This window comes from Streptomyces sp. CNQ329, assembly GCF_000482585.1.
This window is the reverse complement of record NZ_AXVU01000020.1, coordinates 1-55,188: the sequence shown is the minus strand read 5'-3', so window position 1 is coordinate 55,188 and position 55,188 is coordinate 1. Positions and strand designations below refer to the sequence as shown.

At 73.6% G+C, this 55,188-nt stretch carries 58 protein-coding genes and 1 pseudogene (1 of these 59 only partly in view); 37 read left to right on the top strand and 22 right to left on the bottom strand.

The genetic code is table 11. From position 1 onward, the window contains the following. Positions 1–699, bottom strand: the 5' portion of a protein-coding gene (locus I003_RS0115585) for a phosphoglyceromutase (protein WP_027772374.1). Its footprint begins 60 nt before the window's first position; 699 of the gene's 759 nt are visible here — the first part of the coding sequence; the start codon lies at positions 697–699; the stop codon falls past the left edge of the window. Positions 700–839: 140 nt separating this feature from the next. On the opposite strand from I003_RS0115585, the gene I003_RS0115580 reads away from it, so the two are divergent. The 8 genes from I003_RS0115580 to I003_RS36900 all read left to right on the top strand — a co-directional run bounded on the left by I003_RS0115580 (position 840) and on the right by I003_RS36900 (position 7,420). Further along, the gene (locus I003_RS0115580) at positions 840–2,123 is read left to right on the top strand and encodes an MDR family MFS transporter (RefSeq protein ID WP_027772373.1); all 1,284 of its coding nucleotides are present in this window, start codon (positions 840–842) and stop codon (positions 2,121–2,123) included. Between the two features lie 73 nt (positions 2,124–2,196). Next, the gene (locus I003_RS0115575; protein WP_027772372.1) at positions 2,197–2,493 is read left to right on the top strand and encodes a hypothetical protein; all 297 of its coding nucleotides are present in this window, start codon (positions 2,197–2,199) and stop codon (positions 2,491–2,493) included. Next, positions 2,490–3,686, top strand: coding sequence for a putative T7SS-secreted protein (locus I003_RS0115570; RefSeq protein ID WP_027772371.1), 1,197 nt, complete (start codon positions 2,490–2,492; stop codon positions 3,684–3,686). Before I003_RS0115575 ends, I003_RS0115570 begins: the two co-directional genes overlap by 4 nt. Further along, a complete protein-coding gene (locus I003_RS0115565; RefSeq protein WP_027772370.1) occupies positions 3,674–4,330 on the top strand; it encodes a hypothetical protein in 657 nt (218 codons plus the stop codon). Before I003_RS0115570 ends, I003_RS0115565 begins: the two co-directional genes overlap by 13 nt. 78 nt (positions 4,331–4,408) lie before the next feature. Beyond that, positions 4,409–5,260, top strand: a complete 852-nt coding sequence (locus I003_RS0115560) for a class I SAM-dependent methyltransferase (protein WP_027772369.1) — start codon at positions 4,409–4,411, stop codon at positions 5,258–5,260. A gap of 145 nt (positions 5,261–5,405) precedes the next feature. Continuing rightward, entirely contained in the window at positions 5,406–6,740 is a 1,335-nt protein-coding gene (mshA, locus tag I003_RS0115555) for a D-inositol-3-phosphate glycosyltransferase (protein WP_027772368.1), read from the top strand. Beyond that, positions 6,733–7,257 carry a type III secretion system chaperone family protein gene (locus I003_RS0115550; protein ID WP_027772367.1) on the top strand — a complete coding sequence of 175 codons (525 nt, stop codon included), beginning with the start codon at positions 6,733–6,735 and terminating at the stop codon, positions 7,255–7,257. Before mshA ends, I003_RS0115550 begins: the two co-directional genes overlap by 8 nt. Before the next feature lie 7 nt (positions 7,258–7,264). Next, positions 7,265–7,420: a hypothetical protein gene (locus I003_RS36900; RefSeq protein WP_486584236.1), complete on the top strand. Its 156-nt coding sequence runs from the start codon at positions 7,265–7,267 to the stop codon at positions 7,418–7,420. Positions 7,421–7,423: 3 nt separating this feature from the next. On the opposite strand, the gene I003_RS0115540 is transcribed toward I003_RS36900, so the two are convergent. The 3 genes from I003_RS0115540 to mshD form a co-directional block, all read right to left on the bottom strand. Continuing rightward, entirely contained in the window at positions 7,424–7,858 is a 435-nt protein-coding gene (locus tag I003_RS0115540) for an NUDIX hydrolase (RefSeq protein ID WP_027772366.1), read from the bottom strand. 123 nt (positions 7,859–7,981) lie between these two features. After that, the gene (locus I003_RS0115535; protein ID WP_027772365.1) at positions 7,982–10,243 is read right to left on the bottom strand and encodes an RNA degradosome polyphosphate kinase; all 2,262 of its coding nucleotides are present in this window, start codon (positions 10,241–10,243) and stop codon (positions 7,982–7,984) included. A gap of 148 nt (positions 10,244–10,391) precedes the next feature. Beyond that, positions 10,392–11,336 carry a mycothiol synthase gene (gene mshD, locus I003_RS0115530; RefSeq protein ID WP_027772364.1) on the bottom strand — a complete coding sequence of 315 codons (945 nt, stop codon included), beginning with the start codon at positions 11,334–11,336 and terminating at the stop codon, positions 10,392–10,394. 131 nt (positions 11,337–11,467) lie between these two features. On the opposite strand from mshD, the gene I003_RS0115525 reads away from it, so the two are divergent. Both I003_RS0115525 and I003_RS0115520 read left to right on the top strand, forming a co-directional pair. Next, positions 11,468–13,309, top strand: coding sequence for a bifunctional metallophosphatase/5'-nucleotidase (locus I003_RS0115525; RefSeq protein WP_078564051.1), 1,842 nt, complete (start codon positions 11,468–11,470; stop codon positions 13,307–13,309). 149 nt (positions 13,310–13,458) lie between these two features. Continuing rightward, positions 13,459–14,262, top strand: a complete 804-nt coding sequence (locus I003_RS0115520) for an SAM-dependent methyltransferase (RefSeq protein WP_027772362.1) — start codon at positions 13,459–13,461, stop codon at positions 14,260–14,262. Positions 14,263–14,325: 63 nt separating this feature from the next. Here the strand turns inward: I003_RS0115520 and I003_RS0115515 are convergent, their stop codons facing one another. From I003_RS0115515 to I003_RS0115490, 6 genes are all read right to left on the bottom strand, one after another. Further along, entirely contained in the window at positions 14,326–14,748 is a 423-nt protein-coding gene (locus I003_RS0115515) for an SSI family serine proteinase inhibitor (protein WP_027772361.1), read from the bottom strand. A gap of 177 nt (positions 14,749–14,925) precedes the next feature. Next, complete coding sequence (locus I003_RS32310; RefSeq protein WP_051368262.1) at positions 14,926–16,416, bottom strand: sensor histidine kinase; 1,491 nt, start codon at positions 16,414–16,416, stop codon at positions 14,926–14,928. Then, positions 16,413–17,147, bottom strand: a complete 735-nt coding sequence (locus tag I003_RS0115505; protein WP_027772360.1) for a response regulator transcription factor — start codon at positions 17,145–17,147, stop codon at positions 16,413–16,415. Before I003_RS0115505 ends, I003_RS32310 begins: the two co-directional genes overlap by 4 nt. Before the next feature lie 4 nt (positions 17,148–17,151). Continuing rightward, on the bottom strand, positions 17,152–18,186 hold the full coding sequence (locus tag I003_RS0115500; RefSeq protein ID WP_027772359.1) for a trypsin-like peptidase domain-containing protein: 1,035 nt from the start codon (positions 18,184–18,186) through the stop codon (positions 17,152–17,154). Between the two features lie 183 nt (positions 18,187–18,369). Further along, positions 18,370–19,386: a LacI family DNA-binding transcriptional regulator gene (locus I003_RS0115495; protein WP_027772358.1), complete on the bottom strand. Its 1,017-nt coding sequence runs from the start codon at positions 19,384–19,386 to the stop codon at positions 18,370–18,372. Positions 19,387–19,460: 74 nt separating this feature from the next. Next, positions 19,461–20,198 carry a response regulator transcription factor gene (locus tag I003_RS0115490; protein WP_027772357.1) on the bottom strand — a complete coding sequence of 246 codons (738 nt, stop codon included), beginning with the start codon at positions 20,196–20,198 and terminating at the stop codon, positions 19,461–19,463. A 172-nt stretch (positions 20,199–20,370) separates the two neighbouring features. Here I003_RS0115490 and I003_RS0115485 point away from each other — a divergent pair, with 172 nt between their 5' ends. After that, a complete protein-coding gene (locus tag I003_RS0115485) occupies positions 20,371–21,309 on the top strand; it encodes an alpha/beta fold hydrolase (RefSeq protein WP_027772356.1) in 939 nt (312 codons plus the stop codon). Positions 21,310–21,369: 60 nt separating this feature from the next. Here I003_RS0115485 and I003_RS36895 read toward each other — a convergent pair whose 3' ends face one another. From I003_RS36895 to I003_RS0115470, 3 genes are all read right to left on the bottom strand, one after another. After that, the gene (locus tag I003_RS36895) at positions 21,370–21,495 is read right to left on the bottom strand and encodes a hypothetical protein (protein WP_486584235.1); all 126 of its coding nucleotides are present in this window, start codon (positions 21,493–21,495) and stop codon (positions 21,370–21,372) included. Positions 21,496–21,593: 98 nt separating this feature from the next. Continuing rightward, positions 21,594–23,435 (bottom strand): ABC transporter ATP-binding protein, encoded by a 1,842-nt coding sequence (locus I003_RS0115475; RefSeq protein WP_027772355.1) that lies wholly within the window; start codon positions 23,433–23,435, stop codon positions 21,594–21,596. A 92-nt stretch (positions 23,436–23,527) separates the two neighbouring features. Next, complete coding sequence (locus I003_RS0115470) at positions 23,528–25,273, bottom strand: ABC transporter ATP-binding protein (RefSeq protein ID WP_027772354.1); 1,746 nt, start codon at positions 25,271–25,273, stop codon at positions 23,528–23,530. A 121-nt stretch (positions 25,274–25,394) separates the two neighbouring features. On the opposite strand from I003_RS0115470, the gene I003_RS0115465 reads away from it, so the two are divergent. From I003_RS0115465 to I003_RS34860, 7 genes are all read left to right on the top strand, one after another. Beyond that, positions 25,395–25,652, top strand: coding sequence for a MoaD/ThiS family protein (locus tag I003_RS0115465; RefSeq protein ID WP_027772353.1), 258 nt, complete (start codon positions 25,395–25,397; stop codon positions 25,650–25,652). 7 nt (positions 25,653–25,659) lie between these two features. Beyond that, entirely contained in the window at positions 25,660–27,429 is a 1,770-nt protein-coding gene (locus I003_RS0115460) for a hypothetical protein (RefSeq protein ID WP_027772352.1), read from the top strand. Between the two features lie 97 nt (positions 27,430–27,526). Next, positions 27,527–28,255 carry an LmeA family phospholipid-binding protein gene (locus I003_RS0115455; protein ID WP_027772351.1) on the top strand — a complete coding sequence of 243 codons (729 nt, stop codon included), beginning with the start codon at positions 27,527–27,529 and terminating at the stop codon, positions 28,253–28,255. Between the two features lie 186 nt (positions 28,256–28,441). Beyond that, complete coding sequence (locus I003_RS36065) at positions 28,442–28,582, top strand: putative leader peptide (protein WP_158688978.1); 141 nt, start codon at positions 28,442–28,444, stop codon at positions 28,580–28,582. 164 nt (positions 28,583–28,746) lie between these two features. Beyond that, a complete protein-coding gene (locus tag I003_RS0115445) occupies positions 28,747–29,586 on the top strand; it encodes a sulfurtransferase (protein WP_027772350.1) in 840 nt (279 codons plus the stop codon). A 44-nt stretch (positions 29,587–29,630) separates the two neighbouring features. Continuing rightward, complete coding sequence (locus I003_RS0115440) at positions 29,631–29,918, top strand: DUF1416 domain-containing protein (protein ID WP_027772349.1); 288 nt, start codon at positions 29,631–29,633, stop codon at positions 29,916–29,918. A gap of 100 nt (positions 29,919–30,018) precedes the next feature. Next, positions 30,019–30,270 carry a DUF3099 domain-containing protein gene (locus tag I003_RS34860; RefSeq protein ID WP_078564049.1) on the top strand — a complete coding sequence of 84 codons (252 nt, stop codon included), beginning with the start codon at positions 30,019–30,021 and terminating at the stop codon, positions 30,268–30,270. 42 nt (positions 30,271–30,312) lie between these two features. Here the strand turns inward: I003_RS34860 and I003_RS0115430 are convergent, their stop codons facing one another. Beyond that, positions 30,313–30,675, bottom strand: coding sequence for a DsrE family protein (locus tag I003_RS0115430; RefSeq protein WP_018836031.1), 363 nt, complete (start codon positions 30,673–30,675; stop codon positions 30,313–30,315). A gap of 385 nt (positions 30,676–31,060) precedes the next feature. Between I003_RS0115430 and I003_RS0115420 the strand changes: the two genes are divergently transcribed. The 3 genes from I003_RS0115420 to ygfZ all read left to right on the top strand — a co-directional run bounded on the left by I003_RS0115420 (position 31,061) and on the right by ygfZ (position 33,195). Continuing rightward, the gene (locus I003_RS0115420; protein WP_027772348.1) at positions 31,061–31,627 is read left to right on the top strand and encodes a heme-binding beta-barrel domain-containing protein; all 567 of its coding nucleotides are present in this window, start codon (positions 31,061–31,063) and stop codon (positions 31,625–31,627) included. 72 nt (positions 31,628–31,699) lie between these two features. Further along, entirely contained in the window at positions 31,700–32,152 is a 453-nt protein-coding gene (locus I003_RS0115415) for a Fur family transcriptional regulator (protein ID WP_027772347.1), read from the top strand. Between the two features lie 74 nt (positions 32,153–32,226). Then, complete coding sequence (ygfZ, locus tag I003_RS0115410) at positions 32,227–33,195, top strand: CAF17-like 4Fe-4S cluster assembly/insertion protein YgfZ (protein WP_027772346.1); 969 nt, start codon at positions 32,227–32,229, stop codon at positions 33,193–33,195. A gap of 137 nt (positions 33,196–33,332) precedes the next feature. Here the strand turns inward: ygfZ and dtd are convergent, their stop codons facing one another. Beyond that, a complete protein-coding gene (gene dtd, locus I003_RS0115405; protein ID WP_027772345.1) occupies positions 33,333–33,758 on the bottom strand; it encodes a D-aminoacyl-tRNA deacylase in 426 nt (141 codons plus the stop codon). 204 nt (positions 33,759–33,962) lie between these two features. On the opposite strand from dtd, the gene I003_RS0115400 reads away from it, so the two are divergent. From I003_RS0115400 to I003_RS0115390, 3 genes are all read left to right on the top strand, one after another. Beyond that, the gene (locus tag I003_RS0115400; RefSeq protein WP_027772344.1) at positions 33,963–34,649 is read left to right on the top strand and encodes an RsiG family protein; all 687 of its coding nucleotides are present in this window, start codon (positions 33,963–33,965) and stop codon (positions 34,647–34,649) included. A 61-nt stretch (positions 34,650–34,710) separates the two neighbouring features. Then, a complete protein-coding gene (locus tag I003_RS0115395; RefSeq protein ID WP_027772343.1) occupies positions 34,711–35,739 on the top strand; it encodes an asparaginase in 1,029 nt (342 codons plus the stop codon). Positions 35,740–35,812: 73 nt separating this feature from the next. Continuing rightward, entirely contained in the window at positions 35,813–37,069 is a 1,257-nt protein-coding gene (locus tag I003_RS0115390) for a GNAT family N-acetyltransferase (RefSeq protein ID WP_027772342.1), read from the top strand. 37 nt (positions 37,070–37,106) lie between these two features. On the opposite strand, the gene I003_RS0115385 is transcribed toward I003_RS0115390, so the two are convergent. Beyond that, positions 37,107–37,322: a hypothetical protein gene (locus I003_RS0115385; RefSeq protein WP_027772341.1), complete on the bottom strand. Its 216-nt coding sequence runs from the start codon at positions 37,320–37,322 to the stop codon at positions 37,107–37,109. 233 nt (positions 37,323–37,555) lie between these two features. Between I003_RS0115385 and I003_RS0115380 the strand changes: the two genes are divergently transcribed. The 5 genes from I003_RS0115380 to I003_RS0115360 all read left to right on the top strand — a co-directional run bounded on the left by I003_RS0115380 (position 37,556) and on the right by I003_RS0115360 (position 41,963). Next, complete coding sequence (locus tag I003_RS0115380; RefSeq protein WP_027772340.1) at positions 37,556–38,458, top strand: winged helix-turn-helix domain-containing protein; 903 nt, start codon at positions 37,556–37,558, stop codon at positions 38,456–38,458. 113 nt (positions 38,459–38,571) lie between these two features. Then, positions 38,572–39,744 (top strand): phosphotransferase, encoded by a 1,173-nt coding sequence (locus tag I003_RS0115375; RefSeq protein ID WP_027772339.1) that lies wholly within the window; start codon positions 38,572–38,574, stop codon positions 39,742–39,744. A 33-nt stretch (positions 39,745–39,777) separates the two neighbouring features. Further along, entirely contained in the window at positions 39,778–40,644 is an 867-nt protein-coding gene (locus tag I003_RS32300) for an HAD family hydrolase (RefSeq protein ID WP_106966296.1), read from the top strand. Between the two features lie 43 nt (positions 40,645–40,687). After that, a complete protein-coding gene (locus I003_RS0115365; protein WP_027772338.1) occupies positions 40,688–41,527 on the top strand; it encodes an HAD-IA family hydrolase in 840 nt (279 codons plus the stop codon). A gap of 31 nt (positions 41,528–41,558) precedes the next feature. Then, positions 41,559–41,963, top strand: coding sequence for an ankyrin repeat domain-containing protein (locus I003_RS0115360; RefSeq protein WP_027772337.1), 405 nt, complete (start codon positions 41,559–41,561; stop codon positions 41,961–41,963). 278 nt (positions 41,964–42,241) lie between these two features. On the opposite strand, the gene I003_RS0115355 is transcribed toward I003_RS0115360, so the two are convergent. Together I003_RS0115355 and I003_RS0115350 are read right to left on the bottom strand one after the other, a co-directional pair. Continuing rightward, a complete protein-coding gene (locus I003_RS0115355) occupies positions 42,242–43,006 on the bottom strand; it encodes an ABC transporter permease (RefSeq protein ID WP_027772336.1) in 765 nt (254 codons plus the stop codon). Then, entirely contained in the window at positions 42,999–43,940 is a 942-nt protein-coding gene (locus I003_RS0115350; RefSeq protein WP_027772335.1) for a daunorubicin resistance protein DrrA family ABC transporter ATP-binding protein, read from the bottom strand. The genes I003_RS0115355 and I003_RS0115350 overlap by 8 nt, the downstream gene beginning before the upstream one ends. A 174-nt stretch (positions 43,941–44,114) precedes the next feature. Here I003_RS0115350 and I003_RS0115345 point away from each other — a divergent pair, with 174 nt between their 5' ends. Continuing rightward, a complete protein-coding gene (locus I003_RS0115345; RefSeq protein ID WP_027772334.1) occupies positions 44,115–44,927 on the top strand; it encodes a TetR/AcrR family transcriptional regulator C-terminal domain-containing protein in 813 nt (270 codons plus the stop codon). 43 nt (positions 44,928–44,970) lie between these two features. Continuing rightward, positions 44,971–45,828 (top strand): GNAT family N-acetyltransferase, encoded by an 858-nt coding sequence (locus I003_RS0115340; protein ID WP_027772333.1) that lies wholly within the window; start codon positions 44,971–44,973, stop codon positions 45,826–45,828. Positions 45,829–45,908: 80 nt separating this feature from the next. On the opposite strand, the gene I003_RS0115335 is transcribed toward I003_RS0115340, so the two are convergent. Continuing rightward, positions 45,909–46,970 (bottom strand): MerR family transcriptional regulator, encoded by a 1,062-nt coding sequence (locus I003_RS0115335; protein WP_027772332.1) that lies wholly within the window; start codon positions 46,968–46,970, stop codon positions 45,909–45,911. 159 nt (positions 46,971–47,129) lie between these two features. Here I003_RS0115335 and I003_RS0115330 point away from each other — a divergent pair, with 159 nt between their 5' ends. From I003_RS0115330 to I003_RS0115315, 4 genes are all read left to right on the top strand, one after another. Beyond that, positions 47,130–47,855: a class I SAM-dependent methyltransferase gene (locus I003_RS0115330; RefSeq protein ID WP_027772331.1), complete on the top strand. Its 726-nt coding sequence runs from the start codon at positions 47,130–47,132 to the stop codon at positions 47,853–47,855. Between the two features lie 126 nt (positions 47,856–47,981). After that, positions 47,982–48,452 (top strand): helix-turn-helix domain-containing protein, encoded by a 471-nt coding sequence (locus tag I003_RS0115325; RefSeq protein ID WP_027772330.1) that lies wholly within the window; start codon positions 47,982–47,984, stop codon positions 48,450–48,452. After that, positions 48,449–49,111, top strand: a complete 663-nt coding sequence (locus I003_RS0115320) for a hypothetical protein (RefSeq protein WP_027772329.1) — start codon at positions 48,449–48,451, stop codon at positions 49,109–49,111. Before I003_RS0115325 ends, I003_RS0115320 begins: the two co-directional genes overlap by 4 nt. Positions 49,112–49,214: 103 nt before the next feature. After that, positions 49,215–49,547 carry a DUF2516 family protein gene (locus I003_RS0115315; RefSeq protein WP_027772328.1) on the top strand — a complete coding sequence of 111 codons (333 nt, stop codon included), beginning with the start codon at positions 49,215–49,217 and terminating at the stop codon, positions 49,545–49,547. Positions 49,548–49,560: 13 nt separating this feature from the next. Here the strand turns inward: I003_RS0115315 and I003_RS0115310 are convergent, their stop codons facing one another. The 3 genes from I003_RS0115310 to dacB form a co-directional block, all read right to left on the bottom strand. After that, positions 49,561–51,048 (bottom strand): PP2C family protein-serine/threonine phosphatase, encoded by a 1,488-nt coding sequence (locus I003_RS0115310; protein ID WP_486584234.1) that lies wholly within the window; start codon positions 51,046–51,048, stop codon positions 49,561–49,563. A gap of 240 nt (positions 51,049–51,288) precedes the next feature. Further along, positions 51,289–52,344 (bottom strand): C40 family peptidase, encoded by a 1,056-nt coding sequence (locus tag I003_RS0115305; protein ID WP_027772326.1) that lies wholly within the window; start codon positions 52,342–52,344, stop codon positions 51,289–51,291. A gap of 330 nt (positions 52,345–52,674) precedes the next feature. Further along, positions 52,675–54,213, bottom strand: a complete 1,539-nt coding sequence (dacB, locus tag I003_RS0115300; RefSeq protein WP_027772325.1) for a D-alanyl-D-alanine carboxypeptidase/D-alanyl-D-alanine endopeptidase — start codon at positions 54,211–54,213, stop codon at positions 52,675–52,677. 86 nt (positions 54,214–54,299) lie between these two features. Here dacB and I003_RS0115295 point away from each other — a divergent pair, with 86 nt between their 5' ends. Continuing rightward, on the top strand, positions 54,300–54,794 hold the full coding sequence (locus tag I003_RS0115295) for an inorganic diphosphatase (RefSeq protein WP_018835994.1): 495 nt from the start codon (positions 54,300–54,302) through the stop codon (positions 54,792–54,794). A 130-nt stretch (positions 54,795–54,924) separates the two neighbouring features. Beyond that, positions 54,925–55,188, top strand: a pseudogene (locus tag I003_RS36460) (hypothetical protein); the annotation flags it as partial.

The following is a 55,188-nucleotide window of genomic DNA, read 5'->3' as shown; positions in this document are numbered from 1 at the left end:
GTACGTGCCGCCGCTGCCGACGGGGCGGAGGTCGGCGTCCAGTTCGTACGCCAGCGGGATGCCGGTGGGGATGTTCAGGCCCGGGATCTCGTCGTCGGAGATGCCGTCGAGGTGCTTGACCAGTGCGCGCAGGCTGTTGCCGTGCGCCGCGACGAGCACGGTCCGGCCGGCCTGGAGGTCCGGCACGATGGAGTCGTACCAGTACGGCAGGGCCCGCTCCAGCACGTCCTTCAGGCACTCGGTCCTCGGCCGCAGTTCGCTGGGGATGTGCGCGTAGCGCACGTCGCGCGCCTGCGAGTACTCGCTGTCGTCGGCGATCGGCGGCGGGGGCGTGTCGTACGAGCGGCGCCAGGTCATGAACTGCTCCTCGCCGAACTCGGCGAGCGTCTGCGCCTTGTCCTTGCCCTGCAGCGCGCCGTAGTGCCGCTCGTTGAGCCGCCAGGAGCGCGCGACCGGGATCCAGTGCCGGTCGCAGGCGGACAGCGAGATGTTGGCGGTCCGGATGGCGCGCTTGAGCAGGGACGTGTGGACGACGTCTGGCAGCCAGCCGGCCTCGCGCAGCAGCTCCCCGCCGCGCACCGCCTCCTTCTCGCCCTTGTCGGTGAGATTCACGTCCACCCAGCCGGTGAACAGGTTCTTGGCGTTCCAGTCGCTCTCTCCGTGGCGGAGGAGGATCAGCTTGTACGGTGCGTCGGCCATGGCTCCGAGCCTAATAGAGCGCATATCTCCCCGGCCTTCCGGCCCGGATTGACGGCAGCCGTCAATTCGGTGGCGCAACGGCGGCCCCGCTTCGTAACATCCACTCATCTTGTGCGCCACTTACATCCGGGGGTTCCGCCGTGCCCGTCACCCGCATCGGACGCGCCACCCGCGAGACCGTCTCCGGGCTGCCCCGCGCGTTCTGGTGGCTGTGGACGTCCACGCTCGTCAACCGGCTCGGCGGCTTCGTCGCCACCTTCATGGCCCTGTATCTGACGCAGGAGCGGGGCCACTCCGCCTCGTACGCCGGGCTGGTCGCCGCGTTCTACGGGCTCGGCGGCGTGGTCTCCTCCCTCGGCGGCGGCGTGCTCGCCGACCGCCTCGGGCGCCGCCCCACGCTGATGCTCGCGCAGTCCTCGACCGCCGTGACGGTCGCCGTCCTCGGCTTCACCACCCACCCGGTGGCCATCCCCGCCGTCGCGTGCGCCGTCGGCATGGCCTCCAACGCCTCCCGGCCCGCGGTGCAGGCGATGATGGCGGACATCGTCCCGCCCGGGGATCGTGTACGGGCCTTCTCGCTCAACTACTGGGCGATCAACCTGGGCTTCGCGGTCTCCTCCGCCGGCGCCGGCTTCATCGCCGAGTACAGCTACCGGGCCGGCTTCCTCATCGAGGGCGCCCTGACCCTCGTCTGCGCGATCCTCGTCTTCGTCAAGCTCCCGGAGTCCCGGCCGGAACGGCCCAAGGGCGCCGGGGGCGAGGCGGTGGACCCCGTGCGCCTGGGCACGGTGGTGCGCGACGGGCGGTTCATGGGGGTCGTCGGGCTCTCGTTCCTGATCGCGCTCATCTTCATGCAGGCGTACGTCTCACTGCCGGTGGCGATGGGCGACCAGGGCTTCTCCAGCTCGGACTTCGGGCTCGCCATCGCCGTGAACGGCGTGCTGATCGTCGTCATGCAGATACCCGTGACCCGGTTCATCGAGCACCGCGACCCGCGGATGCTGCTGATCGTCTCCTCGCTGATGGCGGGGTACGGCTTCGGGCTCAACATCTTCGCCGGGTCGGTCGCGGCGTACGCGCTCGTCGTCTGCGTCTGGACGCTCGGCGAAATCGTCAACGCGCCGACGCAGACCAGCATCGTCGTCCGCCTCTCCCCGGTCCACGGCCGCGGGCGCTACCAGGGCATGTACACCACGTCCTGGGCGGTCGCGTCGCTCGCCGCCCCGCTGCTGGGCGGGTGGGTCATCGACGCGGCCGGGGCGGGGTGGCTGTGGGCGGGGTGCGCCGCGGTGGGCACGGTGGCGGCGGCGGGCTACGCGCTGCTGATGCGCGGGCTGCCCCACGAGGATCCGGTTCCGGCCACGGAAACGGGCGCGGAGCCGGCCGGAAACCCGGTGGAGGAATCCACCGCCGGACCGCTGTAGCACCCCCCGCGTCACACGGGTAGCGTCTGCCCCTCTGAAGAGCGCCCACCATTCCGGTCCGAGGGGTACGCACGTGTCCGATCTGTACATCGACAACGCGATGCTCACACGCGTCCGCGACAACCTGGCCCACATCGGCGAAGTCCTGGACAAGCCCGCCCGCGCCATGGCGGACGTGGACGCCAAGGCCATGGGGGCGAGCGCGCTGGAGCGGCGCATGGACGAATTCGGCGACGAGTGGTCGTACGGGTTCGGCCAGTTGCGTAAATTCGCCAAGGGCGCGGTGGAGGCGCTCGACCAGATCGAGAAGGGCTTCGCCGACCTCGACAAGGACCTGGCGGCGGCGCTCTCCGAGGCGGCGCAGAAGTGAGCGCGCCCACCGCGGCGGACTACCCCACGCTGGGCTTCGTGCCCTGCCCCGGCGACTACGAGACGGCCAGGGACACCGCCGCCACCGTCCGCCGCACCTCCGACGCGCTGGGCGAGATATGCCGGGTCCTGGAGGGCGCCGACGAGGGCGACTGGCGCGGCAAGGCCGCCGACGCCTTCCGGGCGCTGCTGGCCGACGACTTCCGCCCGAAGGTGAAGGACGCCTACAGCGCCTTCTCCACGGCCCGTACGGTGCTCACCGACTGGGCCGAGAACATCGACCGCCGGCAGCGCGCGGCGGCGCGGCTGGAGGACGAGGCCGCGGAGCTGAAGCGGACGGCGGACGCGGAGGCGGAGCGGGAGAAGGAGAAGGAGAAGAAGGACGACGACGGCAACGGCGGGGAGCAGGGCGCTGATTCCGGGTCCGGGTCCGACGAGGACCCGCTCGCCGACGTACGCCGCCGGGCCCGCAGCCTGCACGACGACTACGAGCAGGAAGGCCGCGACGCCGCCAACCGGCTGCAAAGGGCCCTCGACATCGCCCCCAACGAGCCCGGCTTCTGGGACAAGCTCGGCGACGCGGTCGGCGGGGCGCTGGAGGCCATCGGCCAGGCCGTGACGGACCCGATGGGCACCCTCGCGGAGCTGGCCCCGCTCTTCAAGACCCTCGGCGACATCGCCGGCCTGCTCAGCACCATCACCGGCCTGCTCGCACTCGTCCCCGGTCTGCAGTTCCTCGGCGCCGCCTCGCTCGCGCTCGCGGGCGTCGCGCTCGTCGCGCACTACCTCTCCGCGGTCGGCACCACCGGCAGCTTCCTCAAGGCCCTCACCACCAAGGACGTCATCCTCGACGCCGTCGGCTTCGGCCTCGGCAAGCTCGGCGCCCGGTTCGGCGACGAGATCCTGGCCGCCGCGAAGGCCGGCAACCAGCCGACGCGGATGGTCACCCAGCTCGGCGGCCTGCTGCCGGCGATGGAGCTGCCGCAGGGCTACTTCCAGCTCGCGCGCGGGGCCTCGTACAGCATGAGCGTGCGGGAGTTCGGCATGCGCACCGGCCAGTACTTCACCACCTGGACCGGCAACGCCTTCACCGCCGAAGGCTCCCACGGCACCATCGAGACCGCCGAGAAGCTTTTCACCTGGGACTTCGGCCCGCTGACGAACAAGGACACGGTGGCCCCGTGGGCACGCTGACGCCCGGCAGCATCCAGTTGTACGCGCCCGTCGACTGGTTCGACCTGATGGCCGACGGCGGCGACCGCGAGGCGACGCGCGCACGCTGCGCCGAGCTGGTGCGGCTGACGTACCCGCGGACGGCGGCGGAGCGGCGGGAGCAGTTCACCGACGCGCTCGTCGCGTGGCATGACGTGCTGTACGCGGACGGGGTGCTGATGAACGGCATCGTCACGGCGCCGCTGCCGAGCACCGGGGAGCAGGCGGCGTGGCTGGTGTTCGCGGGCGTGGTGGCGGTGCCGGAGAACCCGTCGGACCTGGACCTGGGCGAGCTGATGACGTCGGTGTTCGCGGAGCACTACGGCGCGGCGCCGGCGTACACGGAGGCGTACGCGACGGACATGGGGATGGGGTTCGGCTTCGTGGCCCGGCCGGCGCTGCCGCGGACGCTGGTGGAGGGGGCCGGGGGCGCGGGCGAGGGGCCGGTGCAGGTGGGTCTCGCCGGGGCGCTGGCCGCGCCGGCGGAGGGCGGGCTGGGGCTGCTGGTCGTCGGTACGAGCCTGAACCCGCTGCAGGCCGGGGAGCTGGCGGGGCTGGTGGCGGTGATCGCGGGCCGGTCGGTGTTCGTGGACGAGGCGTCCGAGGCGCGGCGGGCGCCGGGGTAGCGGGGCCGGACCCGCGTACGGCCCTCATGCGCGGGCCGGGGGCGCGGGGGCTCCGCGGGCGGCTCGTACGCTGGGCGCATGGCGTCTCAGCAGCGGCCCGGGGCCGGCGCCCGCTCCGCGCCTCCCGCGCGGCCGGTCGGGTCCGCGACCCGGGGGACCACCAACCCCAACCGGCTGCGCCGCATGGACCGCTGGATCGCCGCCGCCCACGGCACCGCCCTGCGCCGTACCGCGCGGGCCGCGGGCCGGGCCGTCGCCGTCGACCTCGGCTACGGCGCCGCCCCCTGGACCGCCGTCGAGCTGCTGCACCGGCTCCGTACCGCCTGTCCCCGGGCCGAGGTCGCCGGCGTGGAGATCGACCCGGAGCGGGTGGCGGCGGCGCGTCCGTACGCGCGCGAAGGGCTGACCTTCCTGCGCGGCGGGTTCGAGGTGCCGCTCCCCGGCGGGGCCCGCCCGGCGCTGATCCGGGCGGCCAACGTGCTGCGCCAGTACGCCGAGGAGGAGGTCCCGGCGGCGTGGGCGCGGCTCGCGGAACGGCTCGGCCCCGACGGGCTGCTGGTGGAAGGCACCTGCGACGAGGCGGGGCGGCGGCACGTGTGGGTGGCGCTGGGCCCGGAGGGTCCCCGCACCGTCACCTTCGCCGCGCACCTGGCGAGCCTCCGCACGCCCTCGGAGCTGGCGGAGCGGCTGCCGAAGGCGCTGATCCACCGCAACGTCGAGGGTGAGCCGGTGTACGCGTTCCTCCGCGACTTCGACCGCGCGTGGGCGACGGCCGCCCCGTACGCGCCGCTGGGTGCGCGGCAGCGCTGGATCCGTACGGCGAGCGCGCTGGCGGCTGACTGGCCGCTGACGGACGGCCCGGGCCGCTGGCGGCAGGGCGAGCTGACGGTGGCGTGGCGGGCGGTGTCCCCGCGCGGCTGGGGGGCGTAGCACCCGCGGGCCCGGCCCTCCGCGGCCGTGTCCGCCGCTCGCGCCCGACCTGCGCCGCCCCCGTCCCCGGGAATGAAGCCGCCACCCCCGGTGTTCCTCCCCTCACGGCGGGGAGAACGGCGATTCCGAGGAGGAGACAGCAGCCGTGAGCCACCACCTGTCCCGGTTCCGTGCGCTCGCGCGGCACCGGCGGCCACGTCGCGTGGCCATGCTCTCCGTGCACACCTCGCCCCTCCATCAGCCGGGTACCGGCGACGCCGGGGGCATGAACGTCTACATCGTCGAGCTGGCCCGCCGGCTCGCCGAGATCGGCGTCGAGGTCGAGGTCTTCACCCGCGCCACCACCGCCGCCCTCCCGCCGGCCGTCGAACTCGCGCCCGGCGTGCTCGTACGGCATGTGGACGCCGGGCCGTACGGAGGGCTGGCCAAGGAGGACCTGCCCGCGCAGCTCTGCGCGTTCACCCACGGCGTGATGCAGGCCGAGGCCGGTCACCGGCCCGGCTACTACGACCTCGTGCACTCCCACTACTGGCTCTCCGGCCACGTCGGCTGGCTCGCCGCCGAGCGCTGGGGGGTGCCGCTCGTGCACGCGATGCACACCATGGCCAAGGTCAAGAACGCCGCCCTCGCCACCGGCGACAGCGCCGAGCCGCCCGCCCGCGTCATCGGCGAGAGCCAGGTCGTGCGGGCCGCGGACCGGCTCGTCGCCAACACCGACGACGAGGCCCACGATCTCGTCCACCACTACGACGCCGACCCCGCCCGCGTCGCCATCGTGCGCCCCGGCGTGAACCTCGACGTCTTCTGCCCCGGCCGCCCCGGCGAATCCCGCGCGGCGGCGCGCGCCGCGCTCGGGGTGCCGCAGGACGCCTTCGTGCCGCTGTTCGCCGGCCGCATACAGCCGCTCAAGGCCCCCGACGTGCTGCTGCGCGCGGTGGCGCTGCTCCTGGAGCGGGACCCGGCGCTGCGCGAGCGGCTGTTGGTGCCGGTGGTGGGCGGGCCGAGCGGGAGCGGGCTGGCCAAGCCGGAGGCGCTGCAGAAACTGGCGGCGCGGCTGGGGATCTGTGACGTCGTACGGTTCACGCCGCCGGTGGCGCAGGAGTCGCTGGCGCGCTGGTTCCGGGCGGCGTCGGTGCTGGTGATGCCGTCGTACAGCGAGTCGTTCGGGCTGGTCGCGCTGGAGGCGCAGGCGTGCGGGACGCCGGTGGTGGCGGCGGCGGTCGGCGGGCTGCCGGTGGCGGTGCGCGACGGGGTCACGGGGCTGCTGGTCGACGGCCACGACCCGGCGGACTTCGCCGACGCGCTGGGGCGGCTCGCCGCCGACCCGGGGCTGGCCCACCGGATGGGCGCGGCCGCCGCCGCGCACGCGGCGGGCTTCGGCTGGGACGCCGCCGCCCGCGCGACGGCCGACGTGTACGCCGCCGCGGTCGCCGGGTCCCCCGGGGCCGTGCGTCCTCGCCTACGATCGCCGCATGGCTGAGGCAGCGAGCACGGACGGGGCCGCGAGCGCGGCGGGCAAGGTCGTCGAGGACACCCTTCGCGAGGCCGGGATCGAGTACGAGTCGCCGGCGCCGGGCACGTACGTCGCCTCCCTGCCCGGCACCCGGAAGCTGTCGACCACCTGCCAGCTCATCGTCGGCCGGCACTCCCTGTCGGTCAACGCCTTCGTGATCCGCCGCCCCGACGAGAACGAGGCCGGCGTCCACCGCTGGCTGCTGGAGCGCAACACCCGGCTGTACGGGGTGGGCTTCGCCGTGGACCGGCTCGGCGACGTCTACCTCGTCGGGCGGCTGCCGCTGGCCGCGGTGACGCCGGAGGAGCTGGACCGGGTGCTGGGCACGGTACTGGAGACGGCGGACGGCAGCTTCAACCGGCTGCTGGAGCTGGGGTTCGCGACGGCGATCCGCAAGGAGTACGCGTGGCGGACGGCGCGCGGGGAGTCGACGCGCAATCTGGAGGCGTTCACGCACCTGACGCGGGCGGAGGAGCCCGGGTAGGACGGGGGTGCGGAGCGCGTCCAGCATCCGCTCCAGGGCCGTCCAGGTGCCGGCGAGCTCACCGGGGCTCCGTAGCGTCGCGGACCCGGGCGGGATCCTCGTCGACGTGATCACGCCGATCGCGCCGACCGCGGAGTTCGCCGGGCGGTACGCGGCGCCGTAGGGCTCAGGCCGCCTCGGAGCCGAGGGCCGCCAGCAGCGCGTCGACGAGGACACGGTCGTGGCCGTGGCTCAGCTTGCCGCGGGCCTCGGCGGGCGGCAGCCAGAGGAGGCGGTCCACCTCGTCGTTGGGGACGAACGAGCCGCCGGACGCCCGCGCGGCCCAGTAGCGGACCTCCTTGGGGCGGCCGTCGGCGACCCGGTAGCGGGCCGTGGGCAGCGGGGCGCCGGGGGCGCAGGCCATGCCGGTCTCCTCGGCGACCTCCCGGAGCGCGGCGGCCAGGGGTTCCTCGCCGTTCTTGAGCTTGCCCTTGGGGTGGGACCAGTCGTCGTACCTGGGGCGGTGGACGACGGCGATCTCCAGCCCGCCGGGGGCGTCCGGCGCGGTACGCCACAGGACGCAGCCGGCGGCGCGGATCGGCTCGGTCGGGTGCTCCTTCACTCGTGTTCCCCTCTCGTGTGCCGGAGCCTGCCGCAGGGGAAGCGCACGGCGCCGCTCCTCGTGGTGCACGTGCAGGAGGGCGACGGGTCACCGGGCACCGCCGCCGCCGTCGTCACGGGTGTCTCATGCCGCGATGACACGCCGGCGCCTCCGGGCGTCGATGAGCATTTCCTGGATGTTGGCCAGCCGGTTCCCCGCGTCGTCCACCGCGTTGCGCGTCCAGTCGCCGTTGGAGTCCAGGTGCCAGGAGTCGACGGTGTCCGACATCCCCGTCTCCATCAGCCGGTTCAGGGCCTCCCGGTGCGCCGGGTCCGCGACCCGGACCAGCGCCTCGATGCGCCGGTCGAGGTTGCGGTGCATCATGTCCGCGCTGCCGATCCACACCTCCGGGTCACCCCCGTTGCCGAAGGCGAAGATCCGGGAGTGCTCCAGGAACCGGCCCAGGATGCTGCGTACCCGGATGTTCTCCGACAGCCCCGCCACCCCCGGCCGCACCGCGCAGATGCCGCGCACCCAGATGTCCACGGGCACGCCCGCCATCGACGCCCGGTAGCAGGCGTCGATGACCGCCTCGTCGACGATCGAGTTGACCTTGATGCGGACGTAGGCGGGCTGCCCGGCCCGGTGGTGGGTGATCTCGCGGTGGATCCGGTGGATCAGCCCGTCGCGCACCGACGTCGGCGCGACCAGCAGCCGGCGGTAGTTCTCGCGCCGCGAGTAGCCCGACAGCCGGTTGAAGAGGTCGGAGAGATCCGCGCCGACCTGCGGGTCGACCGTCAGCAGGCCCAGGTCCTCGTACAGCCGCGCCGTCTTCGGGTGGTAGTTGCCGGTGCCGACGTGGCTGTAGCGGCGCAGGTTCTCGCCCTCCTGCCGGACGACGAGCGACAGCTTGCAGTGCGTCTTCAGCCCGACGAGCCCGTAGACGACATGGCAGCCCGCCTCCTCCAGCTTCCGCGCCCACTTGATGTTCGCCTGCTCGTCGAAGCGCGCCTTCAGCTCCACCAGCACCAGCACCTGCTTGCCGCTCTCCGCCGCGTCGATGAGGGCGTCGACGATCGGCGAGTCACCCGACGTGCGGTAGAGCGTCTGCTTGATGGCCAGTACGTCCGGGTCGGCCGCCGCCTGCTCCAGGAACGCCTGGACGGAGGTGGAGAAGGAGTCGTACGGGTGGTGCAGCAGCACGTCGCGCTCGCGCAGCGCCGCGAAGATGTCCGGTGCGGACGCCGACTCGACCTCGGCGAGGTCGCGGTGCGTGCCGGCGACGAACTTCGGGTACTTCAGCTCCGGCCGGTCCTGCGTGGCGATCCCGAAGAGCCCGGTGAGGTCGAGCGGTCCCGGCAGCGGGTAGACCTCGGCCTCGGAGATCTTCAGCTCGCGCACCAGCAGGTCCAGCACGTACGGGTCGATGGACTCCTCCACCTCCAGCCGCACCGGCGGCCCGAAGCGGCGCCGCATCAGCTCCTTCTCCAGCGCCTTCAGCAGGTTCTCCGCGTCGTCCTCCTCGACCTCCAGGTCCTCGTTGCGGGTCACCCGGAAGGTGTGGTGGGCGAGGACCTCCATGCCCGGGAAGAGGTCCTCCAGGTGCGCGGCGATGACGTCCTCCAGCGGTACGAACCGCTGCGCGCCGCCGACCGTGGCGGTCTCCAGGAACCGCGGCAGCAGCGGCGGCACCTTGACGCGGGCGAAGTGCCGGTGGCCGCTGACGGGGTTGCGGACGACGACCGCGAGGTTCAGGGACAGTCCCGATATGTACGGGAACGGGTGTGCCGGGTCGACGGCCAGCGGCGTCAGCACCGGGTAGATCTGCTGCCGGAAGAGGGTGAAGAGCCGGGCCTGCTCCTTCTCGCCCAGGTCGCCCCAGCGGATGAGCTGGATGCCCTCGTCGGCCAGCGCCGGCTGCACGTCCTGCTGGAAGCAGGCGGCGTGCCGCGCCATCAGCTCGCGCGAGCGGTTCCAGATCAGGTCCAGCACCTCGCGCGGCTGCAGCCCGGAGGCGGAGCGGGTGGCGACGCCGGTGGCGATACGGCGCTTGAGGCCGGCGACGCGCACCATGAAGAACTCGTCCAGGTTGCTGGCGAAGATCGCGAGGAAGTTCGCGCGCTCCAGCAGCGGGGTCGCCGGGTCCTCGGCCAGCTCCAGCACCCGCTCGTTGAACGCCAGCCAGCTTCGCTCGCGGTCCAGGAAGCGGCCCTGGGGCAGCTCCTCGTCCGCCTCCCGCCCGTCGTAGTCGTCGGCGTCGGCGTCGATGTCGGGGTCGATCTGCTGCGCGGCCCGCTGCATGGCGGGGGCCACCGCGTGCGGGCGCCGGGCCGCGATCGAGCCCACCGACGGCTGGGCCGGCTGCGCGGGCTGGGCGGCGGTGACGAGGGGCGAGCTGTCGTCCATACCCCTATTCTCCCGTGTCCGGGCCCGACCCGGCACGGCGGAGAGGTCCGCGGCCGGGCGCCGCCTCCGCCGATGCCCGCAACCGGGGCCGCACCGACGGTGACGGGGCGGGTGCCCCTCGGTGCGGTACGGGGTCCGCCGGCCCCGGTCAGCCCTCCGTGCGGTACATCAGATCCGTCTCGTGGGTGCGGAAGCCCATGCCCTCGTAGACGGCCACCGCCGCGTAGTTGTCGGCGTCCACGTACAGCATGGCCGTCGGCATGCTGCGGTCGTACGCCAGATGGCGCAGCCCGATCGTCGTCAGCGCCTTGCCGAGCCCGACGCCCTGCGCGTCGGGGTGCACCCCCAGGACGTACACCTCGCCGAGCTGCTCCGCGCTGTGCACCTTCGTCCAGTGGAAGCCGACGATCTTCCCGGCCCGCTCGGCGAGGAAGAACCCGCGCGGGTCGAACCACGGCTCCGCCTTGCGGTCGTCCAGGTCGTCCTGCGTCAGCGAGCCCTGCTCCGGGTGGTGGGCGAAGGCGGCGGCGTTGACGGCCAGCCACGCCGCGTCGTCCTCGCCGGGCCGGAACGTGCGCACCGTGACCCCCGCGGGCAGCCGCGGCTGCGGTTCGTCCTCGCCGGCGAACCCGTCGAGCGGCATGCGCATCTGCCGCAGCTCACGGAAGAGCGTGAGGCCGAGCAACTGCGCCAGGTGCCGGGCGGCGGGGTGGCCGCCGTGCGCCCACAGCCGCATCCGCTGGCCGGACTCGGTGAGCAGCGCGCGGCCCAGGGCCCGGCCGTGGCCGCGGCGGCGGTACGCGGGGTGGACGACCAGCTCCGCGGCGGGCGGCTCGACGGGGTCGGTCTCCTCGAGCTGCGCGTAGCCGGCGGGCTCCGAGCCGTCGTGGAGAAGGAGGTGCCTGACGCCGTCGCGGCGGCCTCGGCGCAGGGTGAGCCGGCCCTGCTCGGAGACGGCCTGGCGGCCGTCCTTCTCGGCGGCGGCGTCGATGATGCCGAGCACGGCGTGCGACTGGGACGGCGTGAGCTCGTCGAGCACGTCGATGCGCCTGCCGCGCGGCCTTCGCGTGTCGGTCGTACCGGACTCCGTCATGGGGGAAGCCTAAGGCCGGCGGAACGTCCGGCAAGCTTGGGGAATCGTTCAGTCTTCGGTGAAGACGCGCTACGCGCGTCAACCGTAAGCTGCCGAGCGGTGATTTCCGCGTCGGCTCCGAGGGGGCGTTCATGGTCAGGTCTCGAAGAACACAGCGGGCGGGCAGCGTTCGTACGACACGACGGGGCCGCCGGGCCGCGGCGGGCGTGGCCGCGCTGGCGGTGGCCGGCAGCCTCTTCGCCGCCGCGCAGCCGGCGGGCGCGGACAGCACGGACGGGGCGGACCGCAAGGACGGCCGTACCGTCGACGTCCAGTTGCTGTCCTTCAACGACTTCCACGGCAATCTCGAACCCCCGCAGGGGTCCTCGGGCGAGATCGCCGAACTCCAGCCGGACGGCTCGACGAAGAACATCGCCGCCGGCGGCGTCGAGTACCTCGCCTCCTCCCTGCGCGAGGCCCGCGAGGGCAACCGCTACTCCGTCACCGCCGCCGCCGGCGACCTCGTCGGCGCCAGCCCGCTGATCTCCGGCCTCTTCCACGACGAGCCCACCGTCGAGGCCATGAACGGCCTCGGCCTCGACGTCGCGGGCGTCGGCAACCACGAGTTCGACGAGGGCCGCGCCGAGCTGCAGCGCCTCCAGGAGGGCGGCTGCCATCCCGAGGACGGCTGCTACACCGACGGCCGCACCTACGAGGGCGCGGACTTCCCCTACCTCGCCGCCAACGTCACCGACGAGAAGACCGGCGAGCCGGTGCTCGACCCGGTGTACGTCTGGAAGAAGGGGGGCGTGAAGATCGGCTTCATCGGCGTGACGCTGGAGGCCACCCCCGACATCGTGTCCGCCGAGGGCGTCAAGGGCCTGGAGTTCCACGACGAGATCGAGACGCTCGACACGTACGCGAAGCAACTGCGGCGGCAGGGCGTGGAGTCCATCGTCGCGCTCGTCCACGAGGGCGGGTTCCCCGCCGACTCGGCGGGCGGCGCGTACAACTACGACTGCGACAGCCCCGGTCCCGGCGCCGGGATCTCGGGGCCGGTCACCGAGATCGCGAAGGGCACGACGGCGAGCGTCGACGCCTTCGTCACCGGCCACACCCACCAGCCGTACGCCTGCACCATCCCCGACCCGGAGGGCAGGCCGCGCAGCGTCACCTCCGCGTCGTCCTTCGGCCGGCTCTACACCGACACCACGCTGACGTACGACCGCCGCAGCGGCGACATCGTCCGCACCGCCACCGCGCTGCCCGACGCCGAGAACCACGTGGTCGACCGCGAGCAGCCGAAGGCGCCCGACATGACCTCGCTGGTCGAGGAGTGGGACGCGCTCGCCGCGCCGATCGCGGCCAGGCCCGTCGGCTACGTCTCCGGCGACATCCCGCGCACGGGCACCGAGTCGCCGCTCGGCGACCTCATCGCCGACGCGCAGCTCGCCCACGCCCGGACGCTCGACGAGGGCACGCACCTGGCGCTGATGAACCCCGGCGGGATCCGCGCGGATCTCACGTACGCGGCGAGCGGCGACGAGGGCGACGGCGTCGTCACCTACGGGGAGGGCTTCACGGTCCAGCCGTTCTCGAACACCGTGAACCTCACCAGCCTGACCGGCGAGCAGCTTCTGCAGGTGCTCCGCGAGCAGGTCAGCGGCGCCAACGAGGCGTCGCCGAAGGTCCTCCAGCCGTCCGCGGGGCTGACCTACACCCTGGACCTCACGCGGTCCGGCGCCGACCGCGTCGTCGCCGGCTCCGTGCAGATCGACGGGCAGCCGCTGGATCCGGAGGCCACGTACCGGGTCGCCGTCAACTCGTTCCTCGCCGGCGGCGGCGACGGCTTCCCGACCCTCGCCGAGGGCACGGACCCGCTGGTCGGCGGGGACGACCTGGCGGCACTGGAGAGCTACCTGACGGCGAGCTCCAGCGCGGACGAGCCGCTGGCGCCGCCGGCGGCCGACCGGATCACGGTGATCGGGCAGTAGGGAACCGCAAGGGAGGGGGTGAGCGGCGTGCGGCCGGAATCGGCTGCTCCGCTCACCCCCGTCTGCTGTGATGGGCACCGGCGCCTCCTGCCGGCTCCCCGGCGGGAGGAGCCCTCCCGCGCAGACTCTTCCGGCAGGACGGTCACGAGATGAGCAGCAACGAGGACGCCGTACCCCCCGTCGACCCCACCGTGCCGCACGCGGCACGCATCTGGAACTACTGGATGGGCGGCAAGGACAACTACGAGTCCGACCGTGCCGCGGGCGACGCCGTGGCGCAGGTGTACCCGGACATCGTCACCATGGCCCGGCAGTCCCGCCAGTTCCTCATCCGCGTGGTGTCGCATCTGGCCGGGGATGCGGGGATCCGGCAGTTCCTCGACATCGGCACCGGCCTGCCCACGATGCAGAACACCCACGAGGTGGCACAGCAGACCGCCCCCGAGTCCCGCATCGTCTACGTCGACAACGACCCGCTGGTGCTGGCCCACGCCCGCGCCCTGCTGGTCAACACCCGCCCCGAGGGCGTGACCTCCTACGTCCACGCCGACTACCACGACCCGGAGCGGATCCTCGCCGGTGCGGCGAAGACCCTGGACTTCACCGAGCCGGTGGCGGTGATGTTCATGGGCGTGCTGGGCTACGAGCCGGAGCTGAGCGAGCTGCGCCGCATCGTGGGCCGGGTCATGGCGGCCGTCCCGCCGGGCAGCCACCTGGTGCTGTGGGACGGCACCGACACCGGCGAGGCCGTCGTCGAAGGGGGCGAGAAGCTCATCGAGGCCGGCGGGGTCCCGTATCACCTGCGCCGCCCGGACGAGCTGGCCCGGTGCTTCGAAGGGCTGGAGCTGGCCGAACCGGGCATGGTGCCGATCACGGCCTGGCGGCCGGCCTCGGCGAAGGTGGGCGCGGCCAGGCCGATCGACGCGTACGGCGCGGTGGGGCGCAAGCCGTGACGCGCGGGCCACGCCCCGCCGCACCGCGGCCGGGGCGGCGGGGGCGTGGGGCGGGGGCGGGGCTCAGAAGTTGAAGACGTTCCCGCCGGTCGCGAGGTCCGCCGCGCAGGGGTTGGGGTAGACCTCGGAGACGTAGTCGACGGGCTTGCCACGCCAGGTGCCGGTGGCGTGCAGCTCGACCGGGTTGTACTGCATGGTGCACGCGCCCTGCTTGTCGGTCAGCTCCTCGAACCGTCCGTCGACCCTCGTCAGGTCCGTGCAGGCCGACTCCGCCGCGGGGTGCGTGCCGCCGGCGGGGTCGCAGTTGAGGTACGTGAAGCCGCCCCTGGCGCGGTCGCTGACGAACGTCGTCGTCAGCCGCAGGTGCGTGGCCTCGAACGGCTCGGGCAGCGGGCGCTCGGCGAAGGCGGTGGGGGCGGCGGTCAGCGGCAGCAGCACGGCAGCCGCGGTGGCGGCCAGGACGGCTGCGAGGGGCCGGACGGTCATCGGGGGTCCTCCTCGGTGGGCGTGACGCGGGGGCGTCGGGCGTCTGGACGTCAGAGATACCCCAGCCGGTCAGCGGCGCGCGGCACCGTCACCCGAAGGAGGCATGTCCTTCGATTCCGTCTCCCTGACCCGTACGGGGTACGCGGCCGGCACCCGGCCGGATCCGCGGCCCTGCGGCTACGCCGGACGGCCCGCGCCCGCCGCGCCGTCCTGCTCCGGCCGCCCCCGCCCCTGCCCCCGGATCCCGGCTGAGGACCCCGGCGGCGGCTCCGGCGCCCCCGGCAGCCGGACCAGCGCCTCCGTACCGCCGCCGGCCGCCCGGCGCAACTCCACGGTGCCGCCGGCCTGCTGCACCGTACGGGCCACGATCGACAGCCCGAGCCCGCTGCCCGGCCGGCTGCGGGCCGACGGCGAGCGCCAGAACCGCTCGAAGACGTGCGGCAGCTCCGCCTCCGGGATGCCGGGGCCGTGGTCGCGCACCCGCAGCAGCCCGTCGCCGCCGAGCCGCACCTCGACCTGGCCGCCGGCGGGCGAGAACTTCACCGCGTTGTCCAGCAGGTTGACCACGGCCCGCTCCAGCGCCGCGGGCTCGCCCCGTACGAACCAGGGCGCCAGCTCCGCCGTGATCCGCACGTCCGGCGCCCGCAGCCGCACCCGCCGCACCGCCCGCCCGACGACCTCGTCGAGGGGGACGACCTCCATCTGCGCCCTGTCCGGGGCCGCGTCGGGCCGGGACAGCTCCTGCAGGTCGCCGATGAGCGCGGCCAGCTCGGTCATCTGCGCCGTGACCGACTCCAGCAGTTCCCTGCGCTGCCGGGGCGGCAGCTCGCGGCCGGACTCCTCGCTGCGGGTCAGCAGTTCGATGTTCGTGCGCAGCGAGGTCAGCGGCGTGCGCAGCTCGTGCCCGGCGTCGGCGATGAGCTGCTGCTGCCGCTCCTGGGAGGTGGCGAGGGCGGCGGTCATGGCGTTGAAGGAGCGGGACAGCCGGGCGATCTCGTCGTCGCCCTCGACGGGGATCTCCACGGCGAGATCCTCGGTACGGGCGATGTGCTCGACGGTGTGCGTCAGCCGCTCCACGGGGCGCAGGCCCGCGCGGGCGACCCCGAGCCCGATCGCCCCGGCGCCCAAGACGCCACCGCCGGCGGCGAGGGCGAGGACGAGGGCGAGGGTGCGGAGGGGGTCGTTGACCTCGCTGAGGGGGCGGGCGAAGGAGATGGCGGCCGGCCCGTCGTTCAGTTTGAGGCTGCCGCCGATGGTGCGGACCCGCCACTCGGTGCCGTCCGCGGTCACGTCGTGCAGGATCTCGGTGCGCTGCGGGCCGGCCTGGGCGACCGCCTGGTCCGTCTCGGTGACGGGGATGGTGTGCTCACCCTGGAGCAGGCAGGCCCTCCCCTCCGGGAGCACGATCTGAGCCGTCGTCCGGTCCGTGTTCAGGTCACCGGGCGGGCCCGGAGGGAGTTCGTCGACGCAGCCGACGGTGCGGATGACCTGGGGCAGGGTGTTCGGCACCTCGGCCTGCTGCAGCGAACGGTTGAACTCGTTCATGAGCTGGTCGCGGGTGATCAGCCAGCAGGCGATCGCGGCCACCGCGATCGCCACCGCCACCGCCGCGGCGGTGAGCAGGGCCAGCCGCGAACGCATCGGCAGCCGGCCGAAGCGGGAGGTCACCTGCCGGCGCCCCTGGTGTCGCCCTCGGGGGCGCGCAGGACGTAGCCCACGCCGCGCACCGTGTGCACCAGCCGCGGGGCGCCGCCGGCCTCCGTCTTGCGGCGCAGGTACATGACGTACACGTCGAGGGAGTTGGAGGACGGCTCGAAGTCGAAGCCCCAGACGGCCTTGAGGATCTGCTCGCGGGTGAGCACCTGCCGCGGGTGGTGGAGAAAGAGTTCGAGAAGCGTGAACTCGGTGCGGGTCAGCTCCACCGGCCGGCCGCCGCGGGAGACCTCGCGGGCGGCGAGGTCCATCCGCAGATCGCCGAACTCCAGCGTCGCGGCGGTGTCGGGCTGTTCGCCGCCGTCGGCGTACGCGCGGCGGCGCAGCAGCGCGCGGATGCGGGCGAACAGTTCGTCCAGCTCGAACGGCTTGACGAGGTAGTCGTCGGCGCCCGCGTCGAGCCCCGTCACGCGGTCGCCGACGGTGTCGCGGGCGGTGAGCATGAGGATGGGCACCTTGTCGCCGGCGGCCCGCAGCCGGCGGGCGGCGGTCAGGCCGTCCATGCGGGGCATGAGCACGTCGAGGACGACGAGGTCGGGGCGGTACGAGACGGCCTTGTCGAGGGCGTCGAGACCGTCGACGGCGAGTTCGGTCCCGTAGCCCTCGAAGGCGAGGCTGCGCTCCAGCGCCTCGCGTACGGCCGGCTCGTCGTCGACGATCAGGATGCGCTGCTGCTGCTCGGTCACGGCCTCAATTGTTCCTGAGGTCGCCGAGGATCTGCTTCACATCGTTGACAGGGATGGCGAAGCCGAGGCCGACGCTGCCCGCGGAGGAGTCGTCCGGCGGCGTGTACATGGCCGAGTTGATGCCGACGATCCGGCCCTGCATGTCGATGAGCGCACCGCCGGAGTTGCCGTGGTTGAGCGAGGCGTCGGTCTGGATGGCCTGGTACGTGGTCGTCTCCGACCCGAGCCGCCCGTTGTACTGGCCGCCGCCGAAGCCGAACGGCCACTGCTCGTCGCGCTGCGGCTGCCCGCCCGGCTCCTTCTCGACGGTCACGTCGCGGTCGAGCGCGGAGACGATGCCGCTGGTGACGCTGCCGCTCAGACCCTCGGGGGAGCCGATGGCCACGACTTCGTCGCCGACCTGCAGGGAGTCGGAGTCCCCGAGCACGGCGGGCTTGAGGCCGCTCTTGCCCGACACCTTGACGAGGGCGATGTCGAGGTCGGGGTCGGTGCCGACGACCTCGGCGGAGGCGGTGGACCCGTCGCTGAAGGAGACCTGCACCTGCTGGGCACCGGAGACGACGTGGTTGTTGGTCAGGATCTCGCCGCTCTCGGTGACGACGACCCCGGATCCGGTGGCCTGCCCGGAGGTCGAGGACGCCTTGATCTCCACGACGCTGGGGCTGACGGCGGCGGCGACGCCCGCGACGGTGCCCTTGTTCCCGGCGGAGACCTGCGTCCCGCTGGCGACGCCGGAGACGCTGCTGCTCGTCGCGGGGGAGTCGGTCAGCTCCCCGACGAGGGCGGCGCTGCCGCCCCCGACGACGGCGGCGACGAGCGCGGCGGCGGCCAGCAGCCCGACGGGCCCCTTCACCGGCCGGCGCCGCCGCGCCGCGGGGACACCGGGCGGCGGGGCACCGGGCCCGCCGTACCCGCCGCCGTCCGCGCCGGCGGGGGTCCGGGGGTGCCGGCCCGCGCCGGCGCGGTCGGCGGGCAGGACCCCGTCACGGCCGGCTGCGAAGGCGGGCTGGGTGCTGGTGCGGTCTGTCTGCTCCGTCATGCCATCGACGATCCCCGGCCATTCTGAGAGGCGTCTGAGACGTGGGTAAGAAGCGGAGTAAAACCGCGTTTGCCCGATATAAAGCCGGGGGTCTGGAACGCGATCCGCCCGCGGCAGCCCCGCGGGACCGGCGGGAGCACCCGCTCACGGCGCCCGCCTGAGCCGGCTGAGGGCCGCGTGGGCTCACGCGCAGCCGCAGGAGCGGCGGACCACCAGGTGCGAGGGGAACTGCTTCAGGCGTTCGCGGCGGGTGGCCAGGGGGGTTTCGTCCAGGACCAGGTCCACCGCCGCGCGGGCCATCGCCGGACGGTCCGAGGAGACCGTCGTCAGGGGCGGGTCCGTGAGGGCCGCCTCCTTGACGTCGTCGAAGGCCGCCACCGCCAGTTCGCCGGGGACGTCGATGCGCAGTTCGCGGGCCGCCCGGAGGAGACCGATGGCCTGGTCGTCGGTGGCGCAGAAGAGGGCCGGGGGGCGGTCCGGGCCGGCGAGGAGCTTGAGGCCGACCTGGTAGGCGTCGTAGCGGTTGTACGGGGACTGGAAGAGCCGGCCCTCCGTCGGCCGGCCCGCCGCGCGCATCGCGAGGCGCCAGCCCTCCACGTGGTCGGTGACCGGGTCGCCCGTCGTCGGGGTGGTCTCGACACCGCCCAGGCAGGCCACGTACGCGTGGCCGTGCTCCAGCAGATGGCTCGTCGCCAGCCGCGCGCCGCCGACGTCGTCCGTGACGACGACCAGGTCCTCCGGCTGGTCCCGGCGCTCGTGCATGAGCACCACCCGCGCGTCCCACGCGTCGATCTCCGCCGCCGCCGCGGGACTCGGGCCCTGGCTCACGAGGATCAGGCCGGAGACGCGCATCCCGAGGAAGGCCCGCAGATAGTGGACCTCACGGTCGTCGAGATAGTCGGAGTTGCCGACGAGCACCATCTTGCCGCGGTCGGACGCCGCCTGCTCCACCGCGTGCGCCATCTCGCCGAAGAACGGCTGCCGCGCGTCCGGCACGATCATCCCGATGAGGTCCGTGCGCCGCGAGGCCATGGCCTGCGCCACCCGGTCCGGGCGGTAGCCCAGCTCCTTTATCGCCGCGAGCACCCGCTCCCGGGTGGCCGGGGCGACCGGTCGGGGTCCGTTGTTGATGACGTAACTCACGACCGCGGTCGAGGTCCCCGCCAGCCGTGCCACGTCGTCCCGCGTCACCTTGGCCACGGCGCAAGTCTACGCGTGATGATTCCCCGCACTACCCCGCCTCCGTGCCGCCCCGGCCACCGCGCCCGGGCCTCCTACGCGCGGTGGCGCGCCTCCTGCACCGCGCCGTTCTGCTCCCGGTTCTCGGCCTTCTTCTCCGCCTTCTCCGGCACCACGAAGCGGTAACCGACGTTGCGTACCGTGCCGATCAGGGACTCGTGTTCGGGACCGAGTTTCGCCCGCAGGCGCCGCACGTGGACGTCCACGGTGCGGGTGCCGCCGAAGTAGTCGTAGCCCCAGACCTCCTGCAGCAACTGGGCCCGGGTGAACACCCGCCCCGGGTGCTGCGCGAGGTACTTCAGCAGCTCGAACTCCTTGAAGGTCAGGTCCAGCACCCGCCCCTTGAGCTTCGCGCTGTACGTGGCCTCGTCCACCGTCAGATCGCCGTTGCGGATCTCCGTGGGGCTCTCGTCGGCGGGCAGTTGCTGGCGGCCCAGCGCGAGGCGCAGCCGCGCCTCCACCTCCGCCGGCCCCGCGGTGTCCAGCAGCACGTCGTCCACGCCCCACTCGGCGGTGACGGCGGCGAGCCCGCCCTCCGTCACGACGAGGATCAGCGGACAGCCGGGGCCCGTGGAGCGCAGCAACTGACACAGGCTGCGCACCTGCGGCAGGTCGCGACGGCCGTCGATGAGGATGACGTCGGCGCCGGGGGTGTCGATCAGGGCCGGGCCCTCGGCGGGGGCCACCCGGACGTGGTGGAGCAGCAGGCCGAGCGCGGGCAGGACCTCGGCGGAGGGCTGCAGGGCGTTGGTCAGAAGCAGCAGGGAACTCACGGGCGCACCTCCCGGTGCGGGGCGGCGGCGCTCGCGCTCGTGACGGTCGTCGGGGTCTCGGCTCTGCCTCTGCGTTTGCCCATGTGGTCGGCCTCCTCAGAAGGTGGCATGAAAGCACGAAAGGACCCGGGGGCAACCTTGCCCGGGTCCTTCACACGTCAGAATAGCCCACATGAGCTCGACCTCCGCTGCCTCGTCCGGCCGGCGAGACACCGCACCCGGTTCCGCGGCACCCGCACCGCGGGGCTCCCGCACGGTGCTGCTGCGGGCGGAGGACGGGGTGCCGATCGAGGCCGCGTACCGTCCCGGGCCCGGCCCCGGGGCCCCGGCGATCGTGGTGGCGCACGGCTTCACGGGCGCGCTGGAGCGCCCGGCGATCCGGCGGGCGGCGACGGTGTTCGCGCAGCGTGCGGGGGTGGTCACGTTCTCGTTCCGGGGGCACGGCGGCTCGGGCGGGCGGTCGACCGTGGGCGACCGGGAGGTGCTGGACCTGGCGGCGGCGGTGGCGTGGGCCCGGTCGCTGGGGCACGCGCGGGTGGCGACCGTGGGGTTCTCGATGGGCGGCTCGGTGGTGCTGCGCCATGGCGCGCTGTACCGGGCGGAAGCGCAGGGAGGCGAGCGGGAGCGCGGGGGGCGCACGGGGGCGTACGGAAACGCCGCCGCGGGGGGCGGCGGGGACGGCGCGCCGGGCCGCGGCCCGGTGTCGTACGCGGACGCCGTGGTGTCCGTCAGCGCCCCGGCCCGCTGGTTCTACCGCGGCACGGCGCCGATGCGGCGGCTGCACTGGATAGTGGAACGCCGTACGGGCCGCGCGGTCTCCCGCCTCGCCCTGAAGACCCGCGTCCACCACCGCCGCTGGAACCCCGTACCCCTCTCCCCCACGGCCGCGGTCCCCCGGATCGCCCCGGCTCCGCTGCTGATCGTCCACGGCACCCGGGACGGCTACTTCCCCCTCGACCACCCCGAGGCCCTGGCCGCCGCGGCGGCTCCGGGCGCGGCGGAGTTGTGGCTGGAGGAGGACTTCGGCCACGCGGAGAACGCGGCGAGCGACGAACTGCTGACCCGGATCGCCACGTGGGCGTCGGAGGCCGTCAGCGAACGTAGTCCTTGAGTTCGTGGGTATCGAATGCGATCCCCATGGGCTGGGGGAGGACGAGCCTCTCACCGAACTTCACGGTGCGTGTGACGCGGTAGCCCTCTCGAACCTGACGGCGTCGTTCAGCTTCTCGGCAGCCTTGGCGATCTCCTCGAACTCCTCGACCGTCATCTGCGAGGTGCGTGCCGTGCGCTCTGCCATAACCGTCATGGTGCACCCCCTTCCGGGCCCCGGCCAGTCTCCCCCGCCGGTGCCCGGCCGATCATCGGGCCGGGACGGAGTCCACCCGCGCGGGTGACCTAGATCGTTTCTGCGGCCGGCTCCGCGAACTGCGCCTGGTACAGCCGCGCGTACGCGCCCTGGGCCGCCAGCAGCTCCTCGTGCGTGCCCTGTTCCACGATGCTGCCCGACTCCATCACCAGGATCACGTCCGCGTCGCGGATCGTGGAGAGGCGGTGGGCGATCACGAAGCTCGTGCGGCCCGTGCGGAGTTCCGCCATCGCCTGCTGGATCAGGACCTCCGTGCGGGTGTCCACCGAGCTGGTCGCCTCGTCCAGGACCAGGATCGCCGGTTCCGCCAGGAACGCGCGGGCGATGGTGACGAGCTGCTTCTCGCCCGCCGAGACGCCCGTGCCCTCCTCGTCGATCACCGTGTCGTAGCCGTCCGGGAGGGTCCGTACGAAGCGGTCGACGTGGGTGGCCTTCGCGGCGGCGACGATCTTGTCGTGCGGGGTGCCCGCCGGGGCGCCGTACGCGATGTTCTCCGCGATCGTGCCGCCGAACAGCCACGTGTCCTGCAGCACCATCCCGATCTGCGCCCGCAGCTCCTCGCGGCTCATCTCCGCCACGTTCACGCCGTCGAGCAGGATCCGGCCGCCGCCCACCTCGTAGAACCGCATCAGCAGGTTCACCAGCGTCGTCTTCCCCGCCCCCGTCGGGCCGACGATCGCCACCGTCTGGCCCGGGCGCACCGTCAGCGACAGGTCCTCGATCAGCGGCCCCTTCTCCGGGTCGTACGAGAACGAGACGCCCTCGAACGCCACCTCGCCCCGCACCGGCGCCGCGGGCCGGGCCGGCGACTGGGGGTCCGGCTCCTGCTCGTCCGCGTCCAGCAGCTCGAAGACCCGCTCCGCCGAGGCCACGCCCGACTGCACCAGGTTGGCCATCGACGCGATCTGCCCCAGCGGCTGGCTGAACTGCCGCGAGTACTGCACGAACGCCTGCACGTCGCCGATCGACAGCGCGCCGGAGGCGACCCGCAGACCGCCGACGACCGCGACCAGCACGTAGTTGAGGTTGCCGATGAACATCATCGCCGGCTGGATCAGCCCGGAGATGAACTGCGCCCGGTAGCCGGCCCGGAACAGCTCGTCGTTCTCCTCCTTGAAGGTCTGCGCCGCCTCGTCGCGGCGGCCGAAGACCTGGACCAGCGAGTGGCCGGTGTACATCTCCTCGATGTGCGCGTTCAGCTTGCCGGTGGACGCCCACTGCGCCACGAACTGCGGCTGCGCCCGCTTGCCGACCCGGGTCGCGACCGTGATCGACAGGGGCACGGTCACCAGCGCGACCAGCGCCAGCAGCGGCGAGATCCAGAACATCACCGCCAGCACCCCGACGATCGTCAGCAGCGACGACACGATCTGGCTCATGGTCTGCTGCAGCGACTGCCCGACGTTGTCGATGTCGTTGGTCGTCCGGGAGAGGATCTCGCCGCGCTGGTTGCGGTCGAAGTACGACAGGGGCAGCCGCGACAGCTTGGCCTCCACCTCCTCGCGCAGCCGGAAGACCGCCCGCTGGACGACCACGGCCGTCAGCCGCGTCTGCGCGAGGCCGAATCCCCAGGCGGCGAGGTAGGCCAGGGCCGCCCACAGCAGCGTGCGGCCCACCGCGTCGAAGTCGATGCCGTCGGTGGGGCGGGCGGAGCCGGTGTCGACCTGGCCGCCGTAGACGCCGGCGACGACGAGGTCGGTGGCGTGGCCGAGGAGCTTCGGGCCCGCGACCGTGAGCGCGATGGCGGCGGCGCCGAGGGCGAGGATGGCGCGGATCAGGGTGCGGTCGGGGCGCAGGGTGCGCAGGAGGCGGACGGCGGAGCCGCGGAAGTCGATCGAGCGCTCCATGGGCGGGCCGCTGAACATGCGCATGGGCCCGCCGCCGGCGTGGCGCGGGCCGGGCGCTCCGCCGCCGGGGCGCGGGCCGGGTACCGGCTGCTGCCCGGGTTCCTTCGCCGGCGCGCTCATGCAGCCGCCTCCTTCTCGGTGAGCTGGGAGAGCACGATCTCGCGGTACGTCCCGTTCGCCGCCATCAGCTCCACGTGCGTACCCGTACCCGCCACCCGGCCCTCGTCCAGGACCACGATCCGGTCCGCGTCCCGGATCGTGGCGACGCGCTGGGCGACGATCACGACCGTCGCGTCCCCGAGCCGGCGGGCGAGGGCCGCGCGCAGGGCCGCGTCGGTGGCGTAGTCGAGGGCGGAGAAGGAGTCGTCGAAGAGGTAGATGTCCGGCCGGTGCACCAGCGCGCGGGCGATCGCGAGGCGCTGCCGCTGGCCGCCGGAGACGTTGGAGCCGCCCTGCGCGACGGACGCGTCGAGGCCGCCGTCCATGTCCTCGACGAAGTCCGCCGCCTGCGCGGTGCGCAGGGCGTCCCACAGCTCGTCCTCGGTGGCGTCGGGTTTTCCGTAGCGGAGGTTCGAGGCGACGGTGCCGCTGAACAGATACGGCTTCTGCGGTACGTACCCGATGGTCCGCGCCAGCGCCGCCGGATCCAGGTCCCGTACGTCCACGCCGCCCACCGCGACGCTGCCCGCGGTGGCGTCGAAGAGCCGCGGCACCAGGGCCAGCAGCGTCGACTTGCCGCTGCCCGTGCTGCCGATGACCGCCGTCGTACGTCCCGGGCGCGCCACCAGGTCGACGTCCGTGAGCACCGGTTCCTCGGCGCCCGGGTAACGGAACTCGACGCCGCGGACGTCGAGCCGCCCGCGCTCGCGCGGCCCCGCCGCCGCGGGCACCGGTGCCGCGGGCGGGACGACGGACGACTCGGTGTCCAGCACCTCCTGGATCCGCTCGGCGCAGACCTCCGCGCGCGGGATCATCATGAACATGAAGGTGGCCATCATCACGCTCATGAGGATGTACATGAGGTAGGAGAGGAACGCCGTCAGCGCGCCGACGTCCATGGCGCCGCTGTCGATGCGCCCGGCCGCGAACCAGACGACGGCGACGCTCGACAGGTTCACCGCGAGCATCGGGGTGGGGAACAGCAGCGCCAGCAGCCGCCCGGTGCGTACCCCCACGTCCATCAGGTCGGCGTTCGCCCTGCCGAAGCGGCGCTGCTCGTGCCCGTCGCGGACGAAGGCGCGGATGACGCGGATGCCGGTGATCTGCTCGCGCATGATGCGGTTCACCTCGTCGATGCGCTTTTGCATGACGCGGAACAGCGGGCGCATGCGGCGCACGATCAGCGCCACGAGGACGCCCACGGCCGGCACGACGATCAGCAGCAGGGACGTCAGCGGCACGTCCTGGGCGAGCGCCATGACGACGCCGCCGACGCACATGATCGGCGCCGCGACCATCATCGTCAGCGTCATCAGGCCGAGCATCTGGATCTGCTGGACGTCGTTGGTGGTGCGGGTGATCAGGGACGGGGCGCCGAAGCGGGCCATCTCGCGGGCGGAGAAGGACTGCACCCGGCCGAAGACGGAGGCGCGGATGTCGCGGCCCAGCGCGTTGGCCGTACGGGCGCCGAAGAACACCGCGCCGCCGGCCGCGGCGAGTTGCACCACGCTGAAGGCGATCATCCAGCCGCCGGTGCGCAGGATGTAGCCGTTGTCTCCGGGGATGACGCCGTGGTCGATGATGTCGGCGTTGAGGGTGGGGAGGTAGAGCGTCGTCAGGGTCGCTATGAGCTGCAGCGCGATGACCCAGCCGATGTCCCGGCGGTACGGGCGCAGGTGGGCGCGGAGGATACGGACGAGCACGTCCGAAGCGTACGTCGAAGGTTGCCCCGGGCGTCGAGATTTTCGCCGGGGGCATGATGGAGGGCCGACGCGCGCGGAGGCACCGCGCGCGGGAGTCGGGCACGGAGAAGGGCGGCACGCCATGACGGCCAACGGCACCATCCGGTACTGGGCGGCGGCCAAGGCCGCGGCGGGCACCGCGGAGGAGCCCTACGCGGCGGACACCCTGGCCGAGGCGCTGGCCGCGGCCCGCGTACGGCACGGGGAGGAGCTGGCGCGCGTGCTGGCCCGGTGCTCGTTCCTGGTGGACGGGCGGGCGGTGGGCGCGCGCGACCATGCGGGGGTGGCGCTGGCGGACGGGGGGACGGTTGAGGTCCTGCCCCCGTTCGCGGGAGGCTAGGCGCACGATGAGCGACCACAGACACGACCCCGCGCGGTGGCCCGCGGCCCCCTCGCAGTCCGCGGACTGGGCCCCGTACGAGCCGGGCGACGGCACCGGCGACGGCCCGCCGAGCGGGCACACGCAGTTCCCGCCGGCGGCGGGGCAGGGCGACGACGGCTATGCCGGGCCGGAGACGCAGTTGGGGATGGCCCTGCACGAGGAGTCGGCGGCGGCCCAGCAGACGGCGTACCTCCCTCCGGTGACGGACGCGGGCCCCTACGAGGGCTCCTACGGCGGCGCGTACGGGAGCGGCGGCGGGCACGGGGCGCCGTACGGCGGCGGCCAGGACCCCGCGGGCGCGGGGCCGCCCGGCGCGGGGTACGACGGAGGCACGTACGGCGGCCGGGGCACCCCGGCCGCGGGACCGGCGGGCGGGCGCGGCCCGGGATACGGCGGCGGCCCGTCCCCCGCGGACGCGGCGCCGTCCGGCGGGCACGCGCCGGCGTACGGCGGCGGCGCGACCGGTGACGGTACGGGCACGGGCCAGGGCCCGCGGGTGTACGCCGCGGGGACGGCGTATCCGCCGGGCACCGGGAGCGACGGCCGTGGCGCGGCGGCGCGGGGGCCGGGAGCGGTCGAGGAGACGGCGTACCTGCCTCCGGTGACGGACGACGGCGCCGCCGGCTACGGCGGCCCCGGCGCCGGCGCCGCCGGCGAGCAGACCGCCTACCTTCCGCCGGTCACCGGACACGGCTCCCCGGCAGGGGCCGGCACCCCGTGGCCCGACGGCTGGGACCGCGGCGGCGCGGGCGCGCCCGGTACCGGCGCGGGCCACCCCGGAACCGCGGGCCGGGGCTCCCCGCCCGGGCCCCACGGTCCTCCACCCGCCCGCCCCGGGGAGAGGGACGGCCAGCCCGACGTCCCGCCGGCCGGCGGCCACGCCCGCCCCGGCGCTCCCGGCGCCGATCCCGGCTTCCCCGGCCCCGGCGGGCCGGAGACCGGCACCCTCTACGGCGCCCCCACCCCCCGCCGCCCCAAGCCCCCCGCCGAGGTGCTCCGCGAAGAGGGCACCTCCGTCCTCATAGCGCCCGGTCCCCAGCCCGCCGCGCTGACCGCCGTACTCGCCGCCCTCCTCGCCGTCGCCGCCGCGCTCGACGTGCGCCCGGGTCTTGCCGTCGCCGTCGCGCTGCTGCAGGGCGTGACCGCGGCCGGCTGGTTCCGGCTGAACGGCATGTGGCCCGCCCGCGAGGGCATCGCGCTGGCCGCCGCCGCCGGCCTCACCGCGACCGGTGTCGTCCTCGCCGTCGACGAGGACGACGCCGCGATCGCCGCGATCGGCTCCCTCGGCGGCTGGTTCCTTCTCATCTCCCTCGTCCAGTTGCGCAGCACCCAGGCCCCCAAGGAGCGCCTCACCGCGCTGAACGTCGCCCTGGCCGCCGCGGCCCTCGCCGTCCTCGCCTCCGGCTACCTCGCCGCCGAGCGGCACGCCGTCGTCGTCGGCGCCGTCGCGGTGGCCGCCGGGACGCTGGGGCGGGCGGTGCCGCTGCCGCCGAACGCCTCGCCCGTCGCCGCCGTCGCCGCGGCGGGGGCCGGCGGTCTCGCGGCGGGGCTCGGCACCGACATGGGCGCCGGTGGCGGCCTGCTGGGGCTGGCGGCGGGGGTGTGCGTGCTCGTCGCGGTCCGGGTGGCCAGCTACGACTACCCGTCGCGGTTCGTGCACATGACGGCCGGGGTGTCCCTGCCGCTCACGCTCTCGGTGCCCGCGGTCCACCTGCTCGGAACGGCCCTGCTCTGACCGGTCGGCACAGGCCGCCGCGTCCGCCAACCTGCGGGTACCGGGCCGTCCGACTGTCTAAGCTCTCAGGCACGACCGACCGGGGGGCGGAGAGCAGATGCGCGCGTTGAAGATCACAGCGGTGGTGCTGGTCGTGGTCGGGGTGCTCGCACTGATCGCCGACCGCATCGCGCTGCGGATGGCCGAATCGGACGCGGCCGAGCGCATCGAGAAGGAGTACGGGTTCTCCCAGCGGCCCGGGATCGACATCAGGGGATTCCCCTTCCTGACCCAGGTGATGGCACGCAAGTTCGAGGCGGTCGACGTACGGATCGACGGCATCGAGGCCGCCGGCAGCGGCGGTCGCGCCCTGCGCCTGGACGGCGTGCGCGGCGAGCTGAAGGGCGTACGGATCGAGGGCGACGACTGGGACCGGGCGACGGCGGACAGGGCCGACGGCAAGGTGACGATCACCTACACCGACATCTCCGCGGCACTGCCGGTGGTGACCGTCTCGTACGGCGGGAAGGGCGCGGCCGGCGAGAACAAGGTGAAGGCGACGGTCGGGACCTCGTTCCTCGGCCAGCGGCTGGAGGAGTCGGTGCTCGGCAAGGTCAGCGTGGTCGACGGCGACACGATCCGGCTGCGGGCCACCGGCGTCGACAACCTCAAGGACGTGCCGGGCCTGGAGGACTTCGTCCGCGACCGCCTGAACTACAACTGGACGATCAACGACCTGCCGCCGGGGATACGCCTGACGGACGTCGACGTGACCGGCGACGGCATCATCATCACGGGCAGCGGCAGGGACGTGGAGCTGGGCGACGAGCGCTCGGCCAGGAACTGAGGGGCACCGCGCGGCCACCCGGGCCGCGACGGGGCCACGTCGTCCGCAGGCTGAGACCGTCGCGTCCATACCGCAGATATCCCGCCCCCGCCGGCCCTCGCCCCCCGTCCCGCCCGGCCTCCGCGCACCGCCGTTCGTCCCGAATGCCGGACGTCGCCGTCTCATAGTCCGACACAACGGTGACACATGCGCACGTCCCTCCGTACGATCGACGTCATGCTGTGCTCGATGAGCGGTCCCCGCCCCCGGGGACAGGCAGATCACCTGACCAAGCGGCGCGCCGTCGACCTGTGCCGCGTCGCCGCCATGCTCTGTCGCACCGCCTGACCGGGGTCCGGGTCCGCAGCTCCCGCCCCCAGCCGGGCCGTGCCTCCCCGCACCGTCCGCCCGGCTGTCCGCACACTCCGCCCCCGGCGCTCCGGCCTGCCTGCTGCGCGCCGGGTGCACACCCGCCCGTACCCCCGTCTCAGCGCTCCGGAGGAGAGAAGCAGATGAGCCGCAGTGACGTCCTGGTGGACGCCGACTGGGTCGAGGCCAACCTCGACAACCCGAAGGTCGTCCTCGTCGAGGTCGACGAGGACACCGCCGCGTACGACAAGAACCACATCAAGAACGCCGTCCGCATCGACTGGAAGACCGACCTCCAGGACCCGGTGCGCCGCGACTTCGTCGACCAGGCCGGCTTCGAGAAGCTGCTCTCCGAGCGGGGCATCGCCAACGACGACACGGTCGTCCTCTACGGCGGCAACAACAACTGGTTCGCGGCGTACGCCTACTGGTACTTCAAGCTCTACGGCCACGAGGACGTCAAGCTCCTCGACGGCGGCCGTAAGAAGTGGGAGCTGGACTCCCGCGACCTGGTCGCCGAGGTGCCGCAGCGCGCGGCGACGGCGTACAAGGCCAAGCCGCAGGACACCGGCATCCGCGCCTTCCGCGACGACGTCGTGGCAGCGATCGGCACCCTCAACCTCGTCGACGTCCGCTCCCCCGACGAGTTCTCCGGCAAGCTGCTGGCCCCGGCGCACCTGCCGCAGGAGCAGTCGCAGCGGCCCGGGCACGTGCCCTCCGCGCGGAACATCCCGTGGTCGAAGTCGGCCAACGACGACGGCACGTTCAAGTCGGACGACGAGCTGAAGGAGCTGTACGAGGGCGAGGGCGTGGACCTGTCGAAGGACACCATCGCCTACTGCCGCATCGGCGAGCGCTCGGCGCACACCTGGTTCGTGCTGCACGAGCTGCTGGGCCAGGAGAACGTCAAGAACTACGACGGCTCCTGGACCGAGTACGGCTCGCTCGTCGGCGTGCCGATCGAGCTGGGCGCCAACGACTGACCGCTGACCGCCCGGTCACACCCCGAGAAAGGACACGACTGCCCATGTGCGGAGCGAAGGCAGGCGGCCCCGACGCCGCGAGCGCCAAGGCCGGCGAGACCACCATCCAGGGCTCCGTGACCCGCGACGGCGAGCCCGTCACCGGTTACGTACGCCTGCTGGACGCCTCCGGCGAGTTCACCGCCGAGGTGCCGACCTCGGCCACCGGCCAGTTCCGGTTCTACGCCGCGGAGGGCACCTGGACCGTACGGGCCCTGGTGCCCGGCGGCACCGCCGACCGCACCGTGGTCGCCCGGCAGGGCGGGCTCTCGGAGGTCGCGATCGCGGTCTGAGACCGAGCGGTCCGCGCGGCGCGCGGACCGTGGACGGCTGCCGTACGGGCGTGCGTCCGCGCGAAAGCCCCGCACCGCCTCCCGGGCGTACCGTGGAGGTATGCGGGGCTTTCGCCGTTCCGGCGTCCGGACGGACCCCCGCGCGCCGCGGAGTCAGCCGCGGCGCCGGAGGCGGTACTTCCTGCTCATGGGCACCGCGGTGCTGCTCTTCGTCCTCTCCGGTGCCGTCGTCCTGCCCTTCTCCGCGACCGCCGCCCTCGTGATGTGCGTGGTGGCCGCCGCCCTCGTGCCGGTGGCGGTGATCATCGGCAACCGGCGGGAACGGGGCGACATGTGGTGGGACGAGAGGTGAACCGGAAACCGAAGGCGCGGTGCGACAACTGAGGACGCACGCTCAGTAGACGAGGGCCTGGCTGCCGTCCGCCATCGCCTCGCTCACGAACACCTGCGCACCGGCGATCCGCACGCCCTCCAGCACGTCCTTCTCCTCGATCCCGCGCCGCGCGGCGCACTGCGTGCACAGGGTGATCCGGCCGCCCGCCAGCACCCCGTCGATCAGCTCCGGCAGCGGCGCGGCGTGCGGCAGCTCGAACTCCGCGGCCCTCCCGGGGAGCGCGAACCACGCGGACTCGCCGGTCAGCCAGAGCGACACCTCCACGCCGCTGGCGGCGGCGACGGCCGCCACCGTGAACGCCTGGGAGCAGCGCTCCGGCGCATCCGTACCCGCGGTCACTTTGATCACAAGCTTCTTGGCCATGCGCCAACTGTAGGTACTGCCGCGAGGGTGACATTCTCGCGGCGCCGCGCCCTGTACTGGTATGGACCGCAGCAGAGGGCGCCGATGACATCTCCCGACGGAACGGGCGGCCCGCCGCCGGCCGACGACCCGCCGACGACCCGGCTCACGCCGGTCGGGCCCGGCATCCGGCCACCGGAGACCGCGTCGCACGGGACGTTCGGGGACCCGGTGCCGGGCCGGTGTCCGGCTCGGCGGTTAGACTCGGCGGTACGCCGTCCTCATCGCGTTACGGAGCGCCCGTGCTGGTCCTCACCTTCGACATCCTGCTCGTGCTGGTCTGCGTGGGCACCCTTGCCTTCGCCGGCCTGGTCGTGAAGAAGCTGTACCAGGGCCAGCGCTGACGATGCCGATCGAAATCCCCTCCGACCTGCACCGGGACCTGGTCCCGCTGGCATTCCTCCTGGGCGACTGGCAGGGTGCGGGCGTCTTCGACTTCCCCGGCAGCGAGAAGTGCAACTTCGGCCAGGAGGTGCGCTTCGGCCACGACGGCCGGGACTTCCTGGCGTACACGTCCTACACCTGGGTGCTCGACGAGGACGGCGAGAAGGTGCGTCCGCTGGAGAGCGAGTCCGGGTACTGGCGGATCGGGCCCGACCGGCAGCTCGACGTCGTCATGGTGCGCGACCACGGCGTCGCCGAGGTCTGGTACGGCGAGATGGCCGAGGGCAAGCCGCAGCTCGACCTGGCCACGGACATGGTCGCGCGCAGCGCCGCCTCCCCGCCGTACGCGGGCGGCAAGCGGCTCTACGGGTACGTCAACGGCGACCTGATGTGGGTCGGCGAGAAGTCCACGCCGGAGGTGGAGCTGCGGCCGTACATGTCGGCCCAGCTCAAGAAGGTCGTCAACCCGCGGGAGTGGGCGAAGGACCTCAAGGACCTCCCGGATGACGGCATCGCCTTCTTCCGCTGACGCCGGGCCCCGTCCGGGACTGCTTTCCGGCAACGGGCCGGGGTTCCGCCGCGACGCTCATACACTTGAGCCGTGGAGACCACCGACTGGAAGCGCGACCTGCGCGAGCGCGGCTATCGCCTGACTCCGCAGCGGCAGCTCGTGCTGGAGGCGGTCGACTCCCTGGAGCACGCGACGCCCGACGACATCCTCGGCGAGGTCCGCAAGACCGCCGCCGGCGTCAACATCTCCACCGTGTACCGCACGCTGGAGCTGCTGGAGGAGCTGGGCCTCGTCAGCCACGCGCACCTCAACCACGGCCCGCCGACGTACCACATCGCCGACCGCCACCATCATCTGCACCTCGTGTGCCGCGTCTGCGACCGGGTCATCGAGGCGGAGAACGCGGTGGCGGAGCCGTTCGCGGAGGCGCTGCGGCAGCGGTTCGGGTTCGAGAGCGACGTGCAGCACTTCGCGATCCTCGGCCGCTGCGCCACCTGCGCCGAGTCCGGTACGTCCGGCAGCTCCGCCGCGGCCCGCCCCTGAGGCCCGCGGGACCCCCGCGCGCGACCGCATCCGGCCCGTGACCCCGGGTGGCCGGCCGGACGTACTCTTGAACCATGAACGCGCCTTCCCCCCTCCTCTCCCTGCCCGGGGCGGTCGCCGCCGAGGCTCCCGACGAGGGCGTCGCCGCGCACTACGGCGATCTCTTCCGGGAGCAGCGCGCGCTGGACTCCGGCGAGGGCTTCGTCGACCTCTCCCACCGCGGCGTCGTGTCGGTCACCGGCGAGGACCGGCTGAGCTGGCTGCACCTGCTGCTGACGCAGCACGTGGAGGCGCTCGCGCCGGGGCACGCCACCGAGGCGCTGGTGCTGTCCGCCCACGGGCACATCGAGCACGCGCTGTACCTCGTCGACGACGGCGAGACGACGTGGGCGCACGTGGAGCCGGGCACGCAGAAGGACCTCCTCGCGTACCTGGAGAGCATGAAGTTCTTCTACCGGGTGGACATCGCCGACCGTACGGACGAACTCGCCGTCGTCCATCTGCCGGCCGGCTCCATCGCGGAGGTGCCCGACGGGGTGACCGTCCGCGAGACGGCGTACGGGCGCGACCTCTTCCTGCCGCGCGGGAAGCTGGCGGACTTCCCCGCCGTCGCGGGCGCGCCGGCCGGCGTGCTGGCGTACGAGGCGCTGCGGGTGGCGGCGCACCGGCCGCGGCTGGGCCTGGAGACCGACCACCGCACGATCCCGCACGAGGTGGGCTGGATAGGCACGGCGGTGCACCTGGAGAAGGGGTGCTACCGGGGGCAGGAGACGGTGGCGCGGGTGCAGAACCTCGGCCGGCCGCCGCGCCGGCTGGTCTTCCTGCACCTCGACGGCAGCGAGGTGACACTCCCACCGCACGGGGCGGCGATCCGGCTGGCGGCCGAGGAGGAGGGGCGCAAGCTGGGCTTCGTCACGACCTCGGTCCGCCACCACGAGCTGGGGCCGATCGCGCTGGCGCTGGTGAAGCGGAACGTTCCGGCCGACGCGGCGCTGCTGGCGGACGGGACGGCGGCGGCGCAGGAGACCGTGGTCGAGCCCTGAGGCAGTGGGGCGGCGGCGCCCCGCGCGCGGGGGCGTGCTTCCGTGCGCCTCGGATGTCGCGTACGCCCCCCGTGCCCCGGACATACGCACGCGTGTACGCCGCTGGTGCGTACGCCCGCCGGATGCACCCGCCCGGTTCAGACCTCGACCAGCACCGTGAACGGGCCGTCGTTCGTCAGCGTCACCCGCATCGGCGCGCCGAACACCCCGGTCGCGACCTGCGCACCCAGTGCCCGCAGTTGCGCGACGACCTCCTCGACCAGCGGCTCCGCGACCTCCCCCGGCGCCGCCGCCTGCCAGGTCGGCCGACGCCCCTTGCGCGGGTCGCCGTAGAGGGTGAACTGGCTGATCACGAGCAGCGGCGCCGCCACGTCCGAGCACGACTTCTCGCCGTCCAGCACCCGCAGCGTCCACAGCTTGCGGGCAAGCTGCGCGGCCTTCGCGGGGGTGTCGTCGTGGGTGACGCCCACGAGCACGCACAGCCCCTCGCCCGCCACCTCGCCGACCGTCTCGCCGCCGACCTCGACCCGGGCGCCGTCCACCCGCTGCACCACCGCTCGCATGCGTCGCATTATCCCGCCGGTGCGACGTGCGCCGCCGTGCCCCCGGGCGCCGCACAGTGCGCGGGGCCGAACGGGCGCGGTCTCCCTGCGATCCCACCCCGGGCAATGGCACGATTGCCTTCGGTGTCCGGCAGGTCGTCCGAAGATGCGGCATCTTCGGACGAACCGATGCGACATCTTCGGACGAAGGGGACTGACACTCGCATGAGCTCTTCCGGAGCCGGGCGGCCCACGCCGCCCGTACCGACCGCGCGCAGCGGCCCGGCCGCCGACCGGCGGCCCCGCCCGCCGGGGCCGCGCTCCCCGGACGGCGGACCGGCGCAGGCCGCTCAGGCAGGTCCGCGCTCCGCGGTGCCCGCACCGGTGGGCGCCACCGCCACGGCCATGCTCGCCGCCCCCGGCCCGGTGGAGCCCTCCGCGCCGCTCGACGGGCTGGGCCTGCCCGAGCTGCGCCGCCTGCGCCGCCTGGCGCAGCAGGAGGAGGCCGACCTCAGCTACGTACGCCGCCTGCTGCACGGCCGGATCGACATCCTCCGCGCCGAGCTGGGCCGCCGCGCGAGCCCGCACTCACCGGTGCTCGACCGGCTGCCCGAGATCCTCACCGACGGCCCCTCGCCACGCCCGGCCTCGGCCCGCCACGTCACGCTGGGCACGCCGCTGCGCGAGGAGTACCGGGAGCTGGCGGAGGAGATGCTCGCGGAGGTGGCGCTCTCCGACCTGTCCGCCCGTACGGACGAGGAGCTGCACCGGGGCCTTGCCCGGCTGGCCGGCTACGAGGCGCGGATCTCCGGCCGCCGGCAGCGGCTGCAGCGGACGGCGGACGAGTGCAGCGCGGAGATCGCGCGCCGCTATCGTGAAGGGGAGGCGCAGGTCGACGACCTGCTGTCCTGAGTTCTGACCGAGCGACGGAGCGGTGACCCCGAGGCCGTCCCCGGCACGGAAGGCGCCGCCCATGCACGACGAGTCCTGGATAACCCCGCCGCCGGTCCCCGTGCCGGCCCCGGCCGCGGAGGGCGCGTACGGCGGCCCCGCGCCCGTGCTGGCGGAGGTGCTGCGCTCCGGCTTCACCGAAGGGCGGCACCGCGGGTCGCTGGTGGTGCTGGGGCCGGACGGCCAGGTGGAGCGGGCGTGGGGGGACGTGACGTCGCCGATGTTCCCGCGGTCGGCGAACAAGCCTTTCCAGGCGGTGGCGGTGCTGCGGGCGGGGGCGCGCACGGACGGGGTGCCGCTGGCCGGGGAGCGGCTGGCGCTGGCCGCGGCCAGCCACTCGGGCGAACCGTTCCACCTGGATCTCGTCCGCAAGATGCTCGCCGGATCCGGGCTGACCGAGGACGCCCTGCGGACCCCGCCCGACCTGCCGCTGGACCCCGAGGAGCGGGAGGCGTACCTCGCCGCCGGGCGGAGCCGCGACCGGGTGACCATGAACTGCTCCGGAAAACACGCCGCGATGCTCGCGGCCTGCGTCGCCAACGGCTGGCCGCGGGAGTCGTATCTGGCCGCCGAGCACCCGCTGCAGCGCCTGGTGCGGGAGGTGGTCGAGGAGACGGCGGACGAGGACGTACGGCACGTCGGCGTCGACGGCTGCGGCGCTCCGCTGATGTCGCTGTCGCTGACGGCGCTGGCGCGCGGCTTCCGCCGGCTGGTGCTGGCCGCCGGGGAGACGCCGGAGCGGCGGGTGGCGGACGCGATGCGGGCGCATCCGGAGTACGTCGCGGGCACCCGCCGGTGGGACACGTGGCTGATGCGCGGGGTACCGGGGGCGCTGGCGAAGGTCGGCGCCGAGGGCGTGCAGGCGGTGGCGCTGCCGGACGGCCGGGCGCTGGCCTTCAAGGTCGACGACGGGGCGCTGCGGGCCGTCGGTCCGGTGCTGGCACGGGGGTTGGCGCTGCTGGGCGTACGGTCGCCGGTGCTGGCCAGGATCGGGGCGGCACCGCTGCTGGGCGGCGGGGAGCAGGTGGGGGAAATTCGCGCGACGTTCTGACGCACGGCGCCTAGCGTGGGCAGATGATCGAATCCTCCGGCAGAGCTGTGCATCCCGCGAGCGGGGTGCGGTCATGAGCCACGGCATCGAGATCCGCACGCTCACCGAAGGCGACGTGGCCGACTGGATGCGCGCCATGCAGACCGGCTTCATGCGTCCCCCCTCGGTCACCGAGGCGGACGTGGAGCTGTTCTCGAAGACCCGCGACCTGTCCCGCACGCGGGGCGCGTACGACGGCAGACGCTGGGTCGCCACGTACCGCAGCTTCGACCAGGAGCTGACCGTCCCGGGCGGGGCCGCGGTGTCCTCGTGCGCGGTGTCCGCCGTCACCGTCTCGCCGACGCACCGCAGACGCGGCCTGCTGAGCCGGATGCTGCGGGAGGACATGGAGGCGGCGAAGGAGCGCGGCGACGTGGTCGCCAGCCTGATCGCCGCGGAGTACCCGATCTACGGCCGCTACGGCTTCGGCCCCGCCGCCTGGACGACCGACTACGACGTGACCACCCCGCGCGCCCAGCTCGACCCGCGCTATGCGGGCCCGGACGACGGCGGCACCGTCGAACTCCTCGACGCCGCCGAGCTGACGGCGATCGCCCCGGCGCTGCACGACCGCTTCCGCCGGCTGGTCCCCGGCGCGGTGAACCGGGACGCCACCCGGTGGCAGGCGTACACCGGCGCGGCCCACTACAGCGTCGACGAGCCGTGGCACGAGCCCTTCCACGCGGTGTACCGCTCGGCGGCGGGGGAGCCGGAGGGCATCGTCACGTACCGCACCAAGTGGGGCGACTGGCCCGGCAAGCTCTCCGACGACGAGCTGACCGTGACCGACCTGTTCACCGTCACCCCGGCCGCGGAGCGGGCGCTCTGGCGCTACCTGGTCTCCTTCGACTGGATCACGACCATCCATACGGGCCACCGGGCGCCCGACGATCTCCTCCCCCTCTACCTGGGTGACCCTCGGGCGGCCCGGGTGACCACGCACGCGGACTACCTGTGGCTGCGGCCACTGGACGTCCCGCGACTTCTGGAGGCCCGCACGTACGCGGCCTCCGGCTCTCTGGTGCTCGACGTACACGACCCGGCCGGCCTGGCCGGCGGGCGCTTCCTGCTGGACGCCGGCGGCCCGGGCAGCGCCGGCTGCGCACCCACGGACCGGCCCGCCGACCTCGCCCTGAGCGTGGCGGAGCTGGCGCGGCTCTGCCTGGGCGACGAGTCCGCGGTGCGGCTCGCCGCCCTGGGCGTGGTCGACGAGGAGCGCCCGGGCGCCGCCGCACGGGCGGACGCCCTGCTGCGCACCTCGCGCCGGCCGTGGTGTCCCGACATGTTCTAGATACGGTTCCTGCGTTGGTGCGTTCTACCGCTGCCGCCTACTGCCCGGCCGCGGCGCGGCCGGGCTCGGCGGACTGGAGCAGCAGCACGGCGAGCGCGAGGCCGCCGATGGTCATGCACGTGACGTTCTGCGCCTTGAGCCCCACGAGCAAGGTGGTGAGCCCGATCGCTCCCACCGCGCCGAAGCGCCATTCGACGAAGCGCTCGAAGCCGACGAGCAGCGCGGACATGGCCAGAGTGATTCCGACCGGCATGGTGGGTCCCTCCCTTCTGCGTACGCAGCGGTCCCCCCTCCCCCCATGCGCCTTCGGACAGCGGGAGAGCGCGAGCCCCGGGCGACGAACCATCACCGCCAACTTCCGTCAGTTGCCACCAGGGTCGCAGAGTTGGTAACCAACTCTGCTTAACTTGTGCCCAGTTGGTAACCAACTCAAAACATTCTCCGGACAACCCCCGCCGGTTGGCCGGAAGTTGTAAGGTTGGCAGGGTGAGCAGGGACCAGCCTTCGGCGAACGGCGGCCGGGTCGCACGCGACCGCGTCGCCGACGCACTGCGTGCACGCATCGACTCCGGCGAACTACGGCCGGGCGACAGCCTGCCGACCCAGAAAGCCCTGATGGACGAGTTCGACGTCGAGCGCGGCGTCGTACGCAAAGCACTCGAGCTGCTCAAGCGCGAGCACCTGCTCGCCGACGTCGGCAGGGGCTCCCCACCGACGGTCGCCGAGCCCTCCGCCCCCCGCGAGGAAGCCCCGGCGCTCACCGCGGGGGTGGAGTTGGCGGAACGGCTCGACGTGGCATTTCAGGCCACCCACGTGACCCTCGATGCCTTCAGCCTGACCACCGAGACACTCAACCAGGCGATCGCGCCCACCCTGATGGCCATCGCCGCCGGCCGCACCGCCCCCCGCTCGGTCACCTGCCGCCTCATGGTCCCCAGCCCCGACGCCCACCTGGCGCTCCCCCTGCTCGTCGGCGACCCGGCCGACCCGCGCCCGCTCAAGCGCCTCGACCGCCTGGTCGAGCTGCACGCGCGCGCCTTCGCGCACGCCCTGCAGTACCTCCGCGAACGCGGCCGGGTGAAGGAGCTCTCCGTCGAGGTCCGCGGCGTGGCCCTCACCCCGACCACGAAGCTCTACGTCCTCAACGGCACCGAGGTCCTCACCGGTTTCTACGAGGTCGTCCCCAACCACGTCCCCGACCCGGCCGGCCACGAGCTCATGGAGATCTACGACGTACTCGGCGTCGACACCTCGCTCTTCCGCCACTCCTCGGCCGACGACGCCCGCGACCGCCACGAGGCGGCGTACGTCGACAGCGCCAGACGGTGGTTCGAATCGGCGTGGCAGAAAATTGCGAAGCCGTATCCGGGGATCCCCCCGACGCTGTGAGGGTCGACGTCACGCCGCGGCAATACGTCTGCGGTACTCTCAGCCCCAGCCAGCCGCCCTGCCCACGGCGGCTGCTCCCATCCGCCGTGCTCGTGAACGGTCTGCCACCGCCCATGCCCACCGAAGCGCCCGGACCCCAGGGCGGCCTGCCGCGACTGCTGTACGAGCTGCGGCTGCGCTGGCACTTCCGGCGACACCGCCGCCGCCCCGGCGGGATCCTGCTGCGCGGCCAGCACAACACCAACTACGTGGTGCCGCTCGACGAGGCGTTCGCCGCGATAGTGCGTGCGGAACCGGGTGCGAGCGGCAAGTTCCGTACCCCGATGAAGACCGTGGAGGTCCTGCCGCGCACCTGGGGGAACGAGGCCGACGTGCTCGCCGCCGTCCGGCGGCACCTGCCCGCGGTCCCCACCTGCCTGCTCACCCGCGGCGGCCACGCACTGCACACCTTCACCGAGGGCGCACCGCTGTCCGCCCACCACCCGGCGGACGAGCCCGTGGGCGAGCCGACGCTGCGCCGACTCGCGGAGGTGATGCGGCGCATCGCCGAGGTGCCGACCGGCGAGCTGCCGCCGCTGCCGCCCGAGTGGCCGGTGGGCGACGACACCCCGGCCTTCCTGCGGACGCTGGTCGACTTCGCCGAGAGCCGCGTCTTCCTCACGTACCACGACGACTTCGGCACGCTCTTCGAGAGGCTCGGCATCACCGGTGCCGCCGCCCGCCGCTTCTACCGGCGCGCCGGCGACCTGACCCGCCGCCCCTTCCGGCTCCTCCACACCGACCTGCACCGCGACAACGTCCTGCGGCTGCCCGGCGCCGCGGGCGACCTCTTCGTCGTCGACTGGGAGATCGCCCTCTTCGGCGACCCGCTGCACGAGTTGGCCACGCACCTGGTGCGCATGGGCTACGGGCCGCGGGAGACCGAGCGGATGAAAGAGCTGTGGTGCGAGGAGATGACCGGGCACGGCCTCGCGGACGCCACCCGCGGCTTCGAGGACCTGGAGGTCTACCTCGACTTCGAACGCGCGCAGTCGCTCTACCCCGACACCATGCGCACGGCGCTCAGCCTCTCCCCGGACGCAGGCGACGCGGAGCTGCGACGCGGGGCCCGGCGCATCCGGCGGTCTCTGCACAACGCCGTGAAGGCCGCGGGACTGGCGCGGGTCCCCGAGGAGGCAGAGGTCATGGCGGCGCTCGCCCATTGGCTCGCGGGCCAGTCGGGGTATCGTCGTCGCCAGCGTCTGAAACGCCGCTACTCGGCCGGGGCGCTGCCCCCACCGCCCTGACCACCACCCGGGGCAACCGACTTATGGAGCGATGTGGCCGATCTCCACGCTCTCCTGCAGTCCGCGAAGTGTGTTCTGTTCGACTTCGACGGGCCCATCTGCCGGCTCTTCCACGGACACCCGCCCGCGAAGGTGGCCGACCGGATGCGGCGGCGGCTGGCCGAACTGGGCGAGGCGGATCTGCGGACCGAAGTGGCGGGGCACACCGACCCGTACCGGGTGCTCGGCCACGTCGCGCACGCACCGGGGCGGGACGCGGCGGCGCTCGCGCTGGAGCAGTTGCTGACCGAGGAGGAGCTGACGGCGGTGGCCACCGCGCAGGGGACACCCGGGGCATCCGAGCTGGTCAAGCGGCTGGCACGGTCCGGCCGGCAGATAGCCGTGACGACGAACAACTCCGAGCGGTCCGTACGCGCCTACCTCCACCGCATCGGCCTCGCCGAGCACTTCGGCCCCCACATACACGGTCGGACCGCCGACGCGAAGCACCTCAAGCCCGACCCGCACTGCCTGCACCGGGCACTGGCCTCCACGAGAGCCGCGCCCGAGGAGGCGGTCATGATCGGCGACACCGCGGCCGATCTCCTGGCCGCCCGCACCGCCCGCGTCTCCTTCGTCGCCTTCGCCGCCTCGTCCCACGCCACCGCGTTCGGGACCGGGCACGCCGACCTCGTCGTCCGCGGGATGGGCGAGCTCCTGAACGGGGCGACGCCGCCGTTCCCCCCGCAGGCCCGGCCAGGTTCGCAGGACCCACCGGACCCACCCGGCCGACCGGGCCCTCACGGTCCGTCGGCTTCGCCCGGCCCGCGGTCCCCGCAGGGACCGCCGAGCCCGCCGGGCGCACCGGCCCCGCCCGGGCCGCCCCTGCCTCCGGAACCACCGAACCCGCCGGCCCTTTGAGGCTCCCGTCCCGCCCTGCCCGTACGCGACCCCGAAGCCGCCCATGACACGCCCTGACGACGGCCGATGCGCCGTTTCCGAAAGCCGCGCCGACCGCCGAGGCCCCACCGCCGCCGGCCCGGCGGCCGACCCGCCACCGGCGGTCCGCCCGGACCCCGCCGCGGCGGATCCGCTCGCCGGCGCCCGCTGCGTGCTGCTCGACTTCGACGGGCCGCTCTGCCGGTTCTTCGCCGGACCGCCCGGCGGACCCGCCAACCTGGCCCCCGGCATCGCCGACGCCCTGCGCACCCTGCTCGGCGAGCTGCCCGACCTTCGCGCGCGGCTCGCGCCGCTGCCCGATCCGCACGAGGTGTACCGCCGCACCACTGCCGCGCTGCGCCGCCGCGGTCAGCCGGAACACCCCGTCGTCGCCACCATGCGCAAGCGCCTCGACGAACTCGAACTCACCGCCGCCGGCGCCACCGCCGTACCCACCCCCGGCGCCGCGGGCCTCCTGGCCAGGCTCGCGGACCGGGGCGTGCTCCTCGGCGTCGCGTCCAACAACTCGGAAGCGGCCATCCGGGTGTTCCTCGAACGCGCCGGGATGGCCCGCTGGTTCGACGACGGTCCGGTCGTCGGCCGCCCCGATGACGCCGGGCTCATGAAGCCGGACCCGACCGTGCTCCAGGGCGCGCTCGCGCACTGGCCGGAGCGGCCGGACGCCTGCGTACTCGTCGGCGACTCCCCCGCGGACGCCGCTGCCGCCGCCGCGGCCGGCATCGCCTTCTGCGGCTACCACCGCGAGCCAGGGAAACGGCGACTCCTGCGCGAACTGCCGGGGGCCCCGCCCGCCGTCGCCGACTTGGCGGAGCTGGCACCGGCCGGGCGGGTGGCGGTCACGTAGCGCGGACGTCTGCGCATCGTAGGGTGACGGCATGAGTGGAGCCGACGTGCCCGCGCACGATCCCGCCGTGTTCGAGCTGGCCGCCAAGGCTTTCGAGCTCGCCCGGCAGGGGCGGACCGACACGCTGGCCGCCTATGTGGACGCCGGGGTGCCGGCCGGGTTGCGGGACGACGACGGGGACAGCCTCGTGATGCTCGCCGCGGTGCACGGGCATGCCGAGACCGTCGCCGCGCTGCTGGAGCGGGGGGCTGACGCAGATCAGGTCGGGGCCGTGGGCGCGACGCCGATGGCCGCGGCGGTGCGGGCGGGGGCGGACGACGTCGTGCGGGTGCTGCTGCGGCACGGGGCCGATCCGCATGCCGGATCGCCGTCGGCGGTCGCGGCGGCGCGGGTCGCCGGCAGGACCGACCTGCTGGAGCTGTTCGGCGGGGTGTGAGGCCCCGCGGGCCCTCGGCTTCGGCCCGCAAGCTCTCGGCTGTCGGCCCACGGGCCGCGGCTGCCGGGCGTGGGTCTCCCGGCCCCCGGCCCCCGCTCCCGGGCTCCCGGCTGCCCGGGCGCTGGCTGCGGTCGTCGGCTGCCCGGGCCCCGGCTGGCGGCTGCCCCGGCGTCGGCTGGCGGCTGGCGCGCGTCGGCTGGCGGACGGGCGCGAGTGGCGCGATAGGCGGTCCCGTCCTCCGGTGCCGTCCCGCTGCCGTACGGCGTACGGGTCCCGCCTTACGTCATCCGCCTCCTGAACAGCGCCGCCGACGCGGCCACCGCCACCGCCGTCAGGGCCGCGCACCACGCCAGGGCCTCCCACGGGCTACTGCCCACCGGCCGGTCCAACAGCAGCCCCCGCAGCGATTCGATCACCGGTGTCAGCGGCTGGTGTTCGGCAAAGCCGTGGAGCCAGCCCGGCATCGACTCGACCGGGACGAAGGCGCTGGACGGGTAGGGGAGGAAGGCCAGGAAGAACGTGAAGCCGCCCGCGGCCTCCGGGGAGTTGGCCAGCAGGCCGACGGCGGCCGCCACCCACGAGATGGCCGTGATCACCGCCAGCAGGATGCCCGCCGACGCGAGCCAGCCGCCGGGGCCCGCGTCCGGGCGGAAGCCGATGGCGAAGGCGACTGCGAAGACCAGGACCGTGGCGGCCAGGTTCCGCACGACGCTGGCGGCGACGTGGCCGGCGAGGACGGCGGTGCCGCCGACGTCGAGGGAGCGGAAGCGGTCGATGACGGCGCCCTTCATGTCGTCCGCGACGCTCATCGCCGTCGTGCCGGCGCCGAAGCCGGCGCACAGGACGAGGACGCCGGGGGCGACGTAGTCCACGTAGCGCCCGTAGCCGCCGCCGGTGTCGATCGCACCGCCGAAGAGGTAGACGAAGACGAGCATCAGCAGCACGGGCAGCGCGAGCGCGGTGATCACGGCGTCGGGGTTGCGGGAGCTGAGCCGCACGGAGCGGCCGATCATCGTCACCGAGTGGGTCAGGGCGTCAGCCATCGCGGGTCACCTTCAAGAAGACGTCGTCGAGCGTCGCGGAGTGCACGGCGAAGCGCTCGATCCGGGTGCGGTCGGGGTCGACGGCGTCGAGCAGGTCGCGTATGTGCGCGGCGCGGCCGTCGGTGGTGACGCTCAGGGTGCGGGTGCCGGGGTCGCGGCGTACGGCGACGTGGTCCAGGGCGTGGGCCGCCTTCTCGTACGCCTCGGGGGAGACCAGCGTGAGGTCCAGGCGCTCGGCGGAGACCTGCTGCTTCAGCTCCGCCGCGGTGCCCTCGGCGACGAGCCGGCCGCCGTCGAGGAGCGCGATGCGGTCGGCGAGGCGGTCGGCCTCCTCCAGATACTGCGTGGTGAGGAAGACCGTCACGCCGGTGTCGGCCAGGCTGCGCACCTCGTCCCAGACGGCCTGGCGGCTGCGGGGGTCGAGGCCGGTGGTCGGCTCGTCGAGGAAGATCACGGACGGGTCGCCGACCAGGCCCGCCGCGAGGTCGAGTCGGCGGCGCATGCCTCCCGAGTACGTGCCGACGCGGCGGTCGGCGGCGTCGCCGGCGAGGCCGAACCGCTCCAGCAGCTCGGCCGCGCGCCGGGTGGCCGCGGGGCGCGACAGGCCCGAAAGGCGGGCGATCATGCGGAGGTTCTCGGCGCCGGTCTGCTGCTCGTCGAGCGCGGCGTACTGGCCGGTGAGGCTGAGGGCGCGGCGGACCCGCGAGCGCTCCGCGACCACGTCGAACCCGGCGACGCTCGCCGTGCCCGCGTCGGCGCGCAGCAGCGTCGCGAGGATCCGGACCGTGGTGGTCTTCCCGGCGCCGTTGGGCCCGAGGAGGGCGAAGACGGTGCCGGGCGGGACGCTCAGGCCGACGCCGTCGAGCACCTTCGTGTCCCCGTACGCCTTGGTGAGGCCGGCGGCCTCGACGGCGGGGCCGGTGTGCTGGGGCACGGGCTCCCCCTTTCTCCGTAGAGCTGCTTTCTGTACCTGGCCGGTGTGCCTGGTCTGTGTGCCCGGTTTCCCGGCCGGGCTCGTGCACACGGCCGTGGAACACGGCTTCTGTGTATGCCGTACACGCTACTGCGTAGAACCTACACGGTACTGTGTATGGCGTAAACTGAGCAGATGGACGCCATGGACGCCGCCGGCGAAGGCACGGGCAGGAGCGGCGAGGACGAGCGCGACCCCGGAGCCGTCCCCGCCAGCGTCGAGGCCGCCTGGGGCCTGCGGCCCCGGCCGCACAAGGGGCCGAAGCGGGGGCTGACGCTGGACGGGATCGTGGCGGCGGCCGTCGCGGTCGCCGACGCGGAAGGGCTGGAGGCCGCGTCGATGGGCCGGGTGGCCAAGGAGCTGGGCGTCTCGACGATGGCGCTGTACCGGTACGTGGCCACGAAGGACGAGCTGGTCACGCTGATGGTCGACGGGGCCTTCGGCCCGCCGCCGCCGCTGCCCGAGGAGGCCGGGGGCGACTGGCGGGCCGGTCTGCGGCACTGGTACCAGGCCATCGGCAGCGCGATGTTCGCGCACCCGTGGGCCGTGGCGCACATCCCGACCGGCGGCCCGCCGGTCACGCCGAACCAGCTCGCGGCGCTCGACCAGGCCCTCTACATCCTGCGCGACACCCCGCTCACGGAGTTCGAGAAGGTGGCCACGGCGCTGCTGGTGAGCAACCAGGTGCGCGCGGAGGTGACGATCGCCCTCGCGATGGGCGGGAGCCCGGACATGGAGCGGCTGATGACCGGGTACAGCCGCTTCCTGCTCCGGGTCTCGGAGAGCGGTCGCCTGCCCCATCTGCGTACGGCGGTGGAGGGCGGCGCCTTCGACGAGCCGGACGCACAGGCGCCGCAGGACCCCTCGGACTACGACGAGTTCGCGTTCGGGCTGGAGCGCGTGCTCGACGGCATCGAGGCGCTGATCGACGCCCGCCGCCCGGATTGACCACCCCCTTCCACGCGACAGGCGGCGCGGGGGATCATGGGGCATGCGCGCGGACGGCTGGCACCTCACCGATGACGTCGACGCATTCCTGGCCGAAGCGGGGGAGTTCCTGCGCGCGCGGCCCGTGCCGCACATCATGGCGCTGACCTGGACGGCACGGCTGCAAGCGCGTGGTACGGGCCCGTACGGCGGCGGGCGTCCGCTGCTGGGGCTGCTGACGCGGGCGGGCTCGGTCCTCGGCGTCTGCCACCAACTGCGGGGCCGCAGCCTCGGCCTCACCCCGCTCACCGGGGAACAGACCGACTCCCTCGCCGTCCACCTCGCCGGCCTCGGACACGCGCCCACGGGGGTCGGCGGCGACCACGACACCACCACCGCCTTCGCCCAGGCCTGGCACCACCGCACCGGCGCCGTTCCGGCCCCCGCGGTCCGCCTCCGCCTGCGCCGCCTGGGTACGCTCACGCCGCCCGAACCCGCGCCGGCGGGGCAAGCGAGGGCGGCGGGCGCGGCGGACCGGGAACAGCTCATGGACTTCTGCCGCGGTTTCGCCGCCGACGTCGGCGAGGACGTCACCATCGACGCCGCCACCTGGCCCACGACCCGCTACGCCGACAAGGACTACACCTTCTGGGAGACCCCGGACGGCACCCCCGTCTCCATGGCCGGTCTCAACCCCACGGTCGGCGGCCTCGCCCAGGTCGACCCGGTCTACACCCCGCCCGCCCACCGCGGCCAGGGCTACGCGTCCGCCGCGACGGCGGCGGTGACCTGCGCGGCGCTCACCGCGGGCGCTGCGGAGGTGGCGCTCTTCACCGACGCGGCCAACCCCACCAGCAACGCGCTCTACCAGCGCCTCGGCTACGACGTGTACGCCGACTGGACGACGTATACGTTCGCGTAGCCGCACGGGCGAGCCGGTCCTCGTCCGCCTCGCGGCGGAGTCGGTACCAGCGTGTCCGGCACCATCCGGCGTCCACCCGCCTACCGCCGCTGGTGCTCCACGACGTCGGCCACCACGCAACTGACGTTGTCAGGGCCGCCGGAGCCGTTGGCCAGGGCGACCAGCGCGCGGACCGTCTCCCCGGGCCCACCGCTCCGGGCGAGCACCCGGCGGATCTCCTCGGCCGGCACGACGGCCGACAGCCCGTCGGAGCAGAGCAGGTACCGGTCCTCCGGCAGGGCGTCGTGCAGGCGCAGGTCCGCGGTGGCGCCCTGGTCCTGGCCCAGGGCACGCAGCAGCAGCGACCGCTCGGGGTGGGAGGCGGCCTCCTCGGGGGTGAGGCGTCCCTCGTCGACCATCGACTGCACCACGGTGTGGTCGTGGGTGATCCGGAACAGCTCACCGCCGCGCAGCAGGTACGCGCGGGAGTCGCCGATGTGGACGAGGGCGAGCTGCGAGCCGGTCCAGAGCATCGCGGTGAGCGTGGTCCCGGCGTCCCCGGGCGCGGAGGCGGCGACGCCGTGTACCGCCCGCCCGGCCTCCCCGATCGCCTCCTCCAGCACGTTCAGCAGACCGCCCGCCGGAAGCGCTTCGGTCTCCAGGCGCCTGAGTACGTCGACGGCCGCGGCACTCGCGGGCGCGCCCCGCCTTCCGTACCCGTCGGCGACGGCGAGCAGCCGGTCCCCGGCGCAGGCGGTGTCCTGATTGCTCTCGCGTACGAGACCGGTGTCCGACAGGGCGGCGTAACAGATTTTCAGGGGCATGGCGGGTTCCTTCCGGGTCAGATGGCCGACGAGGAAGGCGGCCAGCTCCCGCCGCGCGGCGGTGTCGGCCTCGGCCTGCGCCCAGAACGCCCGGACCTCCTCCGCGGCCGGTCCGGCGTCCAGGGCGCACACGTGCCGGATACGGGCCAGGGGCATACCGAGCCGCCGCAACCAGGCGACCAGCCGGGCCTGCTCCAGTTGCTCCGGCGCGTAGAGGCGATAGCCGGTCACCGGGTCGACCCGGGCGGGCGTCAGCAGCCCGAGCTCGTCGTAGAGCCGCAACGCCTTGGGCGACAGCCGCGACGCCTTCGCAAAGGCCCCGATGGTGAGCAACCCCATGCCGTCCCTCCTCAACCGGGCGGTCGCCCGGCCCGACCGATGCTGCGGCTTCCCCCAGGGTGAAGGTCAACCGCCGCCGAGCTCGTGCACGCGACGTCCCATGGCCGGGCTCCGGACATCCATGGGCGGACGGCTCAGCCTCCCCGTACGGTCGGACGCATGGCTGACGAGTGCTTCGGACATCCACGGCTTGCCGCGATCTATGACCCACTCGATCCGGATCGCAGCGATCTCGGCGCGTACGTCCGGATGGTGGAGGAGTTCGGGGCACGTCAGGTGCTGGATATCGGCTGTGGGACGGGCGTGTTCGCAGTTCTGCTGGCTGAACGCGGGATCGAGGTCGTCGGCGTCGATCCCGCGCGGGCATCCGTCGACGTGGCCCGTGCCAAGCCGGGCGGCGAGCGAGTGCGCTGGATCTGTGGCGATGCCACGGCGCTCCCGCCGATGCGGGTCGATCTGGCGACCATGACCGCGAACGCCGCCCAGCAGATCCTCGATCCGCAGGCATGGCGCGAGACCCTGCGCGGCGCGTACGAGGCACTGCGGCCCGGCGGCCGTCTGGTCTTCGAGACCAGGGATCCGGGCAGACGCGCCTGGGAAGAGTGGAACCGCGAAGCCTCATACCGAGTGACGCAGATCCCGGATGTCGGCGCCGTCGAACAGTGGGTCCAGGTGAGCGAGGTGAGCGGGCCGCTGGTGACGTTCCGCCAGACCTACGTGTTCGCTTCCGACGGGCAGGTACTGACGTCGGACTCCACCTTGCGCTTCCGTGAGCGGCACGAGGTCGAGGCGGACCTGATCGCGCAGGGCTACGAGGTGGAGGGCGTTCGCGACGCGCCCGACAGGCCGGGCAAGGAGTTCGTCTTCGTCGCGCGACGTCCGTAGGCCGGGTCGGATCGACCGGGGCTCGACCACTTCACCGAGGGTCGCGATAGTATCGCGATATGTGGCGTGTGACACACTTGCAAGCAGGTGCTTGCAAGAGTTAGCACCGCGGGGCAGCATCGGGGCATGGGTTCGATACACGTCGGCAACCTCGGGGAGTTCCTGCGGGAGCAGCGGCGCACCGCGCGGCTCAGTCTGCGGCAGCTCGCCGATGCCGCCGGGGTGTCGAATCCGTACCTCAGTCAGATCGAGCGCGGGCTGCGCAAGCCCAGCGCCGAGATTCTGCAGCAGCTCGCGAAGGCGCTGCGGATCTCCGCCGAGACGCTGTACGTGCAGGCGGGGATCCTCGACGAGCGCCGCGGTGACGGGGACGACGGGATGGCGGTGCACACCGCGATACTCACCGATCCCGCGATCAGCGAGCGGCAGAAGCAGGTGCTGTTGCAGATCTACGACTCCTTCCGCAAGGAGAACGCGCGCGACGAGGCGGGCGGGGACGCGGAGGAGGGACCGACGAACGGGGACGCCCCGCGGCCTGGCGGCGGGCGGGGTGAGGGCGACGCGAAGCCCGCCAGTGACCGGAGGAGAACGCCATGACCAGGACCGACGACGTACGCAAGACCCTCAGTGACCCCACGCCCCTCTACGCGGTCGCCGGCACCGCCGATCTGGCGCTGGAGAAGCTGCGCGAGGTGCCGGCGCTGGTGGAGCGGCTGCGGGCGGAGGCGCCCGAGCGGCTGTCCGCGGTGCGCGAGACCGACCCGCGGGACGTGCAGGAGCGGGTGTCGAAGCAGGCCAAGCAGGCTCAGGCGAAGGTCGCCGAGCGGCTGGGAGACCTGGACACCGACATCAAGAAGCTGCGCGAGACGGCGCAGGACCTCGCCCTTCAAAGCGTGGGCCGCGCCGCCGAGTACGCGGTGAAGGCCCGCGAGACCTACGACGAGCTGGCCGAGCGCGGTCGCGGTGCGGTCGCGGAGTGGCGCGGCGAGACCGCCGACAAGATCGAGGTGACCACCGAGATCATCCGGCCCGGCGGGGAGAAGGCCGCCACCGGCGAGGGCGTTACCGGCGAGGCCGCCGCCCCTGCCGGCGACAAGACCGGCGACAGGACCGACGGCGAGGCCGGCGACGGGCCGGCCGCCGCGAAGCCCGCCGCGAAGAAGGCCGCGCCGCGCAAGCGCACCCCCCGGACCGGTGCCAACGGCACCGCCAAGAAGACCGCGGCCAGGAAGCCCAGGCCCAAGACCGACTCCTGACCTCCGCGCTCCGGGCACCCCTCGCGTGCCCGGAGCGTTATCCGGGTACGGTGTCCGGGGCGGATCCCTGAACACTCTGTCGGACTCATAGGCGGTGGACCGCGTGCTCATCTCTGGCTTCTACTCGCTGCTGGGGCTGCTCAGCCTGGCCCTGACGGTGTTCGCCGGGGCGGCCCTGTTCCTCGCGGCCGTGGCCCGCGAGGACGCTTACCGCGCCGCCAACAAGAACACCAAGCAGTTCTGGCTGATCATCCTCGGTGTCGGCTTCGCCGTGATCGTCATCTTCCCGATCCTGTCGTTCCTGCCGATCATCGCGCTGATCGCCGCCATCGTCTTCATGGTGGACGTGCGGCCCGCGCTCAGGCAGGTCGGCGGCGGCCGGCGCAGCGGGGGCAGCAGCTCCGACGGGCCCTACGGCCCGTACAACGGGCGCTGACCCGCCCCGGCGGTCACGACATCCGGTCCCCGGGTCCGCAAGGACCCGGGGGCCGGTCCAGGAGCACCACGGCCACGTCGTCGGTCAGGTCGCCGCCGTTGAGGGCCCGCGCCTCGGTGACCGCGCCGTGCAGCAGATCGTCGCCCGTAAGCCCCTGGTCCAGCAGTCTGCCCACCAGCGTGAGCATGCCGTCCTGGCCGAGCCGGCCGCGGCCCGGGCCCGTACGGCCCTCGATGAGGCCGTCGGTGTAGAGCATCAGACTCCAGGCGCCGCCCAGCTCCACCTGCTGGCGCGGCCAGCGGGCGCGCGGCAGCAGGCCGAGCGCCGGGCCGCCCAGTTCCTGGGGCATCAGCCGCGGCCGGCCGCCCGGGACGGCGACCAGGGGCGCCGGGTGGCCCGCCAGGTAGAGGCCGGCCCGGCGAGCGTCGGGCGAGACGTCGACGGTGCACATCGTGGCGAATATCTCGTCGTCGGCCCGCTCGTTCTCCAGCACCTGCTGCAGCGTGGCCAGCAGTTCGTCGCCGACCAGGCCCGCGAACGTCAGCGCCCGCCAGGCGATGCGCAGCTCCACGCCGAGCGCGGCCTCGTCCGGGCCGTGGCCGCAGACGTCGCCGATCATGGCGTGCACCGCGCCGTCCGGGGTGCGCACCGCGTCGTAGAAGTCGCCGCCGAGCAGCGCCCGGGTCGGGGTGGCGCCGGCGGAGGGCGGCGGCAGCCCGGGACGGTAGCAGGCCGCGAAGCCGAGGCCGGAGCCGGCGAGCAGCGGCGTGGGCAGCAGCCCCCGCTCCAGCCGGGCGTTCTCCTGCGCCCGCAGCCGCGAGGCCGTCAGCCGGCTCTGCGTGAGGTCGGCCCGCTTGCGCTCGACCGCGTACCGGATGGCGCGGCCGAGCACCCGGCCGTCCAGCTCGCCGCGGAAGAGGTAGTCCTGCGCCCCGACGCGGACGGCCTCGGCGGCCAGCTCCACGTCGTCCTCGTCGGTGAGCGTCAGCACCGCGTGCAGCGGCGCCATGGCCAGCACCTCGTGCAGCGCCTCCAGCTCGTCGGTCTCCTCCGCGGGGCCGGCGTCGTCCGCGGCGGCTACCTCGCGGGACACGCTCAGGTCCAGCAGGATGCAGTGCACGTCCGGGCCGAGCAGCCGCTCCGCCTCGGTGAGGTTGCGGGCCGTACGCACCCGGATCCGCTCGCCGTGGCGTCCGGCGCCGGCCTGCTCCAGCATCCGCGCGATCCCGGGCCCGCTGCCGGGCTCCGCCTCTATCAGCAGCAGCGTCAGCGGCTCCGGCACCGCACGCTGCCGCACGTGCGGCTGCCCGGGCACCGGGCCGTGCCCCGAGCGCTGCGCCGGCAACGGTGCGTGCGGCTGCGGCGACGACGCGTGCACGGCCGACGGCTGGAGGTGCCGCCGCCGCGTCGCGGCCTGCGCGTCGGCCAGGTCGGCGCCTGCGGCGGACTGGTCAGGTCCGCCGGACGGTCCGGAGGCCGGGGAACGCCCGGGTACGGGCATCGCTCTTCCTTCCCTCCCCCCGAGGGTGACGGCCGGGCGCGAGCGCGCTCGCGGCCGTGTGCGGCGGTTGGTGTCGTCTACAGCGAAACCGCCAAGGAGGGACCCTAGCGTGATCACCCGCCGATACGGAACGGGCGACGCGGCCCGGAAGGCGACCGTTCTTCCGGGCCTTTGCCCTGTTGGGAGGGCCCGGCCGGGCCCTCCCACCCGGTATCCGGAGGGTCGGTCACATGACGCAGATCACGCGTCGGGGCGCACGACGGCCTTGATCGGCATGGTGCCCGCGCCGGCCACGGTCACCTGCCGGCCGGGCCGCGGCGCGTGCACGATCGCGCCGTCACCGACATATATGCCGACGTGGCTGGCATCGGAGTGATAAATGATCAGGTCACCCGGGCGCATCTCACGCACGTCGATCCGCCGCAGCCCCGCCAACTGGGTCTGCGAGGTCCGCGGGATCACCACCCCCGCCGCCTCCCACGCGCGCATCGTCAGCCCCGAGCAGTCGAACGTGTCCGGCCCTTCGGCGCCCCACACGTAGTCCTTGCCGAGCTGATCCGTCGCGTACGCGATGGCCTTCTTGCCGGCGGGCGTCGCCTCCGCGTCGATCTCGTCCAGGATCCCGGAGTCCAGCCACCGCGCCTGCGCCTCGCGGGCGCGCTCCCGCTCCAGCCGGCGCAGCCGCTCCCGCTCCTCGGCCTTGAGCTTCTTCTCCAGCTCCTCCGCCTCGGCCAGCCGCTCCTCTATCTTCTCCTTCGACCCGGCCCTGGCGGCGCGAGTGCGCTCCAGCCGCTCGTACGTCCGGCCGGCCTCCTTCGCATAGCCGTCCAGCCGCTTCTGCGTGCCGGTGACCTCCGTGATCAGCCGCCGCTGCGCGTGCTGCCCCTTGCGCGCCAGCCGCAGATCGTCGACGAACTCCTCCGGGTCGTCGCTGAGCAGCAACTGCGCCTCCATCGGCACCCCGCCACCGCGATACTGCGCCCGGGCCAGCGCGCCCGCCTCGTCCTTCAGCCCGTCCAGCCGGGCGCTCGCGTCCGCCACGGCCTTGTCGAGCCGCTCGACCTCCTTGCGCTGCTTCTTCGCCTTCTCCTCCGCGTCGTTGTACGCGTCCGTGGCGGCCTCCGCCTCGCGGTACAGCCGCTCCACGCGGGCGTGCACCTCCTCGACCGTCGGCTTCGGTTCCGCCTCGGCGGCCGGTCCGGTCAGCGGCACGAGCAGCGCCAGCAGCCCGGTCACGGCCAGGGCGATGACCCTGCGCCGTACCCCCGCCGCCCGCGCCTCCCCGATTGCGCGCATGCGTCTCCCCCACTCCCCCGATCGTGGTCCACGGGCCCCTGCCTCAGCAGGCCCGGCCCGGGGCTCTGGCCAGCCCCGCGCGATCACATGCCTCGGATGCTGCCATATCACCCGCAACTCCCGCAGCCCTCGTCCACACACCTGTGGATAACCGGACGAGGAGTTGCAGCACGTCTGCAACACAGCGGGGCTCGGGTGAGCCGGGGGTCATCAGATGCAGGAGATGCGGAAGATGCGGGAGTTACCAATCGTGCGGAAGGAGCGGAAGGCAAGCACGGAAGAAACGGAAGGTGCAGGGGGCACGGGTACGGACAACCGGACGAAGAAACGTCAGCGGCAGCCGCAGCGCGCCACCGCCGCCGCCATCCGGTCCAGCGCGTCCCCCGCTCCCGCGCGGTCCGTCGCCCCCATCGTGAAGAACGCGAACGCCAGCAGCCGCCCGTCCGCGTCCACCACCGTCCCCGCCAGTGAGTTGACGCCCGTCAGCGTGCCCGTCTTCGCCCGCACCGCCCCCCGGGCGGCCTCCGTGCCGCCGGAGTCCGAGCCCCCGTCCCCGTACCGGTCGCGCAGCGTCCCGTTGAAGCCCGCCACCGGCAGGCCCGTCAGCAGCGACCGCAGCTCCGGGTGGTCCGGGTCGGCCGCCGTCACCAGCAGCCGTGCGAGCAGGTCCGCCGAGACCCGGTTGCCGCGGCTGATGCCGCTGCCGTCGGCGAACCGCGCCCCGCGCACCGGCAGTCCCAGCTTCTTGAGCTGCCCCGCGACCGCCCGCCCGGATCCCTGGAAGCTCGCGTCACGGCCCACCGCGATCGCCGTCTGCCGGGCCAGGGCCTCGCCGAGGTCGTTGTCGCTGTACGTCAGCATTCGCTCGGTGAGCTCCGCCAGCGGCGCCGAGTACGTGGCCGCCAGTTCGTCCGCCTTCTCCGGCACCCGCTCGGCCTTCGGCCCGCCCGCGACCCGTACCCCCGCCTTGCGCAGCTCTCGTGCGAAGGCGTCCGCCGCGTCCCGCGCCGGGTCCGTGGCGCGCGGCGCAGGTCCGTGCCGGGAGTCGTCGAGGCGGGCTTCGTCGACCATGAGCGGGGTGACGGGCGCGATGTTCTCGTTGCGCCCGATCTCGTGCAGGACGTCGCCGGCGTACGCGGTGGCGTCGTACCGTACGGCCACCTTCCGCACCCCGTCCTTCTTCAGCTCCCGCGCCGTGTCGCGCGCCAGCCCCGCCAGCCGCTTCGCGGACAGCGTGGGGTCGCCGCCGCCGACGAGGAAGACCTCCCCGCCCTCGGCGAGGGACGCGGTCGGGATGCGGTGGTCGGGGCCGAGCGCGGCGAGGGCCGCGGCGCCGGTGGCCAGCTTGACCGTGGAGGCGGGGACGACGCCGGTGGTCTCGCGCTCGCCGTACAGCTCGCGGCCCGTGGTCACGTCCCACACGGCCGCGGTGGTCGGCGAGCCGAGCGCGGGGTCCTTCAGCAGCGGCGCCAGTTCCCTGGCGAGTCCGGGCCCGGTCGGCCGCGGGATGCTGACCGGCCGGGTGCCTTCCTGCGGGCCGAGCGGCGTCAGCACCCGCGGGGCACCCGCGCCGGCGCCCTGCAGGCCGTCGCCGGGGGCGCCGTCGGAGGAACCGTGATCCGCGTCACCTGTACGGCCCCCGGCCGCGTCGGCGCGCGCGGCCGTCTGCCTCTCCGCCGTACGCTGACCCGAGTCCCAGGGCCCCGCCACGGCGATCGCGCCGGCGGCGAAGACCCCGCCCAGCGCGCCGGACGCGGCCACCAACCGCACCGTACGACGGGTGTGCAGGGGCTGCGCTTTCCACCGCCGGGTCCAGTGCCGTGCCCAGCGGGCGGCCTTCCGCCGTGCCCCCGCGACCCAGACCCTCACCAGGGACCAGCCCCTTTCGCCACCACCCCGCTGCGTGGGGGACACTTAATCATCTGAACCATGCTGATCTTGAAGGAGAGCCACCCGTGGAGTTCGACGTCACCATCGAGATCCCGAAGGGTTCGCGGAACAAGTACGAAGTGGATCACGAGACGGGCCGGATCCGCCTGGACCGGCGGCTCTTCACCTCGACCAGCTACCCCGCAGACTACGGCTTCATCGAAGGCACGCTCGGAGAGGACGGCGACCCGCTGGACGCGCTGGTCCTTCTGGACGAGCCGACGTTCCCCGGATGCCTCATCGCGTGCCGCACGATCGGCATGTTCCGCATGACCGACGAGGCCGGTGGCGACGACAAGGTGCTGTGCGTCCCGGCACACGACCCGCGGGTGGAGCATCTGCGGGACATCCACCACGTGTCGGAGTTCGACCGGCTGGAGATCCAGCACTTCTTCGAGGTGTACAAGGACCTGGAGCCCGGCAAGTCCGTGGAGGGCGCCAGTTGGGTGGGCCGGCAGGACGCGGAGGCCGAGATCGAGGCGTCCAAGAAGCGCCTGGAGGCGGCGGGCGGCCACCACTGAGGTAGCGGTACGCGGCGGCATCCGGCGAGAGACGGTGGTGCGTGCCCGCATGTACCGGGAGGAACGAGAAGGACGGCCCCTAGTACTACAGGGCTAGATCTTGATCATGGGGTGGTGGGAGACTCTGGCTGTGGCCACGACACAGCCCCGTGATCAAGATTGTCCGTCGGACGCCGTCAGCCCGGCCGATTTAGCCGTCTGGGACCGAGAGTTCGCCGCGCTGGGCGAGCGGATAACCCCACTGTTCTACCGCCCGGAGTCCCAAGGGCACGCCCTTCAGTACCTGCGTGGGCTCCTCTCCCCGTTGCAGCGCAAGAACGGCTGGACCATGGCCGAGTTCGCCGGTGAGAAGGAGCCCAAGGCACTCCAGCGGTTCTTGAACCTCACCCCGTGG

Excerpts from the sequence above, each read along its gene's own strand:
- I003_RS0115560 (WP_027772369.1), top strand. The coding sequence starts at position 4,409 with ATGGCGTCTCAGCAGCGGCCCGGGGCCGGCGCCCGCTCCGCGCCTCCC.
- I003_RS0115550 (WP_027772367.1), top strand. The coding sequence starts at position 6,733 with ATGGCTGAGGCAGCGAGCACGGACGGGGCCGCGAGCGCGGCGGGCAAG.
- I003_RS0115535 (WP_027772365.1), bottom strand. The coding sequence starts at position 10,243 with ATGGACGACAGCTCGCCCCTCGTCACCGCCGCCCAGCCCGCGCAGCCG.
- mshD (WP_027772364.1), bottom strand. The coding sequence starts at position 11,336 with ATGACGGAGTCCGGTACGACCGACACGCGAAGGCCGCGCGGCAGGCGC.
- I003_RS0115525 (WP_078564051.1), top strand. The coding sequence starts at position 11,468 with ATGGTCAGGTCTCGAAGAACACAGCGGGCGGGCAGCGTTCGTACGACA.
- I003_RS0115520 (WP_027772362.1), top strand. The coding sequence starts at position 13,459 with ATGAGCAGCAACGAGGACGCCGTACCCCCCGTCGACCCCACCGTGCCG.
- I003_RS0115515 (WP_027772361.1), bottom strand. The coding sequence starts at position 14,748 with ATGACCGTCCGGCCCCTCGCAGCCGTCCTGGCCGCCACCGCGGCTGCC.
- I003_RS0115500 (WP_027772359.1), bottom strand. The coding sequence starts at position 18,186 with ATGACGGAGCAGACAGACCGCACCAGCACCCAGCCCGCCTTCGCAGCC.
- I003_RS0115485 (WP_027772356.1), top strand. The coding sequence starts at position 20,371 with ATGAGCTCGACCTCCGCTGCCTCGTCCGGCCGGCGAGACACCGCACCC.
- I003_RS36895 (WP_486584235.1), bottom strand. The coding sequence starts at position 21,495 with ATGGCAGAGCGCACGGCACGCACCTCGCAGATGACGGTCGAGGAGTTC.
- I003_RS0115475 (WP_027772355.1), bottom strand. The coding sequence starts at position 23,435 with ATGCGCATGTTCAGCGGCCCGCCCATGGAGCGCTCGATCGACTTCCGC.
- I003_RS0115465 (WP_027772353.1), top strand. The coding sequence starts at position 25,395 with ATGACGGCCAACGGCACCATCCGGTACTGGGCGGCGGCCAAGGCCGCG.
- I003_RS0115460 (WP_027772352.1), top strand. The coding sequence starts at position 25,660 with ATGAGCGACCACAGACACGACCCCGCGCGGTGGCCCGCGGCCCCCTCG.
- I003_RS0115455 (WP_027772351.1), top strand. The coding sequence starts at position 27,527 with ATGCGCGCGTTGAAGATCACAGCGGTGGTGCTGGTCGTGGTCGGGGTG.
- I003_RS36065 (WP_158688978.1), top strand. The coding sequence starts at position 28,442 with ATGCGCACGTCCCTCCGTACGATCGACGTCATGCTGTGCTCGATGAGC.
- I003_RS0115445 (WP_027772350.1), top strand. The coding sequence starts at position 28,747 with ATGAGCCGCAGTGACGTCCTGGTGGACGCCGACTGGGTCGAGGCCAAC.
- I003_RS0115440 (WP_027772349.1), top strand. The coding sequence starts at position 29,631 with ATGTGCGGAGCGAAGGCAGGCGGCCCCGACGCCGCGAGCGCCAAGGCC.
- I003_RS34860 (WP_078564049.1), top strand. The coding sequence starts at position 30,019 with ATGCGGGGCTTTCGCCGTTCCGGCGTCCGGACGGACCCCCGCGCGCCG.
- I003_RS0115430 (WP_018836031.1), bottom strand. The coding sequence starts at position 30,675 with ATGGCCAAGAAGCTTGTGATCAAAGTGACCGCGGGTACGGATGCGCCG.
- I003_RS0115420 (WP_027772348.1), top strand. The coding sequence starts at position 31,061 with ATGCCGATCGAAATCCCCTCCGACCTGCACCGGGACCTGGTCCCGCTG.
- ygfZ (WP_027772346.1), top strand. The coding sequence starts at position 32,227 with ATGAACGCGCCTTCCCCCCTCCTCTCCCTGCCCGGGGCGGTCGCCGCC.
- dtd (WP_027772345.1), bottom strand. The coding sequence starts at position 33,758 with ATGCGAGCGGTGGTGCAGCGGGTGGACGGCGCCCGGGTCGAGGTCGGC.
- I003_RS0115400 (WP_027772344.1), top strand. The coding sequence starts at position 33,963 with ATGAGCTCTTCCGGAGCCGGGCGGCCCACGCCGCCCGTACCGACCGCG.
- I003_RS0115395 (WP_027772343.1), top strand. The coding sequence starts at position 34,711 with ATGCACGACGAGTCCTGGATAACCCCGCCGCCGGTCCCCGTGCCGGCC.
- I003_RS0115390 (WP_027772342.1), top strand. The coding sequence starts at position 35,813 with ATGAGCCACGGCATCGAGATCCGCACGCTCACCGAAGGCGACGTGGCC.
- I003_RS0115385 (WP_027772341.1), bottom strand. The coding sequence starts at position 37,322 with ATGCCGGTCGGAATCACTCTGGCCATGTCCGCGCTGCTCGTCGGCTTC.
- I003_RS0115375 (WP_027772339.1), top strand. The coding sequence starts at position 38,572 with ATGCCCACCGAAGCGCCCGGACCCCAGGGCGGCCTGCCGCGACTGCTG.
- I003_RS0115365 (WP_027772338.1), top strand. The coding sequence starts at position 40,688 with ATGACACGCCCTGACGACGGCCGATGCGCCGTTTCCGAAAGCCGCGCC.
- I003_RS0115360 (WP_027772337.1), top strand. The coding sequence starts at position 41,559 with ATGAGTGGAGCCGACGTGCCCGCGCACGATCCCGCCGTGTTCGAGCTG.
- I003_RS0115355 (WP_027772336.1), bottom strand. The coding sequence starts at position 43,006 with ATGGCTGACGCCCTGACCCACTCGGTGACGATGATCGGCCGCTCCGTG.
- I003_RS0115345 (WP_027772334.1), top strand. The coding sequence starts at position 44,115 with ATGGACGCCATGGACGCCGCCGGCGAAGGCACGGGCAGGAGCGGCGAG.
- I003_RS0115340 (WP_027772333.1), top strand. The coding sequence starts at position 44,971 with ATGCGCGCGGACGGCTGGCACCTCACCGATGACGTCGACGCATTCCTG.
- I003_RS0115335 (WP_027772332.1), bottom strand. The coding sequence starts at position 46,970 with ATGGGGTTGCTCACCATCGGGGCCTTTGCGAAGGCGTCGCGGCTGTCG.
- I003_RS0115330 (WP_027772331.1), top strand. The coding sequence starts at position 47,130 with ATGGCTGACGAGTGCTTCGGACATCCACGGCTTGCCGCGATCTATGAC.
- I003_RS0115325 (WP_027772330.1), top strand. The coding sequence starts at position 47,982 with ATGGGTTCGATACACGTCGGCAACCTCGGGGAGTTCCTGCGGGAGCAG.
- I003_RS0115320 (WP_027772329.1), top strand. The coding sequence starts at position 48,449 with ATGACCAGGACCGACGACGTACGCAAGACCCTCAGTGACCCCACGCCC.
- I003_RS0115310 (WP_486584234.1), bottom strand. The coding sequence starts at position 51,048 with ATGCCCGTACCCGGGCGTTCCCCGGCCTCCGGACCGTCCGGCGGACCT.
- I003_RS0115305 (WP_027772326.1), bottom strand. The coding sequence starts at position 52,344 with ATGCGCGCAATCGGGGAGGCGCGGGCGGCGGGGGTACGGCGCAGGGTC.